Consider the following 56,625-nt stretch of genomic DNA (forward strand, 5'->3'; position numbering starts at 1 on the left):
ACCTGTGTCCCCCTTCCCCCCCCCCCCCCCCCCCCCGGGGGGCGCCTGCCCCCCCCCCCCCCCCCCCCCCCCCCCCCCCCCCCCCCCGGTACCGGGCCGTCTGATGGCCCGCGGCCCCCAGATAGATCTCGTTGAGGGCGACCAGCCGCTGGGTGTCGTCCGCGACCGCCTCGACCATGGTCAGCTCATCGGCGCTGCCCCCGTGCGCCGAGGCGAGCAGCGCGCCCGCGTCCCGGGGCCGGTGCCGCACCAGCACACCCGGATTGCGCCCGGGGTCGGCGTCGATCCCCACCACCGGCTGACCCGCCAGGTACTTGGCGACGTTCGCGACCAGCCCGTCCTGTCCGACCACGACCACCACGTCCTCCGGCGCGAACAGGAAGCGGTCCAAGTCGGCCCGCTCCAGCCGGGCCTGACGCCAGGTCAGCGGAATGGCCGACACCACCGCGGCCAGCGCCTCGCGGGACCGCCGGTGCCGTTCGGCCACCTCCGCGATGTCCCGGCCGCGCGAGGACAGGAAGAACGCCGCCTGCCCGTGCGTGCCGTGACGAGCCGTCAACTCCTCGTACTCGGTGGTCCGATGGACGAGGACGACCCGGGGCGCGAGACTCACGCCGGGTCCCCGGCGGCCCCGTTGCCCAGCTTGGCGAGCAGCCCGGTGAGGACGTCGGGCGAGACGGTGAGGTTCTCGATCCGCGGCAGGTTCTCCGCGAGCCGGGTGCCGGTCAGCGCGTGCAGCGTGGCGACGTCGGCGTCGCCGTGGACCCGCAGCCAGGCCGCCTGCGCCTCGGCCCGCGCCGCGCCGACCTCGCGCGCCGCCTGCGCCTCGGCCCCGGCGAGCCGCACCTTCCGGGTGGCCTCCGCCTCGGCGAGCCGCAGCGACCGGGTGGCCTCGGCCTCCGCCAGCCGGACCGTGCGGTCCGCCTCCGCCCCGGCGCGCACCGCGTCCGCCGCCGCGAGCTCCTCGGCCTCGCGGCGCGCGTTCGTACCGCGCTGGTCGACCAACTGCTCCTCGCGCCGCGCGAGTTCGATCTGGCTGGCGAGTTCGTTCTCGGCGATGGCGCGCTCCCGCTCGACGGCGACCGCCCGGCGTTCGTACGTCGCCTTGTCCGCGTCCTGCTGGATCTGCTCGCGGGCGGGGGTGCGCAGGGCCCGTTCCACCTCGGGCTCCGGGCGCAGCGCGACGACCCGCACCGCGACCACCTCGATGCCGGTCGCCGGCAGCCGGGGTTCGGCGGCGAGGCCGTCCGCGATCCGCTCCCGTACCGCCGCGACGCCGTCCACCAGGGCGGACGCCAGTGACGTACGGGCCAGTACGTCGAGCGCGTGCTGCTGGGCCGTCTCGGTGAGCAGTGATCCCAGCTGCTCCAGCGGGGTGCCGCGCCAGGCGCCGGAGTCGGGGTCTATCGAGAAGTCGATGCGGGAGGCCGCGACCGCGGGGTCGCTGATCCGGTAGGTGACGGTCGCCTGCACCGCGACGTCCTGGAAGTCGGACGTACGGGCGTGGAAGGTCATCGCCAACTCGCGGTCGTCCACCGGGACTTCGGAGAGCGCCGCGGTCAGCGAGCGGTACCAGAAGCTGAGTCCGGGGCCGTCGTGGACCAGGCGCCCCGACATGTGGTGCCGGACATGGGCGGTGGGCGCCCCGCGCAGATGGCGCCAGCCAAGGCGTCGCGTGATGTCGGCCATGAGTACCCCCTCGGCGCCGGGCGGTCCCGGCGGTTCCCCGGCACACATGCTGCCGTTTGTTGTCGTCAGTGAGACGATAATGGGGAACCTGCTTATCGTCAAGGGGACGAAATGAATGAGGTGCGGCTCGGGCGATCCGTGGGTGAACACGCGTCCGGATGGTCAGGATGGATACATGGGATTCCACGTCGACTCCGAGGCCGGGCGGCTGCGCCGCGTCATCCTGCACCGGCCCGATCTCGAGCTCAAAAGGCTCACCCCCAGCAACAAGGACGCGCTCCTCTTCGACGACGTGCTGTGGGTGCGCCGGGCGCGCGCGGAACACGACGGGTTCGCCGACGTGCTGCGCGACCGCGGGGTCACCGTCCACCTCTTCGGCGACCTGCTCGCCGAGACCGTGGCGATCGGGGCGGCCAGAGCGCTCGTCCTGGACCGGGTCTTCGACGAGAAGGAGTACGGGCCGCTCGCCACCGACCATCTCCGGGCCGCCTTCGAGACCCTGCCCGCCCCGGAGCTGGCGTCCGTCCTGGTCGGAGGCATGACCAAGCGCGAGTTCCTGGACGCGCACGCGGAGCCCACCTCCGTGCGCTTCCACGTCATGGACCTCGACGACTTCCTCCTGCGCCCGCTGCCCAACCATCTCTTCACGCGTGACACCTCCGCGTGGATCTACGACGGGGTCTCCATCAACGCCATGCGCTGGCCGGCCCGGCAGCGCGAGACCGTGCACTTCGAGGCGATCTACCGGCATCACCCGCTCTTCCGCGAGGAGGGCTTCAACCTCTGGTCGGAGGGGCAGGCGGACTACCCGTCCACCATCGAGGGCGGCGACGTGCTCGTGATCGGCAACGGCGCGGTGCTCATCGGCATGAGCGAGCGGACGACGCCCCAGGCCGTCGAGATGCTCGCGCACAAGCTGTTCGCGGCGGGCTCGGCCCGCACCATCGTGGCGCTCGACATGCCCAAGCGGCGGGCACTGATGCACCTCGACACCGTGATGACGATGGTCGACGGCGACATCTTCACCCAGTACGCCGGGCTCGGCATGCTCCGCTCGTACACCATCGAACCGGGCGTCGGGGACAAGGAGCTGAAGGTCACCGACCATCCGCCGGAGCACATGCACCGCGCCATCGCGGCGGCGCTCGGCCTCAACGAGATCCGCGTCCTGACCGCCACGCAGGACGTGCACGCGGCCGAGCGGGAGCAGTGGGACGACGGCTGCAACGTCCTCGCCGTCGAACCGGGCGTCGTCATCGCCTACGAGCGGAACTCCACGACCAACACGCATCTGCGCAAGCAGGGCATCGAGGTGATCGAGATCCCGGGCAGCGAGCTGGGCCGGGGAAGGGGCGGCCCGCGCTGTATGAGCTGCCCCGTCGAACGGGACCCCGTATAGGGCCGCGCGCCGGGCCCTGCGCGCGGCCACCCCGAGCCGGAGTGGCGTACGAGCCTCACGGGCTTCACGCGGGGCCGTGAGCGGGCGGGATCCATGGGGCCGTCGAACGGAGTCGAACGAGGGGCCGCATATAAATGCTGGGCGTCGTATAGAATTCCAAGCGTCCGTCCCCGTCCTCGCCCCTCGTCATCCCTGGAGCGCCCCCATGGCGACAGTTCCGACCGCCCTCGCCGGCCGCCACTTCCTCAAGGAGCTCGACTTCACGGAGGACGAGTTCCGCGGTCTGGTCGAGCTGGCCGCCGGGCTCAAGGCGGCCAAGAGGGCCGGGGCCGAGACCCGGTATCTGCGGGGCAGGAACATCGCGCTGATCTTCGAGAAGACCTCGACCCGTACGCGCTGCGCCTTCGAGGTCGCGGCCGCCGACCAGGGCGCCTCGACGACGTATCTGGACCCGACCGGCTCGCAGATCGGCCACAAGGAGTCGGTGAAGGACACCGCCCGCGTGCTCGGCCGCATGTTCGACGCCATCGAGTACCGCGGTGACAGCCAGGCCGCCGTCGAGGAACTGGCCGCCTACGCCGGAGTGCCGGTCTACAACGGCCTCACCGACGAATGGCACCCGACCCAGATGCTGGCCGACGTCCTCACGATGACCGAGCACTGCGCCAAGCCGATCGGCGAGATCGTCTTCGCCTATCTGGGTGACGCCCGTTTCAACATGGGCAACTCGTACCTGATCACCGGCGCCCTGCTCGGCATGGACGTGCGGATAGTCGCTCCGCAGGCCTACTGGCCGGCCGACGAGATCGTCGAGCGGGCCCGCGAACTCGCCGAGAAGAACGGCGGCCGCGTCACCCTCACCGAGCACATCGGCGAGGGCGTGCGGGGCGCCGACTTCGTGGCCACCGACGTCTGGGTCTCCATGGGGGAACCCAAGGAGGTGTGGGCCGAGCGCATCGGTGCCCTCGTCCCGTACGCCGTGACCATGGACGTGCTGCGCGCCACCGGGAACCCGGACGTCAAGTTCCTGCACTGCCTGCCGGCCTTCCACGACCTCGGCACCGAGGTCGGCCGCGGGCTCCACGAGGTGCACGGACTCGACTCGCTGGAGGTCACCGACGAGGTCTTCGAGTCGGCGCACTCCGTCGTCTTCGACCAGGCCGAGAACCGGCTGCACACGATCAAGGCGATCCTCGTCGCCACGCTGGCCTGATCTCTCCGTACGACGTCCGGCGGCCCCGGGACCACCCCTTACCGGGCCCGCCACGCGCCCCCCGAACTCTCGGCTCCGTGGTCGGCCTCCGCGCCATCGGCACGCTCGTCGAGATGGCCACCGTCAACATCGCGGTGATCGCGCCGCGCCGCCGCGAGCCGGGCCTCTCCCGCACCTTCCGGGTACCGCTCCACCCCGTGGTGCCGCTGCTCGGCGTCGGCTTCCGCCTCGATCTGATGTACGAGACCGGCTGGACGACCTGGATCCGGTTCGCCGCCTTCCTCGCGGCCGGATTCCTCGTGTACGTCCTCTACGGGCGCCGCGATTCCCGGCCGGCCCGGACCGGCACCCGCGCCGGAGCCGGAGCCGAGGCCGCTACAGCAGCGGACGCCGCTGAGCGGGAACCACGGGCAGTCTGAACCAGACCGCCTTGCCGGAGTCGGTGGGGCGGTGCCCGCAGGCCGAGCTGAGGGCGCGGAGCAGCAGCAGACCGCGCCCGTGCTCCTGCCAGGGGTCGGGCTCGCCGGGCGGGTGGGGGAGCGTGAGGTCGAGCGGCGGCACCGGGTCCGGGTCGTGCACCTCGACCCGGCAGCCGGTCGGCATCAGCTCCACGACCAGCTCTATCGGCCCGTCTCCCGCGGTGTGCTCGACGGCGTTCGCGACCAGCTCCGCGGTGAGCAGTTCGGCGGTGTCGCTGTCGGCCGCGTGCTCCCGCTCGGCGAGGGCCGTGCGGACCAGGGCGCGGGCGACGGGCACGGCCGCGACGGTGTGCGGCAGCGCGATGCGCCAAGAGGCGGGTGACGGGGTGTCGTGCAATGCGGGTCCGTTCATGGAGCAGGCAGTCCTGCTGACAACCTAAGGAATGGTACGACTCCACCGGGCGAACGCGCTCGGTGGGCTTTCGCGGGACATCGGCCGGTGTGTCCCTTGGGTATCGGGGTCTCCTTTCGGGACGTTCGGTCCGATACGGTGCTGTCTACCCGGACGAACGGTCCCCCTCCCGCGTCCGCTCCCGCCGTTACACGGCTATCGACGATCCGTGACGCGATGACGGATCACGGTCACCTCGCGGCCCCGCCTTCACGACCTGCGGACGCCCTCTCGCGAGACGCGGTTGTCGCTTCACGACTCGCAGTCATCACGTCACGTCATGTAACAGCACGCCGTGTCACGTCGAGCGGCCCCAGGAGGCGGTGCGACCGTCGATTCCCGGACACCGCCCACTGCCCTATCGCGCACTCGTGACGACAGTCACAGATGAGTGATAACTTGGTTGAACAGTCGCATCGCGTCGCCCCCGCCCGAGGAGGCCGCCCGCCATGAGTCCCTTCACCGGCTCCGCCGCCCGCACCCCCGACTGGGAGCATCTGCGGTACGAGCTCACCGACGGCGTCGCCACGGTCACCCTGGCCCGCCCCGAGAAACTCAACGCGCTCACCTTCGGCGCCTACGCCGACCTGCGCGACCTGCTCGCCGAGCTGTCCCGCGAGCGGTCCGTCCGCGCCCTGGTGCTCGCCGGGGAGGGCCGCGGATTCTGCTCCGGCGGCGATGTCGACGAGATCATCGGCGCGACCCTGTCCATGGACACCGCCCAGCTCCTCGACTTCAACCGGATGACCGGGCAGGTCGTCCGGGCCGTACGGGAATGCCCGTTCCCGGTGATCGCGGCCGTCCACGGGGTGGCGGCGGGCGCCGGAGCCGTGCTGGCGCTGGCCGCCGACTTCCGGGTGGCCGACCCGAGCGCCCGCTTCGCCTTCCTCTTCACCCGCGTCGGGCTGTCCGGCGGCGACATGGGCGCGGCCTATCTGCTGCCCCGGGTGGTCGGGCTCGGCCACGCGACCCGGCTGCTGATGCTCGGCGAACCGGTGCGGGCGCCCGAGGCCGAGCGCATCGGCCTGATCAGCGAACTCACCGACGAGGGGCACGCCGACGAGGGCGCGCAGGCGCTGGCCCGCCGCCTCGCCGACGGTCCGGCCCTGGCGTACGCCCAGACCAAGGCGCTGCTCACCGCCGAGCTGGACATGCCGCTCGCCGCCTCCGTCGAACTGGACGCCGCGACCCAGGCCCTGCTGATGAACGGCGAGGACTACGCGGAGTTCCACGCGGCCTTCACGGAGAAGCGGGCCCCGAAGTGGCGGGGGAGGTGAACCCGGGATGCGTGCGGACGCGGGCCGGGAGAGCCACGATGACCGCGAGGAACGGGTCGAGGCCGAGCGTGAGGGCCCTGCCGGGACCGGGGGAGAAGGGCGGGCGGGCGCAGGGCGCGGGAGGCGAGTGGCCGGCGGTGCGATGCGTGTCGCGGTGATCGGCGGGGGACCCGGTGGACTCTACGCCGCGGCCCTCCTCAAACGCCTCGGCCCGGCCCGCGAGATCACCGTCTGGGAACGCAACGCGCCCGACGACACCTTCGGCTTCGGCGTCGTCCTGTCCGACGAGACCCTCGGCGGCATCGAGCACGCCGACCCCGTCGTGTACGCGGCGCTCCAGGCCGAGTTCGTCCGCTGGGACGACATCGACATCGTGCACCGCGGAGTGCGCCACACCTCCGGCGGCCACGGCTTCGCCGCGCTCGGGCGGCGCCGGCTCCTGGAGATCCTGCACGAACGCTGCCGCTCCCTGGGCGTCGACCTGCGCTTCACGGCCGAGGCCCCGCCGGTGGACGAACTGATGGCGGCCTACGACCTCGTCGTCGCCGCCGACGGAGTGCACAGCCTCATCCGCGCGGCCCACGCGGAGGTGTTCCGGCCGTCCGTCGAGGAGCACCGCTGCCGCTACATCTGGCTCGCCGCCGACTTCGCCTTCGACGCCTTCCGCTTCGAGATCGCCGAGACCGAACACGGCGTGATGCAACTGCACGGCTACCCGTATTCGGCGGACGCCTCCACCGTCATCGTCGAGATGCGCGAAGAGGTCTGGCGGGCCTCGGGGTTCGCGGACCTCGACGAGGAGGAGTCCGTCGAGCGATGCGGCAAGATCTTCGCGGACGCGCTCGGCGGACGCCCGCTGCACGCCAACAAGTCGGCCTGGACGACCTTCCGGACGATCGTCAACGACCGCTGGTCGCACGGGAATCTGGTCCTGCTCGGCGACGCGGCCCACACCGCCCACTTCTCCATCGGCTCCGGCACCAAGCTCGCCGTCGAGGACGCCCTCGCGCTGGCCGCCTGTCTGGAGGAACGGCCTTCGCTGGACGAGGCGTTGGCCGCGTACGAGGAGGAGCGGCGCCCGGTCGTCGCCTCGACCCAGCGGGCCGCCCGCGCCAGCCTGGAATGGTTCGAGGACGTCGGCCGCTATCTCGGCCAGCCCACCCGGCAGTTCGCGTTCAACCTCCTCACCCGCAGCCGCCGGGTCACCCACGACAACCTGCGGCTGCGCGATCCGCACTTCGTGGCCGCGGTCGAGCGGGAGCTGCGCTGCCCGCCCGGCACCCCGCCGATGTTCACCCCGCTGCGGCTGCGCGGTCTGACCCTGCGCAACCGGGTCGTCGTCTCACCGATGGACATGTACTCGGCCGTGGACGGCATCCCCGGCGACTTCCATCTCGTCCACCTGGGCGCACGGGCTCTCGGCGGCGCCGGACTGGTGATGACCGAGATGGTGTGCGTCAGCGCGGAGGGCCGCATCACGCCCGGCTGCGCGGGGATCTACACCGGCCGACAGGCCGACTCCTGGCGGCGGATCGTCGACTTCACGCACCGGCAGGCGCCGGGCACCGCGATCGGCCTCCAGCTCGGCCACGCCGGCCGCAAGGGCTCGACACGGCTGATGTGGGAGGGCATCGACGAACCCCTGCCGGACGGCAACTGGCCACTCGTGGCCGCCTCCCCCCTCCCGTACAAGCCGGAAAGCCAGACACCCCGCGAGCTGTCGCGCGCCCAGCTCACCGATCTGCGCGAGCAGTTCACCGCGGCCGCCTGCCGCGCCGCCCGCTGCGGCTTCGACCTCCTCGAACTGCACTGCGCGCACGGCTACTTGCTCTCCGGCTTCCTCTCGCCACTGACCAACCTGCGCACCGACGCGTACGGCGGATCGCTGGAGAAGCGGCTGCGCTTCCCGCTCGAAGTGTTCGACGCGGTACGGGCGGTGTGGCCGGCGGAACGGCCGATGACCGTGCGTATCTCCGCCACCGACTGGGCCGAGGGCGGCACCACCGGGGACGACGCGGTGACGATCGCACGGGCCTTCGCCGCGCACGGCGCCGACGCCGTCGACGTGTCGACCGGCCAGGTCGTGGCGGACGAGCGCCCCGAGTACGGCCGCTCCTACCAGACGCCGTACGCCGACCGGATCCGGCACGAGACCGGGCTCCCGGTGATCGCCGTCGGCGCGATCTCCTCCTGGGACGACGTCAACTCCCTGATCCTGGCGGGCCGTACCGACCTGTGCGCACTCGCCAGGCCGCACCTGTACGACCCCAACTGGACACTGCACGCGGCGGCCGAACAGGGCTACGAGGGGCCGGGCGTGGGCTGGCCGACGCCCTACCGCGCGGGCAGCCGCCCCCCGCGGACCGGCCGCACCGACGCCCCCAAGCCCCGCCTCACCCTGGAGACTTGAGGACCGGCCCGGCGGTCAGGAGAGGCGCGTCCCGCACTCCCGGGCGAGGGCGTCCTGCACCCCCCCGGACGTCCCGCGTGAGCGCGGGCGCGTCCGGTCCGACGGTGATCAAGCCGCCGCGCGAGACATCCCGCGGCGGAGGTCACATGGAGTCGGGGTACCCGGACCACGGGGGCACCCCGGCGAACTCGGCTCCCGCGTCCCGCAGTCGCTCGTGCAGTGCCCGGAAGACGGTGGCCGAGCGGGCGCCCGGCCAGTCCTCGGGGAGCAGCGCGGCGGGCAACCCCGGGTCGGTGTAAGGGAGATGGCGCCAGGAGTCGAGGGCGAGCAGATAGTCGCGGTAGGCATCTTCGGGCGGGGTGTCGGCGCGGCCCTCCCAGGTGCGCAGCACACGCGCGTGCCGGCCGAGGAACGCCTCGTGCTCCTTGGCGATCGCCGTCAGATCCCACCAGCGCGCCACCGCGTCGGCCGTCGCCGCGTACCCCAGATGCTCGCCGCGGAACAGTTCCACGTACGGATCGAGGCGCAGCCGCTCCAGCGTGTGCCGGGTCTCCTCGTACAGCCGCGCCGGGGCGAGCCACACCCCGGGGGCGGCCGTGCCGAAGCCGAGGCCCGCGAGCCGCGAGCGCAGGACGTGCCGCTTCTGCCGCTCCGACTCGGGCACGGAGAAGACGGCGAGCACCCAGCCGTCGTCCTCGGGAGGCGCCGACGCGTACACCCGGCGGTCGCCGTCGTCGAGCAACTGCCGCGCGTCCGGCGACAACGCGTATCCGGCGGCGCCCGCCGCGGTGCGCGCCGGCTCCAGGAGCCCGCGGCGCTTGAGCCGGGACACCGACGACCGCACCGAGGGCGCGTCCACGTCGACCGCGGCGAGGAGCCGGATCAACTCGGCCACCGGCACCGGGCCGGGCGCGAACCGGCCGTACGCGCCGTAGAAGGTGACGATGAGGGAACGGGGGGCGTGTTGCTCTGACACGTTGATCACTCTAGTGCGCGAAGATCACTTGGGATCGCCGCCTGTGGACAAGTCGGCCGCGGGTACGGGAGGTGACAGTACGTCAGCGCCAGTCTCCTCCCGCAGCCTGAACCGCTGGAGTTTGCCCGTGGCGGTCCGTGGCAGCGCGTCCAGGAAGACGATCTCGCGGGGGCATTTGTACGGTGCCAGCTCGGACTTGAGGAAGGCGCGCAGCGCGTCGGCGTCCCGGCGGGCGCCCTCCTTGAGCACCGTGTAGGCCACCACGATCTGCCCGCGCGCCTCGTCGGGCCGCCCGACGACGGCCGTCTCGAGAACGTCCGGGTGCCGCGTCAGCGCGTCCTCGACCTCGGGGCCCGCGATGTTGTACCCCGCCGAGATGATCATGTCGTCGGCGCGGGCCACATAGCGGAAGTAGCCGTCGGGGTCGCGTACGTAGGTGTCGCCGGTGATGTTCCAGCCTTCACGCACGTACTCCCGCTGCCGGGGATCGGCGAGATACCGGCAGCCGACCGGGCCGCGGACGGCGAGCAGACCGGGTTCGCCGTCCGGCACCTCGGTCCCGTCGGCGTCGACCACGCGCGCGTGCCACCCCGGTACGGGCACGCCGGTCGTGCCGGGGCGGATGTCTCCGTCGGCGGCGGAGATGAAGATGTGCAGCAGCTCGGTGGCGCCGATGCCGTTGATGATGCCGAGCCCGGTGCGCCCGTGCCAGTCCCGCCAGGTCGCCGCGGGCAGGTTCTCGCCCGCGGACACACAGCGCCGCAGCGACCCGATGTCGTACTCGGCGGGCTCGGTCAGTTCCGCCAGCATCGCCCGGTAGGCGGTCGGCGCGGTGAACAGCACGGAGACCCGGTGCTCGGCGATCGCGGGCAGCAACTGCTTGGGGCCCGCCTGTTCGAGCAACAGGGAGCAGGCGCCGGCACGCAGGGGGAAGACGACGAGACCGCCGAGCCCGAAGGTGAATCCCAGGGGAGGACTGCCCGCGAAGACATCGTCCTCATGTGGCTGCAACACCTGCTTCGAGAAGGTGTCCGCTATCGCCAGCACATCGCGGTGGAAGTGCATGCAGCCCTTGGGCCGTCCGGTGGTGCCCGAGGTGAACGCGATCAGCGCCACGTCGTCGGCGGCCGTGTCCACCGCGTCGAAGGGCTCGTCGGGGGCGCCGGTGATCCGCAGCAGCAGATCGTCGGGCGCGTCACCGCCGTACGTCGTGACCCGCAGTCCGGGGATCTCCGCCTTGGCCAGGTCGTCGACCGAGCGGATGTCGCACAGGGCGTGGGTCACCCGCGCGATCCCGCACATCGTGCTCAGCTCGTGCGGCCGCTGCTGCGCGAGGACCGTGACGGCGACCGCGCCCGCCTTCAGCACCGCGAGCCAGCAGGCCGCCAGCCACGGGGTGGTCGGGCCGCGCAGCAGCACCCGGTTGCCCGGGACGACGCCCAGCTCGCCGGTCAGCACGTGGGCGATCCGGTCGACGCGGGCCCGCAGCTGTCCGTAGGTCCACGGCGCGCCGGACGGCGTGCGGAACACCGGGCGTTCGGGGTCGGTGTCCGCGAGGAGTTCGGCGGCGCAGTTCAGCCGGACGGGGTAGCGCAGTCCGGGCAGGTCGAAGCGGAGTTCGGGCCACTGCTCGGGGGGCGGGAGATGGTCGCGCGCGAAGGTGTCGACGTGGGCCGAGGGTGCCGGCCCCAAGGTGTCCGCGGGATCCGCTTGATCCGCGGGATCCACAGGGTCCATGGAGGTTCGCCCCCTTGCCTTGGTGGGCGTCGTGGTGGGCTCGCACAAGGAGCGTATCGTGTTGGTGACGACAGTCAACGGTTCGCGATAACGTGGGTGGCGTCCGACGGGGAGAGGGGACGGGCAATGACCGCATTCTCGCTTGATCCGGGGCAGATCGCCTGGTGTGCCGAGCTGCGCACCCTGGCGGCTGAACACCTGCGCCCACTGGCCGACAAGGGCGAGGCGGGCCACGTCAACCGCCCGCTCGTCGCCGAACTCGGCCGACTCGGCCTGCTCTCCCGCCTGTTCACCTCCGGCGCTCTCGACCTCTGCCTGATGCGCGAGTCCCTGGCCCAGGTCTGCACCGAGGCCGAGACGGCACTGGCCCTCCAGGGGCTCGGCGCCCATCCGGTGCACGCGTACGGCACCGCGGCCCAGCGCGAGCGCTGGCTGCCCAGGGTCGCGGACGGCGGCGCCGTGGCGGCCTTCGCGCTGAGCGAGCCCGGCGCGGGCTCGGACGCCGCCGCGCTGGCGCTCCGGGCGGACGCGGACGGCACCGGCGGCTGGCGGCTCACCGGCGAGAAGTGCTGGATCTCCAACGCCCCCGAGGCCGACTTCTACACCGTCTTCGCGCGGACCGCGCCCGACGCCGGAGCCCGCGGAGTCACCGCCTTCCTCGTCCCCGCCGACCGCCCCGGCCTCACCGGCACCCCGCTCGACATGCTCTCCCCGCACCCCATCGGCGCCCTCGCCTTCGACGCCGTACCCGTCACGGCGGACGACGTCCTCGGCGAACCCGGCCATGGCTTCCGGGTCGCCATGAACACCCTCAACCTGTTCCGGCCGAGCGTGGGCGCCTTCGCCGTCGGCATGGCGCAGGCCGCGCTGGACGCGACCCTCGCGCACACGGCACGACGCGAGGCGTTCGGCGGCCCGCTGAAGGACCTGCAGACCGTGGCCCACCGGGTCGCCGAGATGGCGCTGCGCACCGAGGCGGCCCGCCTGATGGTGTACGCGGCCGCGGCGGCGTACGACGAGGGGGCATCGGACGTTCCCCGGCGGGCGGCGATGGCGAAACTGCTCGCGACCGAGACGGCCCAGTACGTCGTCGACGCGGCCGTCCAGTTGCACGGCGCCCGCGCCCTGCGCCGCGGCCATCTCCTCGAACACCTCTACCGCGAGGTGCGCGCGCCGCGTATCTACGAGGGGGCCAGCGAGGTCCAACGGGCGGTCATCGCCAAGGAGTTGTACCGGACGGCTGCCGCACAGAGCCCGGAAGCGGCCGGGCGGACACGGGAAACGGGGTCCGCATGACCGTCGAGCAGACACAGGGAACGGGGTCCGCATGACCGTCCGCCGAGCACAGGGAACGGGGTCCGCATGACCGCCGAGCGCGTCAATCCGCCCGAGCTCTCCCCGCCGACCGGGTTCGCCCACGCCGTCGTCGCCACCGGCTCCCGTGTCGTCTTCCTGGCCGGACAGACCGCGCTCGACGCGGACGGGAAGGTGGTGGGGGAGACCCTGCCCCTCCAGTTCGAACGGGCGCTGGTCAATCTGCTGACCGCGCTGCGGGCGGCGGGCGGCGAACCGGCGGACCTCGCCCGGGTCACGGTCTACGCCACGGACGTCGCCGACTACCGCGTCCACGCTCCCGAACTCGGCCGCATCTGGCGCCGGTTGGCGGGCCGCGACTACCCCGCGATGGCCGTCATCGGCGCCACGCGCCTGTGGGACGAACAGGCACTGGTCGAACTCGACGGCTTCGCCGTGCTGGCGTAGGGCCGCGAGGTAGCGGAGAGAGCGGAACGGGCGGAGATCAGGCCGCGACGGCCAACTGGCCGGCGAACACCCGGTGTGGTGCGATCACGCTGCCGTCGGGGAGCAGTTCGCCGCTGTCGTCGAAGACGATCGCGCCGTTGCACAGGAGGTTCCAGCCCTGCTCGGGGTGGGCCGAAACGATGTGCGGGGCGGCGGCGTCCACGGACGGGCACGAAGACCGGTGTGAGCACATGGTGCACCTCCACGTGGGATGCGAAGAGTGTCGGCGGCGTTGTCGTCGCCCTCGCATACCTAGACCATGCGCGCGCGGCGAACTCACCGGAACAGCCGGTCGTGAAGCGTGACAACACGAGGACAACTCTCGGACGCCCCCAAGACGGACGGTGCCAACTCGCCACCAAAGGGGTGATGATCACCGCCTTCGGGGCCTCGGACCGGTACCTGTTGAGCGCCCCTTCCAGGCCCCCGCTCCAGGAGGTACTCCATGTCATTTCGCCAGGCCGTCGGCACGGCCGCCGGTGCCGCGCTGCTCCTGCTCCTCGCCCCGTCCGCCGTCGCCGTGTCCGCCCCGTACGACACCACCCGGACCGCCCCGTCCGACGAGGTGACCGTCGACCACACCGGCACGGTCGCCGCCGACGGCACCATCACCCTCTCCGGCACCTACCGCTGCACGGGCGCCGCCGGGCCCGTGTTCGTGTCCTCCACGGTGTCCCAGGGCGATCCCTGGGCCAGCCACCCCATCGGCGGCTCCTCGGCGGTCTGCGACGGCGCGGAGCACCGCTGGAGCAACTCGGAGGAGAGCGCGCCCAAAACCCTCGTCCCGGGACCGGCGCACGTCGAGGCCACGGTGTTCGACATCAGCGCCACCGGCCTCCCCCTGCCCTCGGTCCACGCGATCCGGGAACAGGACATCACCGTCGTCCGGGGCTGAACACGTACGAGGCCCAGCGCTGAGCAGGTACGGGAGGGGCCGCCGACGGGGCGGGTCGGCGGCCCCTCCCGCGCCGGGCGGAGACCGGCACCGACCGGTGCCCGGCGCGGTCCCTCGGATGCCACGGGCGTCGCGATGTCAGTCCGTGGCGTCCACGTACGGGCGGGCCAGCCGGCGCAGTGGAGACGTCTTGTCCCACACGTGCCAGCGCGCGCCGCACAGGGGGTCGGTCTCGTAGGTCACCTCCGCCGGGAAGCCGTCGGCCGTGACCCGTTCGGCGGGTGGGCCGGCGAGAGTCCTGCCGCAGTGGGGACAGCGGTCCGGCGTCCGCATGGGATACATGCCCATCGTCATCGCTCCTGTCGTACGCCGGTGTTCGTGCGCGTCAGCGGTCTTCGAGGCGACGGTCCAACGAGGCGTCCCGGCAACCCTTGCCGGTGTCGTCGGTCGAGGGAAGCCATGGCGTCCGGCCGGTGCTGGTGAACGCCGCCCACCCACTCACGGCGGCGGTGTCGCCCTCGCACACCGATACACGCCATGCGTCGGGAGTCCAGGTGAAGATCGCGTCCTGACCGAAGCGCCGCCCCAGTTCGCGTGCCGCGCAGTCACTCATGCCCGCGACGGCGACACTCTCCTCGACGTGCGTGCCGCGCGCGTCGCCTCCTGCCGCCGGCCACCAGGTGAGCCCCTGCCGGGCGAGCTCGCCGAGCAGCAGGCCGTGAGCACGGGCGTTGTACTCGGCGGAGGCGGTACGGCCAAAGGGATTCCAGGCCGTGATCACATGAAGGGCGGTGCCGCCGGCCGGTTCCGGGAAGGGGCCCTCAGCCGTGCCCGGCGAACGCGGCTCGACCCGGACGGTCCTGTCGTGGAAACGGATGTCCACGACAGCGTGACGGTAGAGCTCCCAGTTCTGGGGCGCACCGGGTACGTCGGTCGCGTGCACAAGGGCCTCCTGTGGAACGAAGGACCCCCTTACACGCCGTGCAGGGAGATCGGTGCCTGCCCCCATGGACATGGGGGCACGATGTCGCCCGGAAGGGCACTCACGCGATGTGCGAGTCGGCCGACCGGTGGCTTCCCCGGTCGCACTCGGCCGGGTCGACCGAGCCGCAAGATGTCACGATTCCGGTCCCGGAGCAAGGGGTTTCGGATCATCTTGCCAAGGCCCGTCACGGGTGTCAGTTTCCCCGCTCGGTCAAGAGTTCCAGTGTCAAGTCCCGGCTCGCTGGACGGCATTCCGTCCGTCGCGGATGCTCCGGGGACACGGCCGATCGCCATGCGCGGTGCGTGGGAAACCGCAGATCACCGGGGTGCGGACAGTGTGCTACCGGGGTCCTACGACTCCGGAAGGCTGCCCGAACATGTCCGTTTCCCCCGAGCCCGAGCCTCGCCGCGCGGGTGTGCAGGTCATCGAACTCGCCGCCGCTTGCACGCTGTTCCACACGGCCGAGGCGAACGGCCTCGGTTCGCCGGGGACCGGTGACCTCTTCGATGAACGGCGCGAGGAGCCGGACCCGGGGTCTCCGGAAGTCGAGGAAGGCGCGGAACCCGAGGAGACCACCGAGGACGCGGAGGGGACGGACACGTGCACCTGCGCGCATGGCGGTATGCCTGGCCTCTGCTGGGGCCACGAGGCCGGCAAAAGGCAGTACGCGAAGGTGGAGAACCAGGACGACGAGGGCGACGAGAACGATGACTGCGTCCTGGAGGTTGTCGACGACTTCGCCGAAGGGATGGCGGAGGATTCGATCTACGACCTGAGTGACGTGCTTCCCGGCGGCTTCGACCGGCGCTCGCTCCACGGGCTCATCACCCTCATCGATGTCGCCCAGGCGAGACCGGACAGGGAGAGATGGACCACGGACGGGCCGTGGCAGCTCTGGTGGTTGTCCTGCCACAGCGATGTCGCACGGCCCCTGAGCGCAAGAGACGAAACCGATTCCGATTCCTCCAGTGCCGATTCGGACGAGGAACCGGACGACGGCAGCTACTACGTGTTCCTTCAGAACGAGGACGCCCACACCGTCAAGGTCATCAGGACGCGCGGGTCGGAACAGCACGTGATGTACTCCGCGCCCGCCTGGGGGCCTGGCGGCGAGACCCAGGTCCGTGACACTCCGGAAGCGCTGCGGAGTCTCGTGGATCGGGTGACGGAACAGGTGCGCGAGGCGGGCTTCACGGTTGAGGGCGACTGGACCGTCGACTGGTCGCGTTGCCACGTGCTTCTTGCCAACTGGGACTACTGATGGCCCGGCCCCGGAGGCCCAGCGGGGGACCTTGTTTCCGCCTCCACTGCCAACAGCGCATCCCCCTGCGGCGACGGTGCCTTCCCCACTCGCCCCGATGCTGCTGATCACTTGCGACGGCTGGGACGGGCCTTCCGCACGCATGATCCGCACGCACCGACGGTGCGCACTTGTCCGGGTGAACCTTCGGGGTTCACCGACGTGGTGAGCGTGCGCTTCCTGGCGTTGGCGCTGGTCGGTACCAGGGGCGGGCGGAGGTGAGCGGGCGAGTGAGTGAACCGGTACGGGAGTCGGGCGGAACCGCGGCTGCGGACGGGGGCTCGGACCACGGCACTGAGGCTCCGGGCCCGCCGGAACCGGGGTCGGGCATCATCCGGGTCTTCGGGCGGCAGCTGAAGCGGTTCCGGCTGCGGGCCGCTCTGGAGCGCGCTGAGGTCGGGGCGGGGACCGGGTACTCGGCGTCCACGATCGCGGCGTTCGAGCAAGGGAGGCGGGTGCCGCCTGCTCGCTTCATCGACGTGGCGGACGAACTGCTGGACGCGGGCGGCGTCTTGCGGGAGATGAAGGAGGAGGTCGCGCGGGCGCAGTTCCCGGCGTTCTTCCGCGACGCGGCCCGCTTGGAGGCGGAGGCGGTTGAACTCCACGTGTACGCGAACCAGGCGGTGCCAGGTCTGTTGCAGACGGAGAAGTACGCGCGGGCGGTCTTTCGCATGATGCGGCCCCCGCTGGATGACGCGACCGTCGACGAACGAGTGTCGGGGCGGCTGGCTCGTCAGGGGTTCTTCGCGCGATGTCCCACGCCACTCGCCACCTTCGTCATCGACGAGTCGGTCCTCAAGAGACCGATCGGTGGGCGCCAAGTGCTGCGCGGACAGTTGGAGCAGCTGCGCCTCGTCGGCCACAAGCGAACCGTGGACGTGCAGATCATGCCGCTGGACCGGGAGGAGAATGCGGGTCTGGCCGGCCCCTTCACCTTGATCGAAGCAGGAGATGGACGGAGGATCGCCTACGTTGAGGTGCAGAGCGCGAGCCGGCTGCTCACCGAACGGGCCTCTGTCCGCAGCCTGGAGACCAAGTACAGCAGCCTCAGGGCGCAGGCGCTCACGCCTCATGAGTCGATGGCGTACGTCGAGACGTTGCTGGGAGAGCTATGAAGGCCGAAGGTGTCAGCCAGGGCGATTCTCGCCTGCTCTGGACAAAGAGTAGCCACAGCAGTGAAGAAGGCGGCGAGTGTCTCGAGGCGGCCGCCCACCGTCGCACAGTCCATGTCCGGGACTCCAAGGACACCGCCCGCCCCGGGCTGGCTGTTGGCGCGGGTGCCTGGGCGGTGTTCGTCGGGTACGCGGTCCGCGCAGGCGGCTGAGGTGCGGGGCGCGTTCGTGAACGGCACTTGAGCGCACGGGACTTGGGCCGGGGTGAGGGATCCGCCCCGGACGTGTGCCGCCGCACCGCCTTCCGACCCGTACACGCCCTGGTCGAAAAGTGGTGCGGCGGCGTTCCCGCGAAGGCCATTCAGATGTCCCGGAACTCATGGACGAGGCTTCTGACCTGCGCAAACAACCCTTCTCGAAGATCGTCTTGCACGGTTGTTGCACAAGCCGAACGGTGCAGGAGTCACGCGGCCCGGGTGTAGGCGCTCCGGACCGCGATGCGGACCTTGGAACCGGCTCCCACGACCCGGTGCACGTACTTACGCAGGGTGAACGCGGGATCGGCGTGTCCGAGTCGGTCCGCGAGCGTGTACACGTCTACACCGCCGCTGATCATCATCGACGCGTACAGGTGTCGGAGCGCGTGCATCATCACGTCGCGGGACTTCTCCCAACGTCGTCCCTTCGCGTCGGATTCAAGGGGCTTGATGAGGCCGGCCGACGCTAGGGCGGGCTTCCAGCGGTAGGAGTTGAACCAATTCGACTGAATGGCGGTCTTCTCCCGGGTGTAAAAGATCAGCCGCACCGTGACCGGGTCGCCGCCTTTGCTGCCCCACGGTCGGGTCACCTCGACCGGCGGGTACTTCTGCATGTGCTCGCGCAGGGGGATGGCCACGTCGTCGGTCAGCTCAACCCACCGGTCCTTCGGGTCCTCGTCGTCTCCGCCCTTGGGGAGGGCGTATACGAGGAACGAGCCGTCGTGGACTACCTGCCGTTGCACGTGGACCATAGCGCCGTCCGGATGTGCCCAGTCGATATCTTCTGGTGACAGGCCGAATATTTCTCCTTGCCGAAGACCTAGGCCACGACCACAGTCGACGAGCGCTTTGTAGCGTTCGGGAAGTTCGGCACGGATCTTCTCGGTGTCCTCCCATGTCAGGGTCAGCTCTGCCCGGCCGCCGCCTCCTCGCTTCGGCTTGGCGTCCTGCACCGATTTGGCGAGGCACGGATTTTTGTGTATCAGGCTGTCGTCCACGGCCAGGTCAAAGACAGCCCGAAGGTTGTCGAAGACCAGGCGCAGTGTGGAACTTTCGAGCAGCCTGCGACGGTCGTGCAGCCAGTCCAGCAAAGATGAGGCGTTCACGTCCTTTACGCGCATCTTCCCCACTGCGGTAGGAACGACGTGCAGGAGAATCCGCTCCTTGTGGCGTCGGTAAGTTCGTGGATTCTTGTGTTCGTGCCCCTTGAGCCACGTAAGGGCGAGCTCACCGACCCTGACCTCTCCGGCGCGAGGGTTGATATATGAACCGTCGTCCACCCCGGACCGCATCTTGGTCTCGTGCCTGCGGGCTTCGGCCTCGGTGCGGAACAGCTCTGTCTGTTGGACACCTTCCCGATTGCGCCAACGGGCCTGCCACCGCTTGCCGACTCCGTGATCGGCTGTCGGAACCTTGCCGTGCTCCCGGCAGGCCGACTCTCCGGCTTTCGGACGCGACTTGTGCCAGCGGTCGTACGGCATGGACTCAACTCCTATTTTTCGGCGGGCCTTGCAGTCTCTTGTGGGTTCCCGTCTCAAGGTCGTCATCGAGGCGAGATCTCGTGCCCGCTCATCGCATCCTGAGTTAATGGGATGTTGATCCAGGCGATCCGAAAATGTCAAACGTATTCTTGGGGTCTTTGTGACAAAGGGTGCAGAGCGGTGGGGGAGATCTCACTCGGAGAATCCTCGCTCACATGTCTGCGAGGATTCGACGAGCCCTCGCCGAGGATTCGCCGGTGTCTTCCGAGAGTTCGGGGGAGTCGTAGGCGTTTCGTCGAAAATTCTTCTATTTGGTTCGGCTGGAATTTCGTGTCACTGTTCCGTCTGCCACGCCAGCGGACTATCGCTCACGTGGTTCTTTCCTGCCCGCTCCGAGCCGTTTTGGAGTACCCATGCGTCGAACCACCGCCCTTGTGGCAGAAGCCGCGAGTGGCGCGGGGAGCCGTTGTCCGTTGATGAGTGCTAGGGAACTGGCCGACTTCCTGGGCGTGCCGCTGAACACGGTCTACATATGGAATCACCGACACCAGGGTCCGCGAGCCCACAAGGTAGGCCGCTATTTGCGCTACCGCTGGCCGGAGGTGGAGGCATGGCTGGAAGCTCGGGCGGTGGATCGAGTGGCCTGAATCGGCGAGGACGCCTGTTCGTCTATGCAGGGAGGGCGACAGAACCCGGCGTATAGCTCGGCTCGTCTGCCGCTACCTGCGGCTTTGCCTTGGAAAGGGCCTCTGACCTGCGCCGGAGGCCCTTTCCGGTCTTTCAAGGGCTTGCCGCGTTAGGCCGCGAAAAGTCCCTCGGAAGTCCCTCGGACAGCGCTGAAAGTCCCTGAAAAGTCCCTGGGATGGAGAGACAGGGGGATGGCCCGCGGGGAACTGCCACGCATCGCCGTTCGCAGCCGGGCGAGCATTCTCGTGCTGAGCCAACGGCGTGGCGGACCTCCGTCCGCGCCTCGGGAGGTGTATAGGAAGAGGTCAGTGCGGACGGCGCAGTCCGCAGGGTGAGGCCGAGGTGGTCGATGGCGGGCGGGGCGCATGAGGAGCTGGCGCAGTACGGCCAGCTTGGTGATCTGGGTCTTGAGTTGCTCCGACGTGTCGGTCGTCAGGTGGCAAGATCCCAGGGATTCCCACCGCCCGAAGGTCATGCTGCGTGGACGGACGAGGCCGTCGACGAGCTCCTGTTCGAGATGATCAGCAGGAAGGGCGAGAACTTCCTCCTGACCTGCTTTCTGAAGACGGTCGACGACGCTTCCCTGGAGAAGATGTTCTTCACGTCGATCAGGAATTTCCTGATCGACGAAGCCAAACGTACCGAGCGGGGGAAGCTGCGGCGGCGCTTCGCCGCGCGCCTTGGCGCGGACAGCCGGTTTCGCGCGGTGGCTGGTACTTCGCCCCGATGGGCCCTGACCTCTCACCCACCCGGCGCCGTCTGGCAAGGCGATCTTGATGAACTGGTCAAAGCCGCCTGGGAAGTGCGTGGAGTATGGATCACTGCCTGGAACCACTCCGGGCCGACTCCCAGGGAAACCGTGCGCGCCCTGATGGCCGTACTCACCGGAGTGCTGGAGGCAGCAGGTGGAGCGGTCCGGGAGGAAGAACTGGCCAAGGTTCTTGAAGCCCGCTTCGAGCTGCTCGCTCCTGCCGGGTACACGACGCTGTACGCGGATGATGGCGCGCTCATCGACTCTGCCACCAATCAGGAACACGGGACCGTTCCCGTGGAGGCCGAGACCATAGCCGGGGAAATCTGGGCGGACATGTCCCCGCAGGAGCGGAAACTGCTGTCGTTCCTGGAGGACGATCCGGCGGAAGTCTCCGTCCTGCTTGGACTCGGGCGTCGACAGACGTCCGCGATCATGGATGCGGTGAGTGAGAAGCTCATGCTGGCTCTGACCGCTGCGGGTAGTGATCCCCGAGAGGTAGCCGCAGCGTTGCTGCGCCGCAGCAGTGAACCCCCCTGACGTTCGGCGAGTGACGTCGTTTGTCCATAGTGGGAACAGACCGCCGAGAGGAATGGGGGCCGCCCGATGATCCAGGCATCGAGCAGCGCATATGAGCGGCTTCGCGCTGCAGCTGCCCAGCTGCATGTTCCCGATGCGGTCCGTACCGTGGCGGCGGCAGCGCCGGGTGATCCCCGACCGGGCCAGATCTGGCGCGCTGTGTGGGACGGCGTTGTCGAGGTTGTGGCTATCGCGGCGGTCGATGACACCACGGTGCACGCGTTGCCCGTCTCCCTGGAGACGCGCTTCAACGACCCCGACACGGTGCTGCTGCCCGCCGAGGCTTCCACCTTGGAGCAGCCGCTTGCCCTGTGGTGCGGTCTGGGCAGGCGTCTTCCGTGGTATGTCCTGGACCGGCAGGTCAGTGAGCTGTCCGTTCCCTTGGAAGCCGACGGCTCACCCGCCCCGGATGCCTCTGGGTACCGCTATGGCAGCCCCCTTCCCAGCCCCGCATCGCAGGCGGCCGAGTTCCGCTCGACCCTCGCCGACACCATGGACGTGCTGGCGACGGCGCGCTGGGCGCCTTCGGGCAGCGGCGGTCTGCCTGCCCTGCTGAAGCAGTGCGGCCTGGGCCCCACCGAACTGATCCATCGCTTGAGCATCAGGCCACCGCGCGCCCTCGCGCTGCTGCGCGCGCAGACACCTCTCACCCCGCCCGAAGCCCACCTCCTCGCACCGACCCTGGGCATGTCTGCGGACGCGATCCTGGCTGCCAATCCGCCGTTGCCCGACCGTTTGGTACACGAGCTGAGTCGCCCCGCCCGCCGCCAACAGATCCGTCGGCTCGCCCACCTCACCGGAACCGCTGAACAGGAAGCCCGCCGACAGGCACTCTTTGCCACGCTCACACTGGCAGCGCGTCAGGAGCGCCCTGCGGAAGCGGACTGGCCTGCTCGGGTAGACCGCTATTTCCACGTGCACCTGGGCCCGGAGAGCGAGTGATGGACTACCTGCGCCGCGCCGCGGCCCGTACCCAGGCCAAGGCCATGCTCACCGTCCTGCAGCGCGACCACCCCGGCGCTGCCCAGCGGCTGGGCGACGGCGCCCTTGACGAGCTGCGGCAGTGGCCCGGCCTTCAGGTCAGGGACGTACCCGCCGATCGCTCTGGCGGCGGCTGCAGTGTCTCCGGTGCCTATTTCGCCGGTACTCCCGCCGTCCTCGCCGTCGCCACCTCTGCCAGCCTGGCCCGCCGCGAGTTCACCGGTCTCCATGAGCTGGGCCACCACCTGCAGCAGACCGTGGTGGAGCTGATGGACGTCCTGCTTGCCGAGCCCGACGGTGGCGCCGCCCTGGAGGATGCTGCCTGCGATGCCTTCGCCGCCGACATCCTCCTGCCCGACACACTCACCGATCGCCATATCACTGCCGCCGGCCCCACGGCGGACGCCGCAGTCGCACTGTGGCGGGTGAGCAATGCCTCCCGTATGGCGGCGTGCGTGAAAGCCAGCGAACGCCTCCCAGCTCCCGGTCACATCCTGCTCCTCGATCGCGACGGCATCCTCGCCTTCGGTGCCTCCCACGGCCTGCCCCCACTTCGGCGCGGCAGCGACCAGAGCCAGGTCCCGGTCCTGCGCACGGCCCTGTCGGGCCAGGGACACGCCGAGGGACGTGGCCGGCTTGCCTACCGTGACGGCGCCGTCGCCGGTGAGGAGCTGTACCTGCAGACCGCGGCCATGGACGGCTACGTCCTCGCCGTCGCCGTCACCGACCTCGCGCCTTGGAGGACCTTCGCGCCCTCCGTTCGATACAACGGCCCCGTGGCCGCCAGCTATACCTGCGCACACTGCGGGGAGGACTTCACTTCCTTCGCCCGCGCCTGCGCCCGCTGCGAGTCCGCCCCGTGCCCCGACTGCGACCGCTGCGGCTGCGGCTGCAAGGTGTTCGAGCGCCAGTGCACGGCCTGCTTCGTCGTCCATCCGGCGGCCATGTTCGACGGCGCCAGCAGCCGCTGCCGCGACTGCGACTGAACTCTTGTCACACCCGTCGCGCTACCGCCGAGTTACGTCGTCTGTCCCCAGTGAAGGCACCCACCCCGGGTGCCCCACCACGTACGGGACCCCGGAGCCGGCACCGGGCACCACGATCTACCCGGCCGGCAGAAACGAGCACGACAGCACGATGAACGACAGCACCAAGGGCGCCTTCGATGCCTTCGACGAGGAGCTCAACCTCGATGGCCGCGAGCGCAAAAGCGCCCAGAAGCGGCACAACGAGATCACCGAACACCTGGTGAACGCCGGCCTGGCCATCGCCACCTTCCTGCAGGGCAGCTTCGCCCGCAAGACGATGCTCAAGCCGCTCAAGGACGTCGACATGGTCATCCGGATGCACCCGCGCCTGGAGAAGACCCTGCGTCAGCCCGGCGGCCCCGCCCAGGCGATGAGCCTCATCCGCGAGGTCATCGCCGAGAAGTACCCCGACGCCCTCTTCGACGTGGATGACGCCCCTGCCCACGCCCTCCAGGTCACCTTCGCCGAGCTGGACTTCACCTTCGACCTGGTCCCCGCGCTCGACGTTGAAGACAGCGAGATCGTCTACATCGCTGACAGGGAGAACGACACCTGGGAGTGGTCCAACACCCGGACGCTCAACCGGATCATCAGCACCCGAAACCAGGCCACCGGCGGACGGTTCGTCCACCAGGTCCGCATGCTGAAGTCGTTTAAGAAGGGCAACCCCGTCCTCGACGACACCTGCGGGCTGCTGTGGGAGGCCTTCGCCTACGCGGCCGTCACCGGCCCGCTTGAGCACTCCCAGGCCCTCGCCACCACCCTGGCTCACGCCGCCCAGGCGGTCAACCACCCGGTGCTCGACCCGACCGGTGTTGACGACCTCACCGCCGACTGGACGATCGACGAGCGCGATACGTATGCCACCACGCTGGCCGCCACCGCCCGACGGGCGGCCGAGGCGCGACGCCTGGAAGAGGACGGACAGCACGCTGCGGCCATCGAGATCTGGCACACCTTGATCGGAGACCCGTTCCCACGGTCCGAGTCCCAGAACGCTACCGACGCGCTGCGCGCACTGGCTGCCGGCAGCGTCACCTCCACCGGACGCGCCGTCATCTCCCCGCGCGGGCAGCAGCCCGCGCGACCGGCCCGGTCATGGCGTACCCGCTGAAGGCGGTGCTCGCCGACCCAGGCGCAGCCGCCGAGCACCTGCTCCACGCCGATACCGTCTACGGCGTGGAGCAGGCGGCTGGCCGCGTCGGTCCGGGCGGAGCCGCGCTCCTCGAACTCACCTTGCGCCCGCTGCCCGCCCTGGAACGCGAGAACTACCCCACCGAACGTGTCCGCCTCGTCATCCGACCCGACTACACCGTGCACGCCTTCCCGCTCGACTCGGCCGACCGTGCCTTCAAGCACCGCAACCCGCCGCCGCTGAGGGACTTGTGCCTGCAGTACCCCAGCGATGACGCGGCCCTGCGCTGGATCCCCGAGGACGGCCTGGAGGCGCTGATCACTCTCGTTCACCGACATCTGCTTTACGAAGAGGCTTGGCGCCGCTCAGGCACGTGGCCGGCCGAAGACGCACCACATGGCCAACCCGCCCACGGCACCCACCCGCTGCGTACCGCCGAGACACAACAGGAGGCTCGCCGATGGGCCCGGCACCCTTCACCGCACCAGAAACGGCATCCACATCTGTGATCACGATCCTCGCGCTCGTCCTGGGCTCCTCCGTCGTCGCGGGAGCCCTCGGACACATCCTCACCGGCCTGCGCGCTGGAGCGACCGTCCGCCGAGACCGCTACGCCGCCGCGGTGAAGGTTCTGGTCGCACGTATCGAGTACCCCTACCGGATACGCCGCCGCACCAGCGACGATCCCGAGGTCCTGAGCACGCTCGCAATCACCGGACACGACCTCCAGGAGACCCTCGCAGAGAGCCGCGCCTGGATCGCGACGGAGAGCACGGTACTCAGTGAGGTATTCGACAACTGCCTCACCAACCTCGACGCTGCCTTCAAGCAGGCCTGTAGCGATGCCTGGAACGCCACACCTGTCACCGCCGCCGCCGAGATGAACCTGGGCGGCTTCGGGGTGGGGAACCAGCAGCACATCGTGACCACGATGGAGCGCGCCCTTGGCTACCGCTTCGGGCTCCGACGCCTGATCCCTGCGTTCGTACTTCGGCGCCTTTTCAGGCGACTCCAGCTACTCCGGGCCTGATGCGCGATCCGGTTCCCTACGGCTCGCTGGTTTCGCACGAGCGCTGATGAAGGATGACTGGCTTGCGTTCCCGTAAGCGATCGATCCCGACACATTGAACAACTGATCGTCCGAGCGGTCTGCTGGGCAACGAATCGCCAAGCCTTGCCGGTAACTACCTCCCGCCCGCCTTCATCGGACTAGTGGATAGGGTCGCGGTACCCGAGCTGGAGAGGTAGCCGCATGGACCCCGAAATCGTGATCGCGCAGACGACGAGTGACGACGAGGAGCAGGCGAAGACCCTCGCCAGAGGCGCTGTTGAGAGCAAACTGGCGGCGGGCGTCCACATCGATGCGCCCATCACCGCCTTCTACTGGTGGCAGGGGAAGGTCGAGGCGGCTCAGGAGTGGCGGATCTCCTACATGACGTCGTCGGATCGCCTCCCCGCGCTAGAGGCATGGCTGCACGAGAGGCACCCGTACGACGTCCCCCAGTGGGTCACGCTGCCTGTGACCGGAGGGTCGGAGGCGTACCTGTCGTGGGTCGTCGACGAGACGCGCCCGGGGTAAGGGCCCCCACTACAGTGCCTCGCTCTCACCGAGCCTGTGCGCTTCGACGCTTCACAGCGTCGCGAACGTCAGCAGGTGGCTGGCCAGGTCATGCTCAGTGTCGGGGAGCCCGGCAGCGATGGCCTGAGCCCGCTGCCGGCCCATGGTGTTGGGCTTCGACTCCGCCGCTGCGGCGAACTGGTGCGCTACGTAGGCTCCGCGATCTATGTCGCCGCCGCGCAGAAGGGCGGACGCCAGGTCACCCAGGACGACCACGCCGGACTCGGGTAGTTCGCCGCCGAGGCGCTCGACTGCGGAGTCGGCCGTGGCGGTCAGCTCCTGACGCGCGAGTTCGCCATAGACCGAGAGGGTTAACGAGTCCATGCGGTATGGCGTCACGAAGCGGACCCACGCCTGCTCGCTCGTATGGTCGGCGAAGTCATAAGCGAACTTGGCCTGATCGAGAGCACGAAGGGCGCCAGCGTCATCGCCTGACTGGGCGGCTTCCTCCGCGTACCGGCCCAGAGCCCACGCTGCGGCGGTTGCGTTGCCACGTCCGCGTACGTCCTGAGCTGCCTGCGAAAGCATCTCCAGCGCCTTCGCCGGGCTGGGGGCACCGTAGCTCGCGTAGCCCAGAGCGAGAGCGCGCAGCGGAGGGTGTCCGGCCCTTTTCGCGCACTCCGAGGTCACTCCGTAATAGGAAGTGGCCTTGTCCTGCTGGCCGAGGTCCCAGGCGACCCACCCAGCAAGAGCGGCAGTCTCCCCGGCCGCGATGGTCAGGGCTCGCTCGTGGCCTCCGGCGCGGGGAAGGGCTGCGGTGATCGCGTCCAAGTGTGCCTCGACGCGGGACTGCAGGCTGAGCGCGCTCTCGTTCAGCTCGTCCACGTGCAACCGGGCCGCATGATCAATAAGCACCCCCGCGGACTCAGGGTCGATCTTGGAACCCTTGCTGAGTGCGTAGGCCAGCCGGCCCCACGGCTCGGCAGCCGCAGCCGCACCGATGACTGCGCCTCCCAGCAGCGTTCGGCGTTTCACGTCGTCCAGGTCCTCTGCCTCGGCCTTGTTCTTCTCTCGCCGCCTGGCGCGGGCGGCTTTCGCCTCGCGCAGTAGCGGCTCCAGCGGGACGCCACAGGCCAAAGCGATGTTCCCCAGGGTGTGGTCCGTCGGAACGTTCGCACCGTTCTCGTACCGGTTCACCTCCCGGCGGGTCACCGTTGCCCGGCCGGAGGCGGCGTTGATCGCACCGGCCTGCTCGTCCTGCGTCCGATTCGCGTTACGCCGCAGGTGACGGAGCAACTCGGCAAATGGATCCACCGCCATGAGTCTGACCCCTATCCGTGGGAGAAAGCCAATACTCCCCTCAACTCCCCCCTGGTTTTTCCCCCTTGACAAAGATTTCCCCCCTCCGGTTTCCCCTGTCCCGGATCGCGCAGCCACGGTGCGATGTGCTCATGACCACGCACCGGACAGCAATGCCGCCCCGACCTCGGGGCGACGACGGTGGCGCCCACGCCGTCGGCGCCTCGACCGCTCGGTGTCCGCTGGCCTCTCACGTCCTCGAGATGGCCATGGAGCCGGTAGTTGTGCACGTCGCTCAAGCGCGAAGAACGACGGCCACCGTGTTGAAGCACTGGTCGTTGCCGGAGACGCCGGCAGAGGACGCCCGGCTCGTCGTCTCGGAGTTGGTGTCCAACGCGATCATTCACGGTTCCGGGGACGTCCGACTGCGACTGCGACACGACGAGCACCAGCTTCGAATCCGAGTCACCGACGACAGCACGGCACCGGCGAGGCGGCGACGTGCGAGTGCCGCCGGCCTCGGCGGTCGAGGGCTGCACCTCGTCGCCTGCTTGTCGCTTCGGTGGGGCGTCGCGGACGGCGGCCGGACGACGTACGCGGTCATCCCCACTCTCACGGAGGCACCCCCATGTCGCCGCACAACACAGTCAAGCACGGAGCCGACGTGTTGAGCCTCGTCGCCTTTGATCGGGGGCGAGAGAGGCACACGGGCGGTGGGGCGCCGACCGCTGGCCGTGACTACCCGAGCTGGCCTCGCACCTCTGCCCAGGTGAAGCGCCGGTCCCGAGCTGGCCAACTCCGAGGCTTGCGCCAGCACTTCTACCGTCAGACCGTCGGCGCGCAGGCCGATCAGCCGCTGCGCGTGCTGGCGTACAGCCTGGTACCGAGTCCGAGGGCCCGACCTGACGAGGACTGGGGGACGCTACAGGCTGAGGCCGACCAGCTCGGTTACGCGATCACCGCCCGGCTCCACGATGTGGCGGTCCCGGTGACCACGACGTACCTCCCGGCATCCAGTGCGAGCCAGGGCGTCTACACGCCGCCTTGGGATCGACCTGGTTGGCGGGAAGCCGAGCGACAGCTCCGAGAGGGCTTGGCCGACGGCGTGCTCGTCCTCGACCGGCACAACATCAGCTCCGACGACGACGAGTACCACGCCGTGATCAAACACCTGGGCGAGCACTGCCGGGCGTTTCTCCACCTCGTGATCTCCGAGGAGCCCGTCGCGCCGACTTGAAGGCGTCCGCTGCGCTGGATGGACAGGAAGGGCTGGGGCTGGCGGCAGATCAGCGCCCAGATCGCCCTGATCGTCACCGTGAGCGTCGTGCTCGTCTTCACCTTCAAATACACCTGACCGAGGGCTGACCATGACTTTCGAGGGACACATCGATCGTGCGCCGCGCCTCCTGCCGCACCGCGAGCAGGGCGAAGCGCTCCTCGCCATCAGGGAGGCCGCCCCTTCGGCACCCAGCGAAGAGGGGATCGACCTCTTCGCCGTGCCCGCTGGTGAGGTTCAGGGGCGTGGCTTCGACCTCTCGCGCTTTCACCGGCTCGCGCGCCTGCCGGCCGTGCCGGACGGATTGACCTCGCCGTCGGCTGAGGGCCCGCCGGACGCGGCCTGACTCTCCTCAAGCGAGCACGACGGCGACCACCACTGCCCCGGATGCCGCCGCCGGTTGCCGCACCGCCCCATCCATCCCCGAGTAAAGGTCGCAGATGAACCGTCCCGTTCTCGCTCTGGCCACCACCATCGCCCTCGCGTCCGCGGTGCACATCGCCCAGCGTCGCCAGCAGCACCGCCAGTCCCTGGAGTTGGCAGTGCACCAGGCCCACGGCCGCATGCTCGAAGTCGCCACCACACACCCGGACTTGGACCCGATCTGGGTGCGCAACCACCCCGACCACGTCAAGGACGACGAATCGGGTCCGCTCCTGATGTGCCAGTGGTGGCTTGAGTTCTGGCGCACCGGCCTCAATCTCAGGGTGTTCACCCCCGCCATCCTGCGGCAGAACGCGCGGAACTTCATGCAGGACCCGACGGCCCTCAAGGCGTGGGCCTTGACCCGCCACGGGCGTGCTCTGCAGTCCCGAGGGCGATGGGACCGCTTGCACGTGGCGCTGCTCGACGCGGCGTTCGAGGAGGCCGGCGGTCCGTCCCAGTACCCCGAGTTGGAACTTGCCCCGGCTTCGGCCCTCTGAGGCACGACGACACCCTGACGAGAGGATGATCATGACCGTTCCCGCTTGCGGATCGCCACCCGCCCCGGCCGCGCCGAGCGACCACGGGTCGCGCGCTCTTCTCCTCGACCTCGACGGGGTCCTCCTCGACACGCGTCCCGTGATGCGGAGGGCGTGGCAGAGGGTCCAGGAGGTCCATGGCGTCGCGCTCCCGTTCCGTGACTACGAGCGCCACCTGGGTCGCGAGTTCGGGGACATCATGGAGCGCCTGGGCGTGACCGATGCCGAGGCGGTCCGTAGGACGTACGAGGCGGAGTCCGTGGCCACCGCGCACCTCGCGGAGGAGTTCGCCGGCATCGTCGAGACGCTCCACGCCTTCGTGGCCGCCGACTGGCGGCTGGGCGTCGTGACGTCCAAGCACGTCGACCGGGCGGCCCCGCTCCTCGCGCGCCTCGGGTGTCCCTTCGCGACCATCCGCACGCCCGCCGGCGCGGGCCGAACGAAGCCGGCCCCGGACCCGCTCCTCCTGGCACTGGTCGACCTGGGAGTCGACCCCGCCTCCGCCGTCTACGTGGGTGACATGGCGGTCGACCAGGAGTCGGCCGCACGCGCCGGCGTCCCTTATGTGCACGCTGGGTGGGGCTACGGGCAGCCGACGGCTCCCGCCCCGGAGACGGTCTCGTCCCCCAGGGAACTGCTGAGCCTCCTCCCCGCCAAGCAGCTCGTCGAGGGGAGCACGGTGTGAGCCCCCGCTCCACTGGTGGCCTCGGCCTGGTCCGCTCCTCCAACGTCGGGAAGCCGACGTGGAATCTCGTCGGAACCGGCGCCCTGGCGCACGCGCGAACCGACCACATCCACACGACGGAGCTTGATGCGACGGCCGTCGACAAGCAGTTACTGCGCTCCGGCGTCGAAGACGTCATGGAGGCCGTCGACCGCTACAGCGCCAAGTGGGCCGCCACCCCAGGCGGAGCCGACTGGCTCCACGTTCAGCACGTCCCCGTGCGACGCTTCGTCGCCGAGATCGTGCGCAAGCTCCTGGCCCTGAACTCCTGGGCACCGTTCACCTCCGCCCCAGGGCCCCTGATCCTGGCCCCCTACGAAGGTCTCGTGGGACTGCGTTCGAGCAGCTCGCGGGAGTACCTGGCCTACACCGTGACATGGTCCGGCGTCGCGTACGTGCTCGGTGCTGCGGCACCGCACAACCCGACCCGCTCCGCCCAGCTCCGGAACCGCGCCCGGACGAGTACGGCGAACACGGAGCCGAGGCCGCTCCCCTCGGATCTCGGACGGCAGGACGTTCTGGCGCTGTCGTGGACCTCCCGCCATGCCGCCACGCTGACCCCCGTTCTCGCCGAGCTGGCGCGAGGCGGGCAGAGGAGCCTCCTGCTCGACCTCGCCACTGATGCCGCCGAGCGATGCAGCTCGGGACCGGCAATGGGTTTCGAGCTGCGAGCGGCTCCGAGCGACCTCTTCACTGTCTCCGGCACCGCCGAGGGCCTCCACCGCCCCGACGACGAGCACGTCGTCCAAGTGGAAGGCCACGGCATCCAACTTGCACAGCTCGTAAGGCTCTTGTCCGTTCTCTTGGAGACCAGCGGGGGCTGCACCCAACCGTCGTGGCGGACGGTGGTGCGGGCGGAGAGCTGGCTCGACGACATCCTGTCGACCACCCGGCCGCACACCGTCCTGCTGAGCAACGACACCAGCCCACTGGGCGTGCTGGCCGTGCACGCCGCCGAGCGGCACGGAGCGAACTCGGTGCACGTCCAGCACGGGGCGTGGACGCCGGAATCGGTCGCCTGGCCGGCCCTGCACAGCCGCGACATCGTCGTCATGGGCGAGCGGGACCTCGCTCTGGGCCGAGGGTGGGCGCGCCACCCCGAGGCCGAGGTGCACGTCCTCGGGCAGCCCCGCTTCGACGTCCTCGCCGGCCTGAGCCGCCAGGCACAGCGGCGGTATCTGGAGAAGCTGCTCGCTCCGGGGGGACGGCGCGCGCCGACCCGGATCGCGGTGTGGGCCTGCCAGCCCTTCAATCCCGATCACCTCGAGTCCCACGCGAACCTCCTCCTGGACGGGCTCGCCGAGGCGGGCGGCGACTGGGGGCTCGTCATCGCTCCACACCCGGCGCAGGGAGCCGACGCCTTCACCGCTCTGGTGAAGCGGGACGCCGGGCCGCCCATCGCGGTGGTCGATCCCCGAGTCGGAGCCCGAGGCTGCCTCGCCGGCGCGAACGTCCTGGCGAGCGCGTACTCGACGTGCGGGATCGAAGCCGCGCTGCTCGGCATCCCGGTCCTCGAAATCGGCCCGCCGGGCGAACGCACCCTGGGCCTGACCAGTCACGGACTGGCGACCCGGTGCGAGGCCGCCGGTGAGGTCGCCGAAGCACTCTCCGGCTTGCGCGCGGGCCCTGCGCCGATCCCGCGGGCGGCCTTGGACGCGGTCTGCCGGTGGCGCGGCGACAGCGCCACTCGGATCGCCCGGCTCATCACCGACCGCGCCACCTCCGGCCCGAGGGCCGACGACTCCACCCACCACCATCCGGGCGCCGCTGCGTCGCCCAAGGACGAAGGAGCATCCGTCCGATGACATCCCTCACGGCCGACAGCATCGCCGAGCTGTTCTCCGGCGCCGTCACGCTGGCCAAGTCCGGCGAGAAGATCAGCCCCCGGGGCATGGCCACCCACGAAGTCCGCGATGTGCACCTGCTGCTCACCCAGCCGCGTGCCCGCCTGCTCTACGCCCCGCCCGCCCGCATCGTGAATCCGGCGTTCGCCGTCGCCGAGACGGTCTGGCACATGTCCGGCTCCGACGCCCCGTGGATCTTCGACTACAACAACCGGCTGCGCCAGTTCGCCGACGAAGGCGTCCTCCTGGGCGCGTATGGCCCCAGGATGCGGAACTGGGCAGGCAAGGTCGACCAGCTCGCCCGCGTCGTCGAGATCCTCCAGGCCGACCCCGACTCCCGGCGCGCCCTGATCCAGCTCTACGACCCGGCCCAGGACGCCGCAGGGCACAAGGACGTGCCGTGCACCCTTGGGTTCCGGTTCCACTTGCGCGCCGGCCGCCTGCACATGGCGACCATGATGCGCGGCCAGGACGTATGGATCGGCATGCCGTACGACGTGTTCTTCTACACCGTGCTGCACGAGCTGGTCGCCGGATGGCTCGACGCCGAACTCGGCGAGTTTCACCTGCACATCGGCTCGCTGCACATCTACGACGAGCACATCGAGCAGGCCGACATGCTCACCTCGCTCCCGGCGAGCGAGATCATGCCCGACCTGCGAACACCCTGGAACGGCTTCGGCGGCCTGCTCGACCAGGTCGAGGCCCGTGACGTGACCGGCCACCCCGGCTGGGACGCGATGGCCGAGACGCTGCGCAGCTACCGGCTGTGGAAGGACGGCAAGCGCGAGCAGGCGTGGCGGGCGGCCGACACGATCGACGGGCCCCTCGGCCAAGCCCTCACCGCCTGGTACGGAGAGCTGGAGCGGCGCTCGACCAATCGCGCCGCGACGGCAGGGGCAAGGTGACCGCCGCCATGAAGCGCACCCCCTCCGTCGTCCTCGGCCTGTGCTCGTACACCCACGACTCCTCGGCCGCCCTTCTCGTCGACGGTGAACTCGTCGGCTTCGTCGAGGAGGAACGCCTCTCCGAGCAGAAGCACACCAAGCTCTACCCGGCTCGCGCCGTGGGCTGGCTCCTCGACCAGGCCAAGCTGAGCGCCACCGACGTGGACGCCGTCGCTTACAACTTCCAGCCCGCCCGCTACCTCGCCGAGTCGCCCGTCGCCCTGCGCATGGCGCTCTCGTCGGCCACGCGCGACCGCAGCCTGGCTCGCGCCCACGGGTTCGCCAAGGTCGCCCTGCGCACCCGGCGGCGGCTGCGCGTCCTCGGCAGCCAGTTCCCCTCGGCCCGCGTCACATCGGTCCTGCACCACCGAGCCCACCAGCTCACGGCCTACGCCGCCTCCGGCTGGGACGAAGCGGCCGTACTCGTCGTCGACAGCCTCGGCGAGCGGCAGACCACCACGATCGCCCACGGCCACGGCGTTCAGCACCCCCGCGTCCACACCCTGGAAGCGATCAACGACCCGGCCTCCCTCGGCTACGTGTACGGCGCCGTCACCGAGCACCTGGGCTGGCGGCGGGGCGACGAGGAAGGCACCGTCATGGCGCTGGCCGCCCTCGGCGACCCAGCCCGCTTCCGGCACCTGTTCACCACGGCCGTCCGCACGACGGCCACGGGCTTTCGCATCCACCCCGGCTACTTCCCGACGCGCACCCTCACCTCGGGATACCCGAGAACATCCCGGCGGTTCGTCGCTGAGACCTGCCCCGAGCGGCACCCGAGCGAGCCGCTCACCGACGTCCACCGAGACCTGGCGGCTGCCCTTCAGGAGCGGACCGAGCAGGTGATGGTTCACCTTGCCCGCCGCGCCCGTGTGCTCACCGGCTCCCGGCGCCTGTGCGTGGGCGGCGGCGTCGCCACGAACTGCGTGAGCATCGGGAAGATCATCGAAGCCAGCACCTTCGACGAGGTGTTCGTCCCGCCGGCACCGGGCGACGCCGGAACCGCGATCGGGGCCGCGCTCGCCGTCCACGTCGACGCGCGCACGCCTTGCCCGGTCGCCGGCATCGCCCGCCACTGTTACCTGGGCCCCTCCTACGGGGACCAGCCCCTCGACCTGACCCCCTGGCCCGGCCTCCACCAGAAGACCCTCGGCATCGAGACCGCCGAGTTCCTCGCCGACCAGCTCGCCCACGGCGTGATCGCCGGACTCTTCCAGGGAGGGGTCGAAGCCGGGCCTCGTGCCCTGGGCAACCGCTCGATCCTCGCCTCCCCGCTGGAGCCCGGCGTCGTCGAGCGACTCAACGCCACCGTGAAGTTCCGCGAGCCGTTCCGGCCCTTCGCCCCCATGGTCCCCGCCGAGCGAGCCGCCGAGTTCTTCACCCTCGGCCAGCCGGCCCCATACATGTCCATGGCCTCCGGGGTGACGGACCTGACGCGCGAGCGGGTGCCGGCCATCGTGCACGCCAACGGCACCTCCCGCCTGCAGACCGTCACCCGGTCGCAGAACCCGTTCATGCACGCGGTGCTGACCGCCTTCGGCCGCCGAACTGGCATCCCCGTGCTGATCAACACCTCCCTCAACGTCAAGGGGAAACCGATCTGCGGGACGCCCGAGATGGCCCTGGACTGCCTGGCCAACTCCGGCCTCGACGCCCTGCTTCTCGAAGGGCGGTGGATCACCAAATGAAGATCGGGTACAGCCTCTGGGGCTTCCTCGGCAACGGCGTCACCGACACCCCTGACGGAGGCCGCAGCCACCGCCGCCCCTTCATCGATGCTCTCCTTGCCCGCGGTCACGAAATCGTCTTCCTCCAGCCCGACCGCGACCGCCTCGAAGCCGACGACGACCTCGGCGGTGCGTACACGTTCGACGACGGCCTGCCCAGCATCGACGTCCTGTTCCTCGAGTGGCGCTGGGCCATCCCCGGCCGCAACACCACCGTGTGTGGCAGTGAGGGGCACACCTGCGACCTACACCGGCAGGCCCAGCTCATCAACCACTACACGGCCCGGTCTCGGACGCCCACCATCATCTGGGACAAGGACCGCACCCTGCGCGCCGAGAGCGTGTGGCGCCGTACGGCCCACACCCGCGTCTGCGAGGCCGCGCTCGCGCCAACCCTCGGAGCGCACTCGCTGCTCTTCCCCGTCGCCGAGGACCTCCTCGCCCAGGCCGATCCCCTCACCCTGGCGGCGCGACCTCGGGATCTCGCGCTCGGCTACGTGGGCAACCAGTACGACCGCGACGAGTCCTTCGACCGTTTCTTCGCCCCGGCTGCTGCCCGCGTTGAGCACCTGGTCGCCGGGAAGTGGACGAAGACCAGCCGCTGGCCGCACGTCCGATTCGCGGGCCGGATCCCGTTCGAGGAAGCTGCTGGCGTCTACGGCCGGTCCCTGGCCACGGTGCTCATGTTGCCCGAGCGGTACGCCGCCGTCGGGCAGATGACCCAGCGCATCTTCGAGGCCGTGCTCGCCGGCTGCCTGCCGCTGGCCCCGGCGGACATCCGCTTCGCCGACCGGTTCGTCCCGAAGGAGCTGGTCGTGCGCTCCGGCAGCGACGTGCTCGAACGTCTCTCCTACCTGCGCGAGATCGCCGGCACCGAGCAGCACGCCGCCCTGATCGCCGCGTGCGTGGACCGGCTGCGTCTATTCGGCCTGTGCAAGCAGGTCAACACCCTGGAGTCCGTCCTGCACGGCCTCGTCCAGGCCACCGCGACCGAGCGGGGGGTTGCCTGATGCAGACCGCTCGATCGACCACGGCGCGCGGATCCTCCGGGCGCGTCCCGGAGGATGGGCTCGCCGGACACCCGAACCTCTCTACGCTGGAGCACCATGAAAAAGGTCGCCATCGTCGGCTGCGGAGGCAGCGGCAAATCCCACGTGGCCCGCGAACTGGGCAGGATCCTCGACGCCCCGGTGACACACCTGGACGCCGCGTTCTACGACGACGAGTGGAACGCGTTGCCGATGGACAAGTTCACCGACGTCCAGCGCGAGCTGGTCGCGCAGCCGCGGTGGGTGATCGACGGCAACTACAACTCGACGCTGCAGGTACGGCTCGAAGCCTGCGACACGGTGGTCCTGATGGACGTGTCGACCGTGGCGGCGCTGTACGGGATCTTCTCCCGGCAGATCCGGCACGGAGCCGGACACAAGGGCAACGGAGTGCACAACCGCATCCGCTGGGGCGTGATCAAGTACGTCGCCACGTACCGGCGCAAGATGCGCCCCCGCGTGATGGCGAAGATCGAGGAGTTCGGCTCCGGCACCGACGTGGTGCTGCTGGCCAACCGGCGTCAGACGCGCCGCTGGCTGCGGAAGGTCGCCGCCGAGCAGTCCTGACCGGCCCGCGCCCCCGGCCAGGGGGTGCGGCATGAACGAGCCCAACCCGTTCCTGGACCCCGCCCGACAGTCGGAGCTGTACGGACACGCCTCTCGGCTGGCCGGGCGCACCAGCGCCCTGATGCGCGCCAAGACCACCGGCCACCCGGTGCCCGAGACGATCGTCAGCCTGGTGCAGACCCATCACGCCCGGCCCGACCGGCTCGGCGTGGTGCTCGACATCGGCTGCGGTCGTGGCACGAGCAGCCGCGTCATCGCCGAGCAGCTCCGGCCCGAGCGCCTCGTGGGGCTGGACGCCGCCCCCTCCCTGCTCGCCCAGGCCCGCGAGCGCGCCAAGGACCTGCCCGACAGCACGGTGGACTTCGTCGAAGGCGACTTCCACGACCTCCCTCTGCCCGACGGGTCGAGCGACATCGTCGTCGCCTGATGGAGACCAACCTGTCGGCCCCCCGCCAGAGGGCGCTCCTGGCGAAGCTCCCCCGGCCGCTCCTCGACGACTACATCGATGAGGAGTGGATCGGCGCGGTCCCCGACCACGACGGCACCTCCCGTGCCGCCTACTTCCGTGCCCGCCAGGACCCGGCGTCCCTCACCGACGAGGAGATGGACCTGCTGGCCTGGCCCCTGGAACGGGAGCGCCGGGAGGCAGGCCCGGGAACGGAACCCGGCCATGACTGGCCGCAGGACTGGAGCGTGCTGGTGAGACTGCAGGCCAACGACGCCAAGGCCATCGCGGAGGAGTGGACCGACCTCCTTCCACCAACACAGAAGCTCCTCGATGCCCTGCGCGAAGTGCGGCGGACCGGAGAGATTCCGGACGACCTCGTCGCCGACGAGAGGCTGTGGGTCCTCCTGGAGCGGATCAACCCCCGTGTACGCAGCGGGAGTAACAAAAGGTTCAACGGCTGGATCGGCGTTCGGGCCCTGATCAGGGCCGTGCGACAGATGCACCGTGCCCTCCTCCGCGGGGACGGCGAGACGGCGGAACAGCGGAGGAAGGCGGCGCTCACCATGGCCGCGAGGCTTCGGCACCACTCACAGCCGGTGCGCTGGGAGGCCCAGAACGTCCATGCCTACCTGCGCGCCGGCCAGGAGATGACGGAGTCCCTCAAACTCCTGGAGCAGGATGCCGAAGGCCGTCCCCCAGTGCGGGACCAACTCGGCGGAGGTGCCGTGGCCATGCTGCGGAAGAATCGGAGCTTCCTGGAGGACCGGCCCCTCGGAGAACGCGACCAGCCGCTCAACCCGTATTTGGTGCTCGGCGTACCCGACGGGGCGGACGACTGGAAGAAGGCCTGGCGCGCCCTGAGGAAGGAGCTCGACGACAGCGGCCGCGTCCGGATCAACGGCGCCAAGGACATGATCGAGAAGGCCGAGCGGGAGCAGCAGGAAGTACCCCGGTTTGCCGTTCCGCTCGCCCCACACCGCTGGAAGGACCCCACCGGCACGAGCCACCGGCTGGAACTCCCGCCAGAGCCCCTACAGAGGCTCACCGCGCCGCCCACGGACAGCGACCGCGCGTGGTCTCGCTCCGAGGCGGCCCGAGAAATAATCACCAGGGCGACAGAACGCCTTTCCCTGGCTGCTGAAGACCCCGCAGCCCTTGAAGACTCAGAGAGCAGCACATCGTGAGCAACGGAGCCGGTAAAGGCGACAGTGGTTCTCGCTCCCCTGACGGATCCCAGCGGAAACGGGGACGCGGGCCGAACAGCGGAAGCGCGCGGAACCGTGGGGAGCGAAGGGCGGCCGAGGCCGCTCCCTGGCGGTTCGCTGAGAGCCACATGCCCGGCTTCGTCCCGGGGAGCCTGGACGCCGCCGCGATCCTGAAGTCGGTCAACGAGACGCTCCTGCCCGTGGTGGAGAGAGAGTTGGAGCAGGCGACGGAAAGACTGGGCGCAGCGCTGGCCGACAAGGAGACCGAGGCCGATCTGGTCTCCGTCTTCCGGGCCGAGCTGATGCGCCGAGTGCTTCCCCAGTTCACCGAAGCAGTCCGCGCGGGTGTGCTGGAGAGTGTCCGTACACGCCAGATGCACTTGGCTCAATTGGCCGTCCTGCACCGGCAGGCGCTGGATGCGAAGAGCCTGCAGGTGGTGGTGACCCGCCTCGACCACCTGGCGGCGAAGGCCGGCCTGCAGATCGTCGGTGACTCGGGCGATCAGTCGTTGTTCAACGTCGTGGAGGACCCGCCCGGTGTCATGAAGAAGGGCCCGGTCACCCTTGAACTCGTCGCGCCGGCCTACGTCGACAAGGAGTCCGGGAAGCTTGTCGAACGGGGCTGGCTGCGAGCCGTTGCCAAGGTTCCACCCGAGGAAATGACGCCCCGGCAGAGGCGTAGAGCAACCCATGCCGAAGGTGAGAAGAAGCAGCCTGAGAAGGAGGCTCCTGCACAGCAGGAGAGGAAGAAGTACCACCGGGGTCAGGAACCCGAAAAGCAGCAGAACAGAGGCAACGGGCAGCGAAACGGCGGGTCGCGCCCCGGTCCTGAAGGAAACGGGGACCGCCGGACGAAGCGGAGGGGAACGCGATGACTTTCGGTATCGACTTCGGCACCAGCAACTCCGTGGTGGCCCACTGGAACGGGCACACCACCGAAGTGCTGCCGGTCGACGGCGACAACGTGCCCGCCCAGTGGCAGATGTCCGAGTTCGAGCAGCTCTTCCCCTCCGTGCTGTCCGTCCGCGACCTCCAGCGCACCCTCTGCTTCGGCTGGGAGGCGAAGACCGGCACGAGCGAGCCGCTCGACGCAGTGAAGCGCATGCTCGGCACGCGCTCCGGTGCCGATAAGGACGGCGACATCGACGGCCTCGAGGTCACGGCCCAGCTCGAGGAGCACCACGTCTGGGTCGGCTCGGAGAAGTTCCACAGCACGGTCGCGGCCGCCTCCCTCTTCAGCCGGATGAAGGAAGGCGTCTCTGCCCAGCTGCTCGACCTCTCCGACGCGGTCGTCACCGTCCCCGCCAATGCCACAGGCGGCGCCCGCTACCGCACCCGTGCCGCGGCAGCACTCGGCGGAGTGAAGGTTCGGGCCCTGCTCAACGAGCCCACCGCGGCTGCGATCTCGTACGCCCACGACGTCCCGATCCCCGGCCGTTTCCTCGTATTCGACTGGGGCGGCGGCACCATCGATGTCACAGTCCTCGAATACGACGACGGCCTCTTCGAGGAGCAGACCTCCCGCGGTATCACCGCCCTCGGAGGCCTGGAGTTCGACAACGCGCTGGCCCAGCTGATCCAGCAGAAGATGGGTCTGACCGCGGACCAGCTCACCAAGGCCGAACGACGCCGGTGGCGCCGGTCGGTCGAGCTGACGAAGATCGCCCTGTCCTCCGTGCCGATGGACGGCGCGCTCTTCTTCGACCTCCCGGTCGGCCTCGCCCCCTTGATCTCGAGGCGTGAGGTGAGGATCACCGCGGCCGAGTACACCAAGGCGATCACCCCGCTCATCATCCGCGCCCTCGAGCCGGTCCAGCAGGCCCTGGAAGACTTGGCCATCACCCCGGACGACATTGACTCCGTACTGATGATCGGCGGCACCTCGCAGATCCCCCAGGTGCGTCAGGCTCTGGGCGAGCTCCTCGGCCACGACCGCATCGTCGACAGCGGCCTGTGCCGACCCATGACCGCCGTCGCCCGAGGCGCGGCCATCTATGCGGCCTCCCTCGACGGCGAACTCGGCGATGACAGCGACTTTTCCCTGGTGACCAGCTACGACCTGGGCACGGCCGTGAGCGCGGGCGAGCAGAGGGGCTTCCGCGCCATCATCCGACGCAATGCCACGCTCCCTGCGGAGGGTTCGGCCAACTTCTACCCGGACACGCCGGGCGCTTCCTCCGTGCGCGTGTCGGTGATCGAGGGCGAAGTCGGCTACCCGGCCGACAGCGACCGTGCCTTCCCCCTGGCCAACATCGAGGTGCCTCTCCCAACCCGCGAACAGGACGTCCGCCGGAACATGATCGAGGTCAAGTTCCGCTACAACGAGAGCGGCATCCTGCGCTTCACCGCCACCCACGCGGCCACCGGCAAGCAGCTCGCCGAGCGCGAGATCGACTCCTTCGGCCCCGACGGCACCCCACTGCAGCACGGCCTCGACGACGAACTGACCCGACTCTTGGCCCACACCGTCCGCCCGTTCGCCGACGGCTCCTCCAACGTCCGACACCGCTCGGCAGCCGAAACGGCCAATGCCCGCCCCGCACCGATCGACATGTCCGTGCGCGTGGTGGAGGCCGACCCTGCCGTAACGGTCAACGGCGAGCCGCAGCGAGTGGTGACGGGGGGACTTTGACCAGCCTCTGGGCTCTGTGGCGGAAATTCCTGGGTGCGCCAGTAGCTCGCTCCACTGTCTGCGACGGGACATACGGTCTTCTTCGCTGTAACTCCCGATCAAGGAAGAACAGCTGCCAAAGAAATCAAGGCAGGTAGGTCGTACCACGATGACGCGTCAGATGAGGAAGAGGGGGCGACGTTAGCAATGCGGTACGACCAGAGCCGGGCGGACAAGCTTGATGAGATGATGGTCGAACTGCTGCTGCCGGAAAGCGCGGTGGAGTCACTGGGGCTGTGGCTAGCCGACCCAGAGCGCGGTCAGCGGTACGCGAACGGGTGTGGCCCCCACAGCATCCCGTACACGCCATCCAAGTGGATAGTCGTAGCGCCGTGGCCCGGCACCTTTGCCGACCGGGCGGCGGCCGATTCGGCCTCGGTGAGCCGAGCCGAGGTCGTGGCCGCGGTCCGGGCCGCGGAGCAGTCCGAGAGCTGGACAGAGGCGTTCGTGGCCACGCAGGTGTGGGGCTACGGTGTTACAGGCTACGGCCCGTACCGCACTCGTCAGGTGCTCGCCCAGCCCAGCGCTGAGGCCGTCCTCACCGAGGCGGTGTCCCTGCTCGTCGACGAGGGCGCGGTCGCAGCCTACGAGGTGCTGAACACTCTCGATGGCCTCGGTCCGGCGTTCCTCACCAAATTCCTCTACTTCGCGGGCCAGGCGCTGCCAGACGTGAAGGGCCCGCGTCCCCTGATCCTCGACAGCGTGCTCGCCGGGGTCCTGCGCAGGCACGCCACGAAGGTTGGACGTGCGGTTGGCTACGAGTGGTCCGAGGCGATCGCCAAGTGGATCTGGCGCGACAGCGGCTGGAGTTCCCACCGTTACGACGTCCACCTCCGGTGGATGTACGCCGCCAACGAGCGACTCGCGGCCGCGTCTATCGACTGGCCCGCAGCCCCAGACGTGCTCGAGCTGGCCCTCTTCAGCGCCGCCTGGGACCCGGAATAACCGTATCGCCGGGTGTTCACCTTGTGAGGCCTTGGTTCAGGTGCTTGCCCATGGCCGCAGCCAAGTCCCGAGGCCTCGAACGTCAGCAGACGATGACCGTTCTATCTTGGAGATGGTCCCGCCAGGTGGTGTAGGGGATCAAGCGCCGGAACCCGCAGATCGGGGCGTGGCTATGTCGGGGCAGGTGTCCGGCCCGCCTCAGCAGGACGCCTGGCGGGCTGCCGCCTTCCACGGAGGGCGTCCTGGGACGCGATCTGGATGAATGTCTACTCGCCCTATCAGGATGGCTGCACCGACGTCCGGTCGAGCCGTACGGATCGCCGCGACCAACGCGTACAGGTGCGGATCGAACACGGGCCGATACTTCGTGGGCGGCGACTGCATCGACACGAACCGCACTTGCGGGTCGCCGACGGGGACGTGGGACGCCACCGTCACCGCCGCTCCTCGGACGTTGCGAGGCCACTTCGACGACGACTCTCCGTGAAGGCTGACGGGTGCTCAGATATCTCTGACGTGTCGTCACCCATTCAAGATCATCTTGCACGTGCGTTGCACAAGGTGCTGAAAAACAACAGTGATCAATGGAGGGTTGTGAAGGTGGGTATCCGCAGGTCAGCTGGCGGGTTGTGGTGTCGTGCCCCTTGCCTTCAAGGGGCACGGCACCGCGCCGTTCAGATGTCCCGGAAGATCTCGATCTGCGCGCCGATCGAGTTCAGACGCTCGGCGAGGTCCTCGTAGCCGCGGTTGATGACGTACACGTTCCGCAGGACCGAGGTGCCGTCGGCCGCCATCATCGCGAGCAGGACGACCACGGCGGGCCGCAGCGCGGGCGGGCACATCATCTCGGCGGCGCGCCAGCGGGTCGGGCCCTCGACGAGCACCCGGTGCGGGTCGAGGAGCTGGAGCCGGCCGCCGAGGCGGTTGAGGTCCGTCAGGTAGATCGCCCGGTTGTCGTAGACCCAGTCGTGGATCAGCGTCTTGCCCTGCGCGGAGGCCGCGATGGCCGCGAAGAAGGGGACGTTGTCGATGTTCAGGCCGGGGAACGGCATCGGGTGGATCTTGTCGATGGGCGCCTCCAGTTTGGAGGGCCGCACGGTCAGGTCGATCAGCCGCGTACGGCCGTTGTCCGCGAAGTACTCCGGCGTACGGTCGTGGTCGAGGCCCATCTCCTCCAGGACCGCGAGCTCGATCTCCAGGAACTCGATCGGCACCCGGCAGACCGTCAGCTCCGACTCGGTGACCACGGCGGCGGCGAGCAGGCTCATCGCCTCGACCGGGTCCTCGGAGGGCGAGTAGTCCACGTCGACGTCGATGTTCGGCACACCGTGCACGGTGAGCGTCGTGGTGCCGATGCCCTCCACCCGTACGCCCAGGGCCTCCAGGAAGAAGCACAGGTCCTGGACCATGTAGTTGGAGGACGCGTTGCGGATGACCGTGACGCCGTCGTGGCGGGCGGCGGCGAGCAGCGCGTTCTCGGTGACCGTGTCCCCGCGCTCGGTCAGCACGATCGGCCGGCCGGGCGTGACGGACCGGTCGACCCGGGCGTGGTAGAGACCCTCGGTCGCCGCGATGTCGAGGCCGAACCGGCGCAGCGCGATCATGTGCGGCTCGATGGTCCGGGTGCCCAGGTCGCAGCCGCCCGCGTAGGGCAGCTTGAAGGCGTCCAGGCGGTGCAGCAGCGGGCCGAGGAACATGATGATGGACCGCGTGCGGATGGCGGCCTCGGCGTCGATGGCCTCCATGTTCAGCTCGCTCGGCGGCACGATCTCCAGGTCGACTCCGCCGTTGATCCACCGGGCGCGGACACCGATGGAGCTGAGGACCTCCAGCAGGCGGTACACCTCTTCGATCCGGGCCACCCGGCGCAGTACGGTGCGCCCCTTGTTCAGGAGCGTCGCGCACAGCAGCGCGACACAGGCGTTCTTGCTGGTCTTGACGTCGATCGAGCCGGACAGACGACGTCCGCCGACGACGCGCAGATGCATCGGACCCGCATAGCCGAGCGAGACGATCTCGCTGTCCAGCGCCTCACCGATTCGGGCGATCATCTCAAGGCTGATGTTTTGATTGCCGCGCTCGATGCGATTGACGGCGCTCTGACTGGTGCCGAGCGCCTCGGCAAGCTGCGACTGTGTCCAGCCCCGGTGTTGCCGGGCGTCACGGATGAGCTTGCCGATACGTACGAGGTAGTCGTCTGCCATGGCGCGACCGTATATCGGATGTGAGATAAAGGAAAATGGAGCGCCGCCTTCCGAGTGGTCGGGCCCACCGGGCGGCGTTCGAGGGGGAGTTCGGGTGCCCGTACCGGCACGGCGGCGACGCCCGCGGCGTGCCGGGAGGCGCCGCGGGCTCGTGTCGCCGCCGATGAGTGCCGTGAAGAGGCGCTTCCGTGACGGTTCGTCGATACTGGTGTCGTATGTCGCTATTGGGTCACTTCGCCTTGCGGGTCGTCTTGCGCCACCCGAACGGCCCCGGCAGGTCCATCGACGTCGTCCTGCGCCCGGTGCTGCTGTGCGTGCGCTTCGGCCCGTTCTTTCCGCCCGAGGTGATGGACCATGACTTGCGGTTGATGTTGAGCCGCAGCCCCGGAAGGATGCGGAAGCTCTTGCGGAAGGTGAGCGGCATGGGTGCCCCCTGCGGGTCGGTCGCGCCGGGACGTTCCCGGCGGACACCGGGTACCCCGAAACGGCTCCGATGTGCCTGCCCTCGGCTTCGGGGTGTCAATTTCCTTCCTGAGCTGCTGAGTTGCCTCCCCGGAGTGCCGGATTCCACCCCTCGGGAGCCTGAGGCCCGGGCGCCTTGAGGGTCCGCCGTTTTGGATGAGCGACCGTCACCGGCGCGCGACCGCCGCCACTTCGCCGTGCGACGGCGCCTGCCGGGGGGCTCGTCCACGCCGTCGGGACCGGGCGATTCCGGGCGATACGGGCTTTCTGTGCATGGTCGGGTAAACGGCTCGCCCCGACCGGGCGACGCCGGCCGGCCGGGCGGGTGGCCACGGTCCGGCGGGACGGGTGATCCCGGTCCGGCGGGGGGTGTAAGCCGGACAAGTTGCGCCGACCGGACAAGCGGCACCGGCCGGACATGCGGGCGCCCGGACATGACCTGCTCGCCCCCATGTACTAGAGTTATCTCGACATCGAGATATCTGCCGAGGCGTACCGCAGCCGCACTGCGTCGTCCATCCGGTGGTAAGGGTTACCTAACTTAGCCTTACCTTAGCGGATCGGCCATGACGTCGTGGCGGCAGGATGCGGTGGGAACGCGCACATCAATGAAGGAGACTGTCGTGTCGGCGAACAGCTTCGACGCCCGCAGCACGCTGCAGGTGGGCGACGAGTCGTACGAGATCTTCCGGCTGGACAAGGTGGAAGGCTCGGCTCGCCTTCCGTACAGCCTGAAGGTGCTGCTGGAGAACCTGCTCCGTACCGAGGACGGCGCGAACATCACCGCCGACCACATCCGGTCCATCGGTGACTGGGACTCCCAGGCGCAGCCGAGCCAGGAGATCCAGTTCACGCCCGCCCGCGTGATCATGCAGGACTTCACCGGCGTGCCCTGTGTCGTCGACCTCGCCACCATGCGCGAGGCCGTCAAGGAGCTCGGCGGCGACCCGGCCAAGGTCAACCCGCTCTCCCCGGCCGAGCTGGTCATCGACCACTCCGTCATCGCCGACAAGTTCGGCACGAAGGAAGCCTTCGGCCAGAACGTCGAGCTGGAGTACGGCCGCAACAAGGAGCGCTACCAGTTCCTGCGCTGGGGCCAGACCGCGTTCGACGACTTCAAGGTCGTCCCGCCGGGCACCGGCATCGTCCACCAGGTGAACATCGAGCACCTGGCCCGTACGGTCATGGTCCGAGGTGGCCAGGCGTACCCCGACACCCTCGTCGGCACCGACTCGCACACCACGATGGTCAACGGCCTGGGCGTGCTCGGCTGGGGCGTCGGCGGCATCGAGGCCGAGGCCGCGATGCTCGGCCAGCCGGTCTCCATGCTGATCCCGCGTGTCGTCGGCTTCAAGCTGACCGGCGAGCTGACCCCGGGCACGACCGCCACCGACCTCGTGCTGACCATCACCGAGATGCTGCGCAAGCACGGTGTCGTCGGCAAGTTCGTCGAGTTCTACGGCGAGGGTGTGGCCGCCACGTCGCTGGCCAACCGCGCCACCATCGGCAACATGTCGCCGGAGTTCGGCTCCACCGCCGCGATCTTCCCGATCGACGGCGAGACCATCAAGTACCTCAAGCTCACCGGCCGCTCCGAGCAGCAGCTCGCGCTCGTCGAGGCGTACGCCAAGGAGCAGGGCCTCTGGCTCGACCCGGCCGCCGAGCCCGACTTCTCCGAGAAGCTGGAGCTCGACCTCTCCACGGTCGTCCCCTCGATCGCCGGCCCGAAGCGCCCGCAGGACCGTATCGTCCTCGCGAACGCCTCCGAGCAGTTCAAGAGCGACGTGCGCAACTACGTCGCCGACGACGACGAGGCGGGCAAGGAGTCCTTCCCGGCCTCCGACTCCCCGGCCGCCGCCAACGGCGTCCCGTCCAACCCGGTCACGGTCACGGCCCCCGACGGCTCGACCTACGAGATCGACCACGGCGCGGTGACGGTCGCGGCCATCACCTCCTGCACCAACACCTCGAACCCGTACGTCATGGTCGCCGCCGCGCTCGTCGCGAAGAAGGCCGTGGAGAAGGGCCTGACCCGCAAGCCGTGGGTCAAGACCACCCTCGCCCCGGGCTCCAAGGTCGTCACCGACTACTTCGACAAGGCGGGGCTCACCCCCTACCTCGACAAGGTCGGCTTCAACCTCGTCGGTTACGGCTGCACCACCTGCATCGGCAACTCCGGCCCGCTGCCGGACGAGGTCTCCAAGGCCGTCAACGACCACGACCTCGCGGTCACCTCGGTCCTCTCCGGCAACCGGAACTTCGAGGGCCGTATCAACCCCGACGTCAAGATGAACTACCTGGCCTCCCCGCCGCTGGTGGTCGCCTACGCCCTCGCGGGCTCCATGAAGGTGGACATCACCCGCGACGCGCTCGGCACCGACACCGAGGGCAAGCCGGTCTACCTGGCCGACATCTGGCCCTCCGAGGCCGAGGTCAACGACGTCGTGGCGAACGCCATCGGCGAGGACATGTTCAACAAGTCCTACCAGGACGTCTTCGCGGGCGACGCCCAGTGGCAGGCGCTGCCGATCCCCGAGGGCAACACCTTCGAGTGGGACCCGCAGTCGACGTACGTCCGCAAGCCCCCTTACTTCGAGGGCATGACGATGGAGACCACCCCGGTCTCGGACATCGCCGGCGCGCGCGTCCTCGCCAAGCTCGGCGACTCGGTCACCACCGACCACATCTCCCCGGCCGGTGCGATCAAGGCCGACACCCCCGGAGGCAAGTACCTCACGGAGCACGGTGTCGAGCGTCGTGACTTCAACAGCTACGGCTCGCGCCGCGGCAACCACGAGGTCATGATCCGCGGCACGTTCGCCAACATCCGCCTGCGCAACCAGATCGCGCCGGGCACCGAGGGCGGCTACACCCGCGACTTCACGAAGGAAGGCGCCCCCGTCTCCTTCATCTACGACGCCTCGCGCAACTACATCGAGCAGGGCATCCCGCTCGTCATCCTCGCGGGCAAGGAGTACGGCTCCGGCTCGTCCCGCGACTGGGCCGCCAAGGGCACCGCGCTCCTCGGCGTCAAGGCCGTCATCGCCGAGTCGTACGAGCGCATCCACCGCTCGAACCTCATCGGCATGGGCGTCCTGCCGCTCCAGTTCCCGGAGGGCGTGACGGCCGAGTCCCTCGGCCTGACCGGCGAGGAGACCTTCTCCTTCACCGGTGTCGAGGAGCTCAACAACGGCACCACCCCGCGCACGGTGAAGGTCACCACCGACACCGGCGTCGAGTTCGACGCGGTCGTCCGCATCGACACCCCCGGCGAGGCGGACTACTACCGCAACGGCGGCATCATGCAGTACGTGCTGCGCAACCTGATCCGCAACTAAGCGGTCCGGTAGAGCAGTTGAAGGGCCGCATCCCGGTGACGGAGGTGCGGCCCTTCGCCGTCGCCCCCGAAGTCGGTTTCAGGACATCGGCATTGCTCAGGTGGAACACAGGGTTCCCCCAGCGGGCCGGGACACGATTGCCCCATGTCTGGTGTTTCCGTGGTCCTTGTCGGCCGTGTCCGTGTGCCGATCGTCGACGACGAACCGGTGCTCACCGTCCCGTTGTCCGGCGCTGTCACGGCGGCGGGCGGGAGATGAGTCTCCTCCCCGCCGCGCGGCGACCGCGAGAGCGGCGGCGCGGGCGGTTCCCGCACACGCGATCCCTGAGCACGCGATCCCTGCGGACGCGGCTCCTCGTCCTCATCGGGCTGACGCTCGTCGTGGTGTGCGCGGCGATGGCGTTCACCACGCTCCGCGCGCAACGTGCCTATCTGCTCGGCGACTTGGACCACCGGGTCGTCGAAGCCGCCGAGCGCAACCGGGACGCCGTCCTTGCCGGCCAGGGCGTCCGTCCGGGCGTCGGGCCTGACGTCGGTCCTGGCGATGAGACGGACCTCGGGTTCCTCGACGTCCGGGGGCAGCCGACCGGCACGATCGCCGCCCGGCTCGACGACGGCGGAGCCGTCATCGCGGCCGAGCTCGTGACCACCTCCGGCGCGCCGCGCGAACTCGGCACCGCCCAGCGCTCCGCGCTCGCCGGAACGGAGCCGGACGGCTCACCGCACACCCGGACGGTCCCCGGGCTCGGCACCTACCGTGTCACAGCGCTCCACGGCGACGGCGGCGGACGGCCCGTGCTCACCGCCCTCCCGATGGACGACGTACAGGACGTGATCCGTGGTCTGGCCGTGGTCGAGGGCGTGGTGGCGACCGCCGGTCTCACCGTCGCGGGCTGCGTCTGCGCCGTCGTCGTCCGGCGTCAACTGCGCCCGCTCGCACGGGTGGCCGCCATGGCCGTCGAGGTCTCCCGGTCGCCGCTGGGACACGGCGGGGTGACCGGCCTGACCCGGGTACCCGAACGGGACACCGGCCCCGGCAGCGAGGCCGGCCAGGTCGGCGCCGCGCTCAACCGGCTGATCGACCACGTCGAGGCCTCCCGCGTGGAACGCCTGCGCGCCGAGGAGGAGACGCGCCGCTGCGAGGAACGCATGCGAGGCGGCGAGGAGCGCATGCGCCGCTTCCTCGCCGACGCGAGCCACGAACTCCGTACACCGCTGGCGTCCATCGCCGGATACGCGGAGCTGATGAACCGGGGCGCCGAGCCGATCGACGCGGCGCCGGCCTGGCGGCGGGTGTCCGCCGAGTCGGCGCGGATGACGGCTCTTGTCGAGGACCTGCTGCTGCTCGCCCGGCTCGACGAGGGGCGGCCGTCGGGGTCGGCGGACGTGGACCTGGCGGCGCTGGTCGCCGAGGAGGTGTGGGAGGCACGGGCCGCGGGGGAGGACCACACCTGGCAGTTGGCCCTGCTCCCGGACTCCCCGGCCCTGGTGGCCGGCGACGAGGCCGGGCTCCGCCAGGTGGTGTCGCGACTGCTGGCCAACGCCCGCGCGCACACGCCGGCGGGCACGACGGTCGTCGCCTCGGTGGAGGCCACCGGCGGATCCTTCACGATCCGGGTCCGCGACGACGGCCCCGGCATCCCGCCCGCCCTGCTGCCCAGGGTCTTCGAACGCTTCAGCCGCGCCGACGCCTCCCGCTCCCGGGTCCCTTCCGGACGCGGCGGCTCGGGCCTCGGCCTCGCCGTCGCCGCGGCGGTCACGAAGGCCCACCACGGCCGCATCCACGCCGAAAGCGCCCCGGGCCGTACGGAGTTCACCGTCGTACTCCCGGCAGGCCGGTCCGTCCCCCCGGCCGGCCGGACCCCGGGGGAGTACACATTGGAGCCCCGGTCCGCGGGGACTGCCGGGCCGCAGGTCCGGGCCGACGAAGGCGGCATGCCGACCGCACGAGCCTCAGGAGAACGCGCGTCGATCCCGCCTTCGGCGAAGGCGACACCGGTGCTCCACGCCGACGGGGAACCAGTCGCCTTCCCCCGGCGATGAGCCGACCGGTCCACCGGCTACGACCGGTCCACCGGCTACGACCGTTCCACGACCAGCTCACCGGCCCCGTCCTCAGAACCAGCCCACCGCCTGCCCGAGCAGGAAAGGTGCCGGGACGAGAGCGGCCATGCCGAGCCAAGGGCCCACCGGGCGGCCCTCCTGGAAGGGCAGCAGGATGTCCACCACCAGCACCGTGCCGAGGACGAAGCCGCCGCCCAGCACGGCGCCGGCGATCAGGCCGAGGGCGTCGTCGGGTGTCTCCCGGTGGCAGCCGAAGGGGCCGCCGCAGTCGACGGACGGGAATCGGGTCAGCAGCCACCGCAGGCACAGGCCGGGAACGATTCCGACCCCTCCGATCAACAGGTTCGCGAACGCGGCCGCCGACAGGGCGCGGCCGAGGCCGCCGCCGCGGCCGGTGCTCGCGGTGCCGCTCCGGCGACCCCCACGGCTGTAGGAATCCCGCACCGGTCCACCTCCTCCCGAACTCGCCTTGGTACGCGCCGTTTGCACAGGTAGAGGGTGCTGGCGCCCGGGAGGTTCCGGGAATACGGCCTCACGCAGGGGCCGCACCCCCATGAGGGGGGTGCGGCCCTGGTGTGTTCGGGTACGTCGTCTCGGGCCCGGTTGGCGATCGGTGACGATCCGTCAACAACCCGTCACGCCGGATCGGTTGAACGAGCAACGCTCGGGCGGACCGGGTGGGTGGGTTCGAACCCGCCCGGTCCGCGAGCCCGGACGGGTCGGGGGAGGCCCCGCCCGGGATGGTGCGGCTTGTGGCGACCACGGTGAGCGACAACGTTGTCGAGCGGTCTGCGCAAGACTCTATCGCCTCAACGGACAACGATGTCAAGCAAGTTGACGCCCGCGCCCCGTGCGGGCCGCCTTCGCTTCCACGCCCACCCCCGTGCGGCTCGCGTCGTCGGGTGCGCGGGACGCACGGTCGGCGTACGTCGTCGCAGGATGTCATCGGCGTGTGCCACCGGGGTGTCGCCGGGCGCGTCCCTGGTGGCGCGGGTGGTGGGTGTGCCGGACGCGTCGGTGGTGACGCGGGGTGGTCTGCCGGGCGCGTGGCAGCCGTCGCAGGCGGGGGCGTGCCGGGCACGCCCCCGCCTGCGACGACGTTGGGTGCGCGCCGGGCAGGCCACCCCGCGACGCCATTGGAGTGCGTGCCGGGCGCGCCCCCAGCGGCGCAGGCGGTCTTCCGTGGTACCCGTGGCGCACGTTACTGTCCCTGCGGCTTGTGCGACCTGTGGTGCGCGACCCGTCCGAAGGAGGAGGGGCCGCGTCATGCGTTTCCGTCCGTCATCGTTCCTGCTGGCCGTCGCCCTGACGGTCGCCGGCGCCACTCCGGCGCTCGCCACACCCCCGTCGGGTCCACCGGAGCTCGTCCGGGACCCCACCGCGTACGTCGACCCGCTCATCGGCACCAAGAACGGCGGCAATGTCTTCCCGGGGGCCGTGACGCCCTTCGGCATGCTCTCCTGGAGCCCGGAGAACACCCGCGGGGACGCCACCCGCACGGCCGCGCCCGGCGGCTACCAGTACGACGCCACGCGCATCCGGGGCTTCAGCCTCACCCACATGTCCGGAACGGGATGCGCGGGCGGCAGCGGCGACATCCCGTTCTTCCCGTACGCCGGTGAGGTGACCTCCTCCCCGGCGAGCGACACCAAGGACGCCGTCTACGCCTCCGGGTTCGCGCACACCGACGAGCGGGCCGAGCCCGGCCACTACAAGGTGGGACTCGCCTCCGGAGTGACCGCCGACCTGACGGCGACCGCGCGCACCGGCTCGGGCCGCTTCACCTTCCCGGCCGACAAGCCCGCCTCGCTGCTGATCCGCACCGCCAACTCCGAGGTCGGGTCGACCGGTTCGACCGTGCGGATCGACCCGGCGACCCGGACCGTCTCCGGCTCGGTCACCTCCGGAAACTTCTGCGGCTACCTCGACCCCGAGGGCCAACGCTCCTACTACACCCTCTACTTCACCGCGCGCTTCGACCGCGACTTCAAGACCACCGGAACCTGGCAGGACGACCGGCTGAGCCCGGGGGCCACCGAGGCGAGCGGCGGCACCGGAGGCTTCGGGCAGGGCGGCCGTCCTGTCGCGGGCAAGGGGGCGGGCGGCTATGTGGAGTTCGCGCCCGGCACCGACCCGGTGAACGTCAAGGTCGGTATCTCGTACGTCAGTCAGGATGGCGCCGCCGCCAACCTGGAGGACGAGAACCCGCCGTCCCGCTCCTTCGCCTCCGTCCAGCGCGCCGCCCACCGCGCCTGGCGCGAACAGCTCGGCGCGATCGGCGTCGGCGGCGGCACCGACGGCGACCGCACCACCTTCTACACCGCGCTCTACCACGCCCTCCTGCACCCGAACGTCATCAGTGACGCCGACCGCAGATACCGGGGTTCCGACGGCGAGGTGCACACCGTGAGCCGGGGTCACGAAGCGCAGTACGGCACGTTCTCCGGCTGGGACGTCTACCGCTCCCAGGTCCAGCTGCTGACCCTGCTGGACCCGGACACCGGCTCCGACATCGCGCAGTCACTGCTCGAACTCGCCCGGCAGAACGGGGGAGTCTGGGACCGCTGGCTGCACGGCGCGAGTGGCACGCACGTCATGAACGGCGACCCGTCAGCCCCCGCCCTCGCGGGCATCCGCGCCTTCGGCGGCACGGACTTCGACCTGCGCGGCGCGCTCGGCTCCCTGGTCAAGGCGGCGACCGTACCGACCGAGGAGGACCTGTCCCCGGCGGGCAAACCGCTGCTCTCGGCCGGACAGCGTCCCTCGCTCGACAAGTACCTCGAACACCACTACATGCCGTCCGTGTCCAACGCCTGGGGCGGCGCCGCCGAGACGTTGGAGATGTCGGGCGCGGACTTCGCGATCTCCCAACTGGCCAAGGCCGCCGGGGAGAAGAAGACCGCCGCCGACTTCGCCGAGCGGTCCCAGTACTGGCAGAACAACTTCAACATCGCGGCCGACCCCGGCGGCGGATACATCGCCAACCGCAAGGCCGACGGGAGTTGGGTCACCGGCTTCACCCCGTCGACCGGCAACGGCTTCGTGGAGGGCACGGCGGCCCAGTACACCTGGATGGTGCAGCACGACCCCGCCGGCCTCTTCGCCGCCATGGGCGGTCGCGCCAAGGCCCTCGACCGCCTCGACACGTTCTTCCACGACGCGGACGGCGGCTGGGCGTTCACCGGCAGCGGCGGAGACAAGTCCGAACTGGACAACGAGCCTTCGGTCAACGTGCCGTACCTGTACGACTACGCGGGCGCGCCCTACAAGACGCAGGAGACCGTCCGCGCGGCCATGACCCGGCTGTGGTCGACGCAGCCGGGCGGCATCCCCGGCAACGACGACCTCGGTGAGATGTCGTCCTGGTACGTCTTCTCCGCGCTCGGCATGTACCCCCAGGTGCCCTCCCGCGCCGAACTCGCCCTGTCCTCACCGCTGTTCCCGAGGATCGAGATCGAGCGTCCGGGCGGCGCCGACATCGAGATCCGGGCCCGGGGCGCGGCTGCGGACGCCCCGTACGTTCAGTCGCTGCGCGTCGACGGCCGTACGAGCGAACGGCCCTGGCTCCCGGCCTCCTTCGTCCGCGACGGCGGCACGCTCGACTACACGCTGTCCGCCACGGCCGACAAGAGCTGGGGCAGTGCCGAGACGGCCGCGCCGCCCTCCTTCCGCACCGGCGAGCAGCCGTACCAGATCGGGGTGGGCCCGACCGCGGCGACGCTCGCGCCCGGTGGCAGCACCGCGCTCGACATCCGCGCCCTGGCCCTCGGCGGCGGCGCCGGGCCCGAGGTCCGCTTCCACGTGGACGTGCCCGCCGGTGTGACGGCGACGCCCGCCGAGGGCACGGTGACCGACGGCGCCCAGCGGATCGCCCTCACCGCCGCGGACGACGCCGAGCAGGGGTTCTACGACGTCAAGGTGACGGTGACCTCCGCCGACACGTCGTACGCGCAGCCGGTGGCCCTGACGGTCGCGGCCCCGGGATCCCTCCTCGCGGCCTACAACAACACCGGTGTCTCCGACGACACCGGAGACCACGCCGAGGCCGACTACGACGGCGGCGGCTGGAGCTACTCCCGTCAGGCCCTCGCCGACGCGGGCCTGACCCCGGGCGCCCGGGGCACGGTGGACGGTCTCACCTACACCTGGCCGAAGTCGCCGTCCGGCCGCCCCGACAACGCCTCGGCGACCTCGCAGAGCATCGAACTGACCGACCCGGCAAGCCGGTTGTCCTTCATCGGCAGCGCCGTGAACGGCGACCAGGAGACCAGGGCGACCGTCACCTACACCGACGGCGGCACCGACTCCGTCGATCTGGCCTTCACCGACTGGACCGTCGGGGGCGGGGGCGGCACCGTCCAGTACGGCAACGAGACCATCGCCAAGGCCGCCTACCGCAACGTCGCCGGCGCGGACAAGGACCCGGTGGCCACCTACGTCTTCGCGACCAAGCCGTTCACGGCACCGGCCGGCAGGACCGTCAAGAGCGTCACCCTTCCGGACGACGCGGATCTGCACGTCTTCACCCTCGCGGTGAGCCCTTGAGCCGGTGAATCCTTGGGCAGGTGATCTGATCCACCCGTGAACGCGGGGCGGGCCCGGAGTCTCCTCCGGGCCCGCCCCTTTCCCTTCCGCTGTGGCTCACGCCAGCAGTTCCACCTCCGCCAGGGTCGACTCGGCGTCGAGGACGAGACGGTAGTGGGCGTACGAGCCCGGGTTCGCGACCGTGAACGCCCGGGTCTGCCTGTCCCAGGGGAAGGACTCGCCGGAGCGCTTGTCGAGATCCGTCCACGTGGTTCCGTCCGAGGAACCCTGCAGGGTCCAGCCGGTCGGGGCTTTCGTGTGGTCCGAGGACGTCAGCGTGTACTGGACCCCCTGGGTGGCGGCGCCGACCGGCAGGTCCACCGAGGTGACGGTGGAGTCCGTCGCCGAGGTGTTGTCGAACAGCGCGCCGTCTCCCTTGAGAACGTCCGCGCGCGGCGACGGCACCTTGTCGTCCTGGGTGACCGAGACCGGCGCCGCGTCCTCGCCCGTGCCCCACGAGGACGGCTTGGCGCCCATGTCGAACTCCAGCACTCCGCCCCGGGTGATCAGCGAGTGGGGGAGCGAAGTCGAGTTCCACCGCTTGCCGTTGAACCGCACGCCCTGCACGTACACGTTCCTCGTGCTGTTCCGCGGGGCCCTGATCACCAGGTCGTGGCCGTTCTCCAGGTGGACCGTCGCCTTGGTGAACAGCGGGGAGCCGATGGCGTATTCGCCGCTGCCCATCACCAGCGGGTAGAAGCCGAGCGAGGAGAAGAGGTACCAGGCCGACTGCTCGCCGTTGTCCTCGTCACCGTGGTAGCCCTGCCCGATCTCGCTGCCGGAGTAGAGACGGGAGAGGACCTCGCGGATGTTCTTCTGGGCCTTCCAGGGCTGCCCCGCGGCGTCGTACATGTAGTTCACGTGGTGGGCCACCTGGTTGGAGTGCCCGTACTGGCCCATCCGTACGTCCCGGGCCTCGGTCATCTCGTGGATGACCCCGCCGTACGAGCCCACGACGTCCGGCGAGGCGGTCTCGGGGGTCGCGAAGTACGTGTCGAGCTTGTCCGCGAGCGCGCCGCGGCCGCCGTACAGGTTGGCCAGTCCGCGCGAGTCCTGCGGCGCGGTGAACGCGTACCCCCAGCCGTCGGTCTCCGTGTAGTCGTAACCCCACACGCGCGGATCGTACTTCGCGGAGTCGACCCGCCAGTCGCCCTTCGCGTCCCGGCCCTGGAAGAAGCCGGCCTTCGAGTCGAAGAGGTTCACGTAGTCCTGGGAGCGGTTGAGGAAGTAGTCCGACTCCTCCTTGTAGCGCTTCTCGCCGGTCTTCCTGTAGAGCGCCTTGCCCATCTCGGCGATGCCGTAGTCGTTGACGTAGCCCTCCATGGCCCACGACAGGCCCTCGCCCGTGTCGGTGCTCGTGTAGCCGAGGAAGGGGGAGGTGGCCATGCCCTTGCGGCCCACGCCGGAGGTCGGCGGGACGACCGTCGCGTTCTTCAGCGCCGCCTCGTACGCCGACTTCGCGTCGAAGTCGACGCCCTTGACGTACGCGTCCGCGAACGCCACGTCCGAGGAGGTGCCGGTCATCAGGTCCGCGTAGCCGGGCGAGGACCAGCGCGAGGTCCAGCCACCGTCCTTGTACTGCTGCACGAACCCGTCGACCATCTCACCCGCCTGACCGGGCGTCAGGAGCGAGTAGGCCGGCCAGGTCGTCCGGTAGGTGTCCCAGAAGCCGTTGTTGACGTACACCTTGCCGTCGACGATCTTCGCGCCGGTGTGGGTCGGGGTGTCCGGACCCGGCATCGGGGAGAACGGCGAGGCGTACTGGTACGTCGAACCCACCTTCTCGAAGCCGGAGTTGGGGTACAGGTACAGCCGGTACATGCTGGAGTACAGCGTCGTCAGCTGGTCAGGAGTGGCGCCCTGCACCTCGACCTTGCCGAACAGCCGGTCCCACTGCTTCCGGGCCCCCTTCTCGACCGCGTCGAACGACGTGCCGTCCGGGATCTCCTGGGCCAGGTTGTCCTTGGCCTGGTCGATGCTGATGAGCGAGGTGGCCAGGCGCAGGGTGACGGTGTGGTCGGAGCCGGGCCTGAACTTCAGGTAGCCCTTGACGCCGCTGGAGCCGCCGTCGGTCACGGGCGCGTCGAACACCCCGTAGACGAAGAGCCGTGTCGCGCCGGTCGACAGGCCGGACTTCACGTCCGAGAAACCGGTGACGACACCCGCCGAGGTGTCCAGCGTCAGCCCCGC

General features: G+C 69.9%; 51 protein-coding genes and 1 riboswitch (1 of these 52 only partly in view). Of the genes, 37 read left to right on the forward strand and 14 right to left on the reverse strand.

All coding sequences use genetic code 11. From position 1 onward, the window contains the following. A partial coding sequence (locus ACZ6KY_RS12625; RefSeq protein WP_469310304.1) for a hypothetical protein occupies positions 1-613 on the reverse strand: 613 nt, incomplete at its 3' end. Continuing rightward, on the reverse strand, positions 610-1,689 hold the full coding sequence (locus ACZ6KY_RS12630) for an SPFH domain-containing protein (RefSeq protein ID WP_469310305.1): 1,080 nt from the start codon (positions 1,687-1,689) through the stop codon (positions 610-612). The genes ACZ6KY_RS12625 and ACZ6KY_RS12630, both read right to left, overlap by 4 nt. A gap of 175 nt (positions 1,690-1,864) precedes the next feature. On the opposite strand from ACZ6KY_RS12630, the gene ACZ6KY_RS12635 reads away from it, so the two are divergent. The 3 genes from ACZ6KY_RS12635 (at position 1,865) to ACZ6KY_RS12645 (ending at position 4,720) form a co-directional block, all read left to right on the forward strand. Then, a complete protein-coding gene (locus ACZ6KY_RS12635) occupies positions 1,865-3,088 on the forward strand; it encodes an arginine deiminase (protein WP_469310306.1) in 1,224 nt (407 codons plus the stop codon). A gap of 205 nt (positions 3,089-3,293) precedes the next feature. Then, positions 3,294-4,301 carry an ornithine carbamoyltransferase gene (gene argF / locus ACZ6KY_RS12640; protein ID WP_469310307.1) on the forward strand — a complete coding sequence of 336 codons (1,008 nt, stop codon included), beginning with the start codon at positions 3,294-3,296 and terminating at the stop codon, positions 4,299-4,301. 77 nt (positions 4,302-4,378) lie between these two features. Next, positions 4,379-4,720, forward strand: coding sequence for an amino acid permease C-terminal domain-containing protein (locus ACZ6KY_RS12645; RefSeq protein WP_469310308.1), 342 nt, complete (start codon positions 4,379-4,381; stop codon positions 4,718-4,720). Here the strand turns inward: ACZ6KY_RS12645 and ACZ6KY_RS12650 are convergent. After that, positions 4,677-5,132: an ATP-binding protein gene (locus ACZ6KY_RS12650; protein ID WP_469310309.1), complete on the reverse strand. Its 456-nt coding sequence runs from the start codon at positions 5,130-5,132 to the stop codon at positions 4,677-4,679. The genes ACZ6KY_RS12645 and ACZ6KY_RS12650 overlap by 44 nt on opposite strands. A 488-nt stretch (positions 5,133-5,620) precedes the next feature. Here ACZ6KY_RS12650 and ACZ6KY_RS12655 point away from each other — a divergent pair, with 488 nt between their 5' ends. Together ACZ6KY_RS12655 and ACZ6KY_RS12660 are read left to right on the forward strand one after the other, a co-directional pair. Then, complete coding sequence (locus tag ACZ6KY_RS12655) at positions 5,621-6,448, forward strand: enoyl-CoA hydratase family protein (RefSeq protein ID WP_469310310.1); 828 nt, start codon at positions 5,621-5,623, stop codon at positions 6,446-6,448. A gap of 142 nt (positions 6,449-6,590) precedes the next feature. Continuing rightward, a complete protein-coding gene (locus tag ACZ6KY_RS12660) occupies positions 6,591-8,858 on the forward strand; it encodes a bifunctional salicylyl-CoA 5-hydroxylase/oxidoreductase (protein ID WP_469310311.1) in 2,268 nt (755 codons plus the stop codon). A gap of 142 nt (positions 8,859-9,000) precedes the next feature. Here the strand turns inward: ACZ6KY_RS12660 and ACZ6KY_RS12665 are convergent, their stop codons facing one another. Next, positions 9,001-9,843, reverse strand: coding sequence for a PaaX family transcriptional regulator (locus tag ACZ6KY_RS12665; RefSeq protein ID WP_469310312.1), 843 nt, complete (start codon positions 9,841-9,843; stop codon positions 9,001-9,003). Positions 9,844-9,858: 15 nt separating this feature from the next. Further along, positions 9,859-11,571 (reverse strand): AMP-binding protein, encoded by a 1,713-nt coding sequence (locus ACZ6KY_RS12670; protein WP_469310313.1) that lies wholly within the window; start codon positions 11,569-11,571, stop codon positions 9,859-9,861. 126 nt (positions 11,572-11,697) lie between these two features. On the opposite strand from ACZ6KY_RS12670, the gene ACZ6KY_RS12675 reads away from it, so the two are divergent. Further along, on the forward strand, positions 11,698-12,867 hold the full coding sequence (locus ACZ6KY_RS12675) for an acyl-CoA dehydrogenase family protein (protein WP_469310314.1): 1,170 nt from the start codon (positions 11,698-11,700) through the stop codon (positions 12,865-12,867). A gap of 66 nt (positions 12,868-12,933) precedes the next feature. After that, positions 12,934-13,332 carry a RidA family protein gene (locus ACZ6KY_RS12680; RefSeq protein ID WP_469310315.1) on the forward strand — a complete coding sequence of 133 codons (399 nt, stop codon included), beginning with the start codon at positions 12,934-12,936 and terminating at the stop codon, positions 13,330-13,332. Between the two features lie 37 nt (positions 13,333-13,369). On the opposite strand, the gene ACZ6KY_RS12685 is transcribed toward ACZ6KY_RS12680, so the two are convergent. Then, entirely contained in the window at positions 13,370-13,564 is a 195-nt protein-coding gene (locus ACZ6KY_RS12685) for a DUF5999 family protein (RefSeq protein WP_392181343.1), read from the reverse strand. A gap of 252 nt (positions 13,565-13,816) precedes the next feature. Here ACZ6KY_RS12685 and ACZ6KY_RS12690 point away from each other — a divergent pair, with 252 nt between their 5' ends. Further along, on the forward strand, positions 13,817-14,266 hold the full coding sequence (locus ACZ6KY_RS12690; protein WP_469310316.1) for a DUF6299 family protein: 450 nt from the start codon (positions 13,817-13,819) through the stop codon (positions 14,264-14,266). 138 nt (positions 14,267-14,404) lie between these two features. Here ACZ6KY_RS12690 and ACZ6KY_RS12695 read toward each other — a convergent pair whose 3' ends face one another. Then, a complete protein-coding gene (locus tag ACZ6KY_RS12695; protein WP_469310317.1) occupies positions 14,405-14,614 on the reverse strand; it encodes a hypothetical protein in 210 nt (69 codons plus the stop codon). 37 nt (positions 14,615-14,651) lie between these two features. Then, positions 14,652-15,209, reverse strand: coding sequence for a DUF3293 domain-containing protein (locus ACZ6KY_RS12700; protein WP_469310318.1), 558 nt, complete (start codon positions 15,207-15,209; stop codon positions 14,652-14,654). 250 nt (positions 15,210-15,459) lie between these two features. Then, a riboswitch (SAM riboswitch) is annotated at positions 15,460-15,570 on the forward strand. A 57-nt stretch (positions 15,571-15,627) separates the two neighbouring features. On the opposite strand from ACZ6KY_RS12700, the gene ACZ6KY_RS12705 reads away from it, so the two are divergent. The 3 genes from ACZ6KY_RS12705 (at position 15,628) to ACZ6KY_RS12715 (ending at position 17,875) form a co-directional block, all read left to right on the forward strand. Then, entirely contained in the window at positions 15,628-16,512 is an 885-nt protein-coding gene (locus ACZ6KY_RS12705) for a hypothetical protein (protein WP_469310319.1), read from the forward strand. Positions 16,513-16,781: 269 nt separating this feature from the next. Further along, on the forward strand, positions 16,782-17,666 hold the full coding sequence (locus tag ACZ6KY_RS12710) for a helix-turn-helix domain-containing protein (protein ID WP_469310320.1): 885 nt from the start codon (positions 16,782-16,784) through the stop codon (positions 17,664-17,666). Further along, positions 17,663-17,875: a DUF397 domain-containing protein gene (locus tag ACZ6KY_RS12715; RefSeq protein WP_469310321.1), complete on the forward strand. Its 213-nt coding sequence runs from the start codon at positions 17,663-17,665 to the stop codon at positions 17,873-17,875. Before ACZ6KY_RS12710 ends, ACZ6KY_RS12715 begins: the two co-directional genes overlap by 4 nt. A 251-nt stretch (positions 17,876-18,126) precedes the next feature. On the opposite strand, the gene ACZ6KY_RS12720 is transcribed toward ACZ6KY_RS12715, so the two are convergent. Further along, the gene (locus tag ACZ6KY_RS12720; RefSeq protein ID WP_469310322.1) at positions 18,127-19,401 is read right to left on the reverse strand and encodes a tyrosine-type recombinase/integrase; all 1,275 of its coding nucleotides are present in this window, start codon (positions 19,399-19,401) and stop codon (positions 18,127-18,129) included. Between the two features lie 476 nt (positions 19,402-19,877). Here ACZ6KY_RS12720 and ACZ6KY_RS12725 point away from each other — a divergent pair, with 476 nt between their 5' ends. The 8 genes from ACZ6KY_RS12725 to cutA all read left to right on the forward strand — a co-directional run bounded on the left by ACZ6KY_RS12725 (position 19,878) and on the right by cutA (position 26,141). Next, positions 19,878-20,048 carry a helix-turn-helix transcriptional regulator gene (locus tag ACZ6KY_RS12725; RefSeq protein WP_343234907.1) on the forward strand — a complete coding sequence of 57 codons (171 nt, stop codon included), beginning with the start codon at positions 19,878-19,880 and terminating at the stop codon, positions 20,046-20,048. Between the two features lie 389 nt (positions 20,049-20,437). Next, positions 20,438-21,379, forward strand: coding sequence for a hypothetical protein (locus tag ACZ6KY_RS12730; RefSeq protein WP_469310323.1), 942 nt, complete (start codon positions 20,438-20,440; stop codon positions 21,377-21,379). Between the two features lie 66 nt (positions 21,380-21,445). Continuing rightward, complete coding sequence (locus ACZ6KY_RS12735) at positions 21,446-22,360, forward strand: hypothetical protein (RefSeq protein ID WP_164253245.1); 915 nt, start codon at positions 21,446-21,448, stop codon at positions 22,358-22,360. Beyond that, entirely contained in the window at positions 22,360-23,385 is a 1,026-nt protein-coding gene (locus tag ACZ6KY_RS12740; protein ID WP_469310324.1) for an ImmA/IrrE family metallo-endopeptidase, read from the forward strand. Before ACZ6KY_RS12735 ends, ACZ6KY_RS12740 begins: the two co-directional genes overlap by 1 nt. Positions 23,386-23,536: 151 nt before the next feature. Continuing rightward, positions 23,537-24,541, forward strand: a complete 1,005-nt coding sequence (locus ACZ6KY_RS12745; RefSeq protein WP_164253247.1) for a nucleotidyltransferase domain-containing protein — start codon at positions 23,537-23,539, stop codon at positions 24,539-24,541. Further along, a complete protein-coding gene (locus tag ACZ6KY_RS12750; RefSeq protein ID WP_164247437.1) occupies positions 24,526-25,071 on the forward strand; it encodes a hypothetical protein in 546 nt (181 codons plus the stop codon). Before ACZ6KY_RS12745 ends, ACZ6KY_RS12750 begins: the two co-directional genes overlap by 16 nt. Further along, a complete protein-coding gene (locus ACZ6KY_RS12755) occupies positions 25,068-25,592 on the forward strand; it encodes a hypothetical protein (protein ID WP_164253248.1) in 525 nt (174 codons plus the stop codon). Before ACZ6KY_RS12750 ends, ACZ6KY_RS12755 begins: the two co-directional genes overlap by 4 nt. Before the next feature lie 222 nt (positions 25,593-25,814). After that, positions 25,815-26,141 carry a divalent-cation tolerance protein CutA gene (gene cutA / locus ACZ6KY_RS12760; protein WP_004921029.1) on the forward strand — a complete coding sequence of 109 codons (327 nt, stop codon included), beginning with the start codon at positions 25,815-25,817 and terminating at the stop codon, positions 26,139-26,141. A gap of 51 nt (positions 26,142-26,192) precedes the next feature. Here cutA and ACZ6KY_RS12765 read toward each other — a convergent pair whose 3' ends face one another. Further along, the gene (locus ACZ6KY_RS12765; protein WP_469310325.1) at positions 26,193-27,440 is read right to left on the reverse strand and encodes a helix-turn-helix domain-containing protein; all 1,248 of its coding nucleotides are present in this window, start codon (positions 27,438-27,440) and stop codon (positions 26,193-26,195) included. A 248-nt stretch (positions 27,441-27,688) separates the two neighbouring features. On the opposite strand from ACZ6KY_RS12765, the gene ACZ6KY_RS12770 reads away from it, so the two are divergent. The 15 genes from ACZ6KY_RS12770 (at position 27,689) to ACZ6KY_RS12840 (ending at position 41,784) form a co-directional block, all read left to right on the forward strand. Next, a complete protein-coding gene (locus ACZ6KY_RS12770; RefSeq protein ID WP_469310387.1) occupies positions 27,689-28,090 on the forward strand; it encodes an ATP-binding protein in 402 nt (133 codons plus the stop codon). 134 nt (positions 28,091-28,224) lie between these two features. Further along, positions 28,225-28,656: a hypothetical protein gene (locus tag ACZ6KY_RS12775; RefSeq protein WP_224354190.1), complete on the forward strand. Its 432-nt coding sequence runs from the start codon at positions 28,225-28,227 to the stop codon at positions 28,654-28,656. 130 nt (positions 28,657-28,786) lie between these two features. Beyond that, positions 28,787-29,041 (forward strand): hypothetical protein, encoded by a 255-nt coding sequence (locus tag ACZ6KY_RS12780; protein WP_033949325.1) that lies wholly within the window; start codon positions 28,787-28,789, stop codon positions 29,039-29,041. A 94-nt stretch (positions 29,042-29,135) separates the two neighbouring features. Next, positions 29,136-29,618 (forward strand): DUF6082 family protein, encoded by a 483-nt coding sequence (locus tag ACZ6KY_RS12785; protein WP_033949326.1) that lies wholly within the window; start codon positions 29,136-29,138, stop codon positions 29,616-29,618. A gap of 31 nt (positions 29,619-29,649) precedes the next feature. Continuing rightward, positions 29,650-30,342: an HAD family hydrolase gene (locus ACZ6KY_RS12790; RefSeq protein WP_240136782.1), complete on the forward strand. Its 693-nt coding sequence runs from the start codon at positions 29,650-29,652 to the stop codon at positions 30,340-30,342. Further along, a complete protein-coding gene (locus ACZ6KY_RS12795) occupies positions 30,339-32,186 on the forward strand; it encodes a hypothetical protein (protein WP_469310326.1) in 1,848 nt (615 codons plus the stop codon). Before ACZ6KY_RS12790 ends, ACZ6KY_RS12795 begins: the two co-directional genes overlap by 4 nt. Beyond that, positions 32,183-33,133: a thymidylate synthase gene (locus ACZ6KY_RS12800; protein ID WP_469310327.1), complete on the forward strand. Its 951-nt coding sequence runs from the start codon at positions 32,183-32,185 to the stop codon at positions 33,131-33,133. Before ACZ6KY_RS12795 ends, ACZ6KY_RS12800 begins: the two co-directional genes overlap by 4 nt. Before the next feature lie 8 nt (positions 33,134-33,141). Then, on the forward strand, positions 33,142-34,860 hold the full coding sequence (locus tag ACZ6KY_RS12805; RefSeq protein ID WP_469310328.1) for a carbamoyltransferase family protein: 1,719 nt from the start codon (positions 33,142-33,144) through the stop codon (positions 34,858-34,860). Beyond that, positions 34,857-35,909 carry a glycosyltransferase family protein gene (locus tag ACZ6KY_RS12810; RefSeq protein ID WP_469310329.1) on the forward strand — a complete coding sequence of 351 codons (1,053 nt, stop codon included), beginning with the start codon at positions 34,857-34,859 and terminating at the stop codon, positions 35,907-35,909. Before ACZ6KY_RS12805 ends, ACZ6KY_RS12810 begins: the two co-directional genes overlap by 4 nt. Positions 35,910-36,005: 96 nt before the next feature. After that, complete coding sequence (locus ACZ6KY_RS12815) at positions 36,006-36,515, forward strand: P-loop NTPase family protein (RefSeq protein WP_422811955.1); 510 nt, start codon at positions 36,006-36,008, stop codon at positions 36,513-36,515. Positions 36,516-36,546: 31 nt separating this feature from the next. Further along, positions 36,547-36,942 (forward strand): class I SAM-dependent methyltransferase, encoded by a 396-nt coding sequence (locus tag ACZ6KY_RS12820; protein ID WP_469310330.1) that lies wholly within the window; start codon positions 36,547-36,549, stop codon positions 36,940-36,942. Further along, positions 36,942-38,147, forward strand: coding sequence for a hypothetical protein (locus ACZ6KY_RS12825; RefSeq protein WP_469310331.1), 1,206 nt, complete (start codon positions 36,942-36,944; stop codon positions 38,145-38,147). Before ACZ6KY_RS12820 ends, ACZ6KY_RS12825 begins: the two co-directional genes overlap by 1 nt. Before the next feature lie 149 nt (positions 38,148-38,296). Beyond that, positions 38,297-39,043 carry a hypothetical protein gene (locus ACZ6KY_RS12830; RefSeq protein WP_329160045.1) on the forward strand — a complete coding sequence of 249 codons (747 nt, stop codon included), beginning with the start codon at positions 38,297-38,299 and terminating at the stop codon, positions 39,041-39,043. Further along, on the forward strand, positions 39,040-40,800 hold the full coding sequence (locus tag ACZ6KY_RS12835) for an Hsp70 family protein (protein ID WP_329160043.1): 1,761 nt from the start codon (positions 39,040-39,042) through the stop codon (positions 40,798-40,800). The genes ACZ6KY_RS12830 and ACZ6KY_RS12835 overlap by 4 nt, the downstream gene beginning before the upstream one ends. Positions 40,801-40,986: 186 nt before the next feature. Further along, entirely contained in the window at positions 40,987-41,784 is a 798-nt protein-coding gene (locus ACZ6KY_RS12840) for an 8-oxoguanine DNA glycosylase OGG fold protein (RefSeq protein WP_362617292.1), read from the forward strand. Positions 41,785-42,458: 674 nt separating this feature from the next. On the opposite strand, the gene ACZ6KY_RS12845 is transcribed toward ACZ6KY_RS12840, so the two are convergent. Beyond that, positions 42,459-43,988: a helix-turn-helix domain-containing protein gene (locus ACZ6KY_RS12845; protein ID WP_469310332.1), complete on the reverse strand. Its 1,530-nt coding sequence runs from the start codon at positions 43,986-43,988 to the stop codon at positions 42,459-42,461. 229 nt (positions 43,989-44,217) lie between these two features. Continuing rightward, positions 44,218-44,412 (reverse strand): DUF4236 domain-containing protein, encoded by a 195-nt coding sequence (locus ACZ6KY_RS12850; RefSeq protein WP_266763518.1) that lies wholly within the window; start codon positions 44,410-44,412, stop codon positions 44,218-44,220. Positions 44,413-45,073: 661 nt separating this feature from the next. Here ACZ6KY_RS12850 and acnA point away from each other — a divergent pair. Further along, positions 45,074-47,788 (forward strand): aconitate hydratase AcnA, encoded by a 2,715-nt coding sequence (gene acnA, locus ACZ6KY_RS12855; RefSeq protein ID WP_469310333.1) that lies wholly within the window; start codon positions 45,074-45,076, stop codon positions 47,786-47,788. 254 nt (positions 47,789-48,042) lie between these two features. Then, entirely contained in the window at positions 48,043-49,830 is a 1,788-nt protein-coding gene (locus ACZ6KY_RS12860; RefSeq protein WP_469310334.1) for a sensor histidine kinase, read from the forward strand. Between the two features lie 72 nt (positions 49,831-49,902). Here the strand turns inward: ACZ6KY_RS12860 and ACZ6KY_RS12865 are convergent, their stop codons facing one another. After that, positions 49,903-50,295, reverse strand: coding sequence for a hypothetical protein (locus ACZ6KY_RS12865; RefSeq protein ID WP_469310335.1), 393 nt, complete (start codon positions 50,293-50,295; stop codon positions 49,903-49,905). Between the two features lie 822 nt (positions 50,296-51,117). Here ACZ6KY_RS12865 and ACZ6KY_RS12870 point away from each other — a divergent pair. Next, positions 51,118-54,396: a GH92 family glycosyl hydrolase gene (locus ACZ6KY_RS12870; RefSeq protein WP_469310336.1), complete on the forward strand. Its 3,279-nt coding sequence runs from the start codon at positions 51,118-51,120 to the stop codon at positions 54,394-54,396. A gap of 96 nt (positions 54,397-54,492) precedes the next feature. On the opposite strand, the gene ACZ6KY_RS12875 is transcribed toward ACZ6KY_RS12870, so the two are convergent. After that, positions 54,493-56,625 carry the 3' portion of a GH92 family glycosyl hydrolase gene (locus tag ACZ6KY_RS12875; protein ID WP_469310337.1) on the reverse strand. It continues 1,692 nt past the right edge of the window, so only the last 2,133 of its 3,825 coding nucleotides appear in the window; the start codon falls outside the window, past its right edge; its stop codon occupies positions 54,493-54,495.

It is taken from the genome of Streptomyces sp. NPDC042002 (assembly GCF_055588305.1).

Excerpts from the sequence above, each read along its gene's own strand:
- ACZ6KY_RS12655 (WP_469310310.1), top strand. The coding sequence starts at position 5,621 with ATGAGTCCCTTCACCGGCTCCGCCGCCCGCACCCCCGACTGGGAGCAT.
- ACZ6KY_RS12765 (WP_469310325.1), bottom strand. The coding sequence starts at position 27,440 with ATGGCGGTGGATCCATTTGCCGAGTTGCTCCGTCACCTGCGGCGTAAC.
- ACZ6KY_RS12680 (WP_469310315.1), top strand. The coding sequence starts at position 12,934 with ATGACCGCCGAGCGCGTCAATCCGCCCGAGCTCTCCCCGCCGACCGGG.
- ACZ6KY_RS12810 (WP_469310329.1), top strand. The coding sequence starts at position 34,857 with ATGAAGATCGGGTACAGCCTCTGGGGCTTCCTCGGCAACGGCGTCACC.
- ACZ6KY_RS12820 (WP_469310330.1), top strand. The coding sequence starts at position 36,547 with ATGAACGAGCCCAACCCGTTCCTGGACCCCGCCCGACAGTCGGAGCTG.
- ACZ6KY_RS12770 (WP_469310387.1), top strand. The coding sequence starts at position 27,689 with ATGGAGCCGGTAGTTGTGCACGTCGCTCAAGCGCGAAGAACGACGGCC.
- ACZ6KY_RS12850 (WP_266763518.1), bottom strand. The coding sequence starts at position 44,412 with ATGCCGCTCACCTTCCGCAAGAGCTTCCGCATCCTTCCGGGGCTGCGG.
- ACZ6KY_RS12845 (WP_469310332.1), bottom strand. The coding sequence starts at position 43,988 with ATGGCAGACGACTACCTCGTACGTATCGGCAAGCTCATCCGTGACGCC.
- ACZ6KY_RS12675 (WP_469310314.1), top strand. The coding sequence starts at position 11,698 with ATGACCGCATTCTCGCTTGATCCGGGGCAGATCGCCTGGTGTGCCGAG.
- ACZ6KY_RS12800 (WP_469310327.1), top strand. The coding sequence starts at position 32,183 with ATGACATCCCTCACGGCCGACAGCATCGCCGAGCTGTTCTCCGGCGCC.
- ACZ6KY_RS12780 (WP_033949325.1), top strand. The coding sequence starts at position 28,787 with ATGACTTTCGAGGGACACATCGATCGTGCGCCGCGCCTCCTGCCGCAC.
- ACZ6KY_RS12870 (WP_469310336.1), top strand. The coding sequence starts at position 51,118 with ATGCGTTTCCGTCCGTCATCGTTCCTGCTGGCCGTCGCCCTGACGGTC.
- ACZ6KY_RS12730 (WP_469310323.1), top strand. The coding sequence starts at position 20,438 with ATGGCGGGCGGGGCGCATGAGGAGCTGGCGCAGTACGGCCAGCTTGGT.
- argF (WP_469310307.1), top strand. The coding sequence starts at position 3,294 with ATGGCGACAGTTCCGACCGCCCTCGCCGGCCGCCACTTCCTCAAGGAG.
- ACZ6KY_RS12635 (WP_469310306.1), top strand. The coding sequence starts at position 1,865 with ATGGGATTCCACGTCGACTCCGAGGCCGGGCGGCTGCGCCGCGTCATC.
- ACZ6KY_RS12650 (WP_469310309.1), bottom strand. The coding sequence starts at position 5,132 with ATGAACGGACCCGCATTGCACGACACCCCGTCACCCGCCTCTTGGCGC.
- ACZ6KY_RS12835 (WP_329160043.1), top strand. The coding sequence starts at position 39,040 with ATGACTTTCGGTATCGACTTCGGCACCAGCAACTCCGTGGTGGCCCAC.
- ACZ6KY_RS12825 (WP_469310331.1), top strand. The coding sequence starts at position 36,942 with ATGGAGACCAACCTGTCGGCCCCCCGCCAGAGGGCGCTCCTGGCGAAG.
- ACZ6KY_RS12660 (WP_469310311.1), top strand. The coding sequence starts at position 6,591 with ATGCGTGTCGCGGTGATCGGCGGGGGACCCGGTGGACTCTACGCCGCG.
- ACZ6KY_RS12790 (WP_240136782.1), top strand. The coding sequence starts at position 29,650 with ATGACCGTTCCCGCTTGCGGATCGCCACCCGCCCCGGCCGCGCCGAGC.
- cutA (WP_004921029.1), top strand. The coding sequence starts at position 25,815 with ATGGACCCCGAAATCGTGATCGCGCAGACGACGAGTGACGACGAGGAG.
- ACZ6KY_RS12690 (WP_469310316.1), top strand. The coding sequence starts at position 13,817 with ATGTCATTTCGCCAGGCCGTCGGCACGGCCGCCGGTGCCGCGCTGCTC.
- ACZ6KY_RS12670 (WP_469310313.1), bottom strand. The coding sequence starts at position 11,571 with ATGGACCCTGTGGATCCCGCGGATCAAGCGGATCCCGCGGACACCTTG.
- ACZ6KY_RS12860 (WP_469310334.1), top strand. The coding sequence starts at position 48,043 with ATGAGTCTCCTCCCCGCCGCGCGGCGACCGCGAGAGCGGCGGCGCGGG.
- ACZ6KY_RS12715 (WP_469310321.1), top strand. The coding sequence starts at position 17,663 with ATGAAGGCCGAAGGTGTCAGCCAGGGCGATTCTCGCCTGCTCTGGACA.
- ACZ6KY_RS12785 (WP_033949326.1), top strand. The coding sequence starts at position 29,136 with ATGAACCGTCCCGTTCTCGCTCTGGCCACCACCATCGCCCTCGCGTCC.
- ACZ6KY_RS12630 (WP_469310305.1), bottom strand. The coding sequence starts at position 1,689 with ATGGCCGACATCACGCGACGCCTTGGCTGGCGCCATCTGCGCGGGGCG.
- ACZ6KY_RS12830 (WP_329160045.1), top strand. The coding sequence starts at position 38,297 with ATGCCCGGCTTCGTCCCGGGGAGCCTGGACGCCGCCGCGATCCTGAAG.
- ACZ6KY_RS12740 (WP_469310324.1), top strand. The coding sequence starts at position 22,360 with ATGGACTACCTGCGCCGCGCCGCGGCCCGTACCCAGGCCAAGGCCATG.
- ACZ6KY_RS12685 (WP_392181343.1), bottom strand. The coding sequence starts at position 13,564 with ATGTGCTCACACCGGTCTTCGTGCCCGTCCGTGGACGCCGCCGCCCCG.
- ACZ6KY_RS12705 (WP_469310319.1), top strand. The coding sequence starts at position 15,628 with ATGTCCGTTTCCCCCGAGCCCGAGCCTCGCCGCGCGGGTGTGCAGGTC.
- ACZ6KY_RS12695 (WP_469310317.1), bottom strand. The coding sequence starts at position 14,614 with ATGGGCATGTATCCCATGCGGACGCCGGACCGCTGTCCCCACTGCGGC.
- ACZ6KY_RS12745 (WP_164253247.1), top strand. The coding sequence starts at position 23,537 with ATGAACGACAGCACCAAGGGCGCCTTCGATGCCTTCGACGAGGAGCTC.
- ACZ6KY_RS12840 (WP_362617292.1), top strand. The coding sequence starts at position 40,987 with ATGCGGTACGACCAGAGCCGGGCGGACAAGCTTGATGAGATGATGGTC.
- ACZ6KY_RS12725 (WP_343234907.1), top strand. The coding sequence starts at position 19,878 with ATGAGTGCTAGGGAACTGGCCGACTTCCTGGGCGTGCCGCTGAACACG.
- ACZ6KY_RS12735 (WP_164253245.1), top strand. The coding sequence starts at position 21,446 with ATGATCCAGGCATCGAGCAGCGCATATGAGCGGCTTCGCGCTGCAGCT.
- ACZ6KY_RS12815 (WP_422811955.1), top strand. The coding sequence starts at position 36,006 with ATGAAAAAGGTCGCCATCGTCGGCTGCGGAGGCAGCGGCAAATCCCAC.
- ACZ6KY_RS12805 (WP_469310328.1), top strand. The coding sequence starts at position 33,142 with ATGAAGCGCACCCCCTCCGTCGTCCTCGGCCTGTGCTCGTACACCCAC.
- ACZ6KY_RS12720 (WP_469310322.1), bottom strand. The coding sequence starts at position 19,401 with ATGCCGTACGACCGCTGGCACAAGTCGCGTCCGAAAGCCGGAGAGTCG.
- ACZ6KY_RS12750 (WP_164247437.1), top strand. The coding sequence starts at position 24,526 with ATGGCGTACCCGCTGAAGGCGGTGCTCGCCGACCCAGGCGCAGCCGCC.